The sequence below is a fragment of the Paenibacillus xinjiangensis genome (assembly GCF_059686975.1).
In genome coordinates this window covers 173,015-230,685 of the sequence record NZ_JCAALS010000006.1, presented here as the reverse complement: position 1 = coordinate 230,685, position 57,671 = coordinate 173,015, and the positions used below count along the sequence as shown (strand labels likewise).

47 protein-coding genes and 1 pseudogene (2 of these 48 running past the window's edge) are annotated in these 57,671 nt (G+C 47.5%); 4 read left to right on the top strand and 44 right to left on the bottom strand.

Annotated features, from left to right (window positions below; genetic code table 11):
• From AC6ESP_RS08700 to AC6ESP_RS08660, 9 genes are all read right to left on the bottom strand, one after another.
• Positions 1–209: the start of a glycoside hydrolase family 88 protein gene (locus AC6ESP_RS08700; protein ID WP_497096309.1), read on the bottom strand. The gene continues 925 nt to the left of window position 1, outside the view; the window shows 209 of its 1,134 coding nt (coding positions 1–209); the start codon lies at positions 207–209; the stop codon falls past the left edge of the window.
• An 88-nt stretch (positions 210–297) separates the two neighbouring features.
• Positions 298–2,367 carry a heparinase II/III domain-containing protein gene (locus AC6ESP_RS08695; protein ID WP_497096308.1) on the bottom strand — a complete coding sequence of 690 codons (2,070 nt, stop codon included), beginning with the start codon at positions 2,365–2,367 and terminating at the stop codon, positions 298–300.
• Between the two features lie 33 nt (positions 2,368–2,400).
• A complete protein-coding gene (locus AC6ESP_RS08690) occupies positions 2,401–2,730 on the bottom strand; it encodes a cupin domain-containing protein (RefSeq protein WP_497096307.1) in 330 nt (109 codons plus the stop codon).
• Between the two features lie 30 nt (positions 2,731–2,760).
• On the bottom strand, positions 2,761–4,383 hold the full coding sequence (locus AC6ESP_RS08685; protein ID WP_497096306.1) for a response regulator: 1,623 nt from the start codon (positions 4,381–4,383) through the stop codon (positions 2,761–2,763).
• A 16-nt stretch (positions 4,384–4,399) separates the two neighbouring features.
• The gene (locus tag AC6ESP_RS08680; protein WP_497096305.1) at positions 4,400–6,148 is read right to left on the bottom strand and encodes a sensor histidine kinase; all 1,749 of its coding nucleotides are present in this window, start codon (positions 6,146–6,148) and stop codon (positions 4,400–4,402) included.
• A 58-nt stretch (positions 6,149–6,206) separates the two neighbouring features.
• Complete coding sequence (locus AC6ESP_RS08675) at positions 6,207–7,037, bottom strand: carbohydrate ABC transporter permease (RefSeq protein WP_497096304.1); 831 nt, start codon at positions 7,035–7,037, stop codon at positions 6,207–6,209.
• A 24-nt stretch (positions 7,038–7,061) separates the two neighbouring features.
• Positions 7,062–7,958, bottom strand: coding sequence for a carbohydrate ABC transporter permease (locus tag AC6ESP_RS08670; protein WP_497096303.1), 897 nt, complete (start codon positions 7,956–7,958; stop codon positions 7,062–7,064).
• Between the two features lie 30 nt (positions 7,959–7,988).
• The gene (locus tag AC6ESP_RS08665) at positions 7,989–9,389 is read right to left on the bottom strand and encodes an ABC transporter substrate-binding protein (protein WP_497096302.1); all 1,401 of its coding nucleotides are present in this window, start codon (positions 9,387–9,389) and stop codon (positions 7,989–7,991) included.
• 450 nt (positions 9,390–9,839) lie between these two features.
• Positions 9,840–10,715, bottom strand: a complete 876-nt coding sequence (locus AC6ESP_RS08660; RefSeq protein ID WP_497096301.1) for an alpha/beta hydrolase — start codon at positions 10,713–10,715, stop codon at positions 9,840–9,842.
• 566 nt (positions 10,716–11,281) lie between these two features.
• Between AC6ESP_RS08660 and AC6ESP_RS08655 the strand changes: the two genes are divergently transcribed.
• The gene (locus tag AC6ESP_RS08655) at positions 11,282–11,410 is read left to right on the top strand and encodes a spore germination protein (RefSeq protein ID WP_497096327.1); all 129 of its coding nucleotides are present in this window, start codon (positions 11,282–11,284) and stop codon (positions 11,408–11,410) included.
• Between the two features lie 130 nt (positions 11,411–11,540).
• On the opposite strand, the gene AC6ESP_RS08650 is transcribed toward AC6ESP_RS08655, so the two are convergent.
• Both AC6ESP_RS08650 and AC6ESP_RS08645 read right to left on the bottom strand, forming a co-directional pair.
• Complete coding sequence (locus AC6ESP_RS08650; RefSeq protein ID WP_497096326.1) at positions 11,541–12,521, bottom strand: aldo/keto reductase; 981 nt, start codon at positions 12,519–12,521, stop codon at positions 11,541–11,543.
• Positions 12,522–12,843: 322 nt separating this feature from the next.
• Entirely contained in the window at positions 12,844–13,455 is a 612-nt protein-coding gene (locus AC6ESP_RS08645) for a spore coat protein (RefSeq protein ID WP_497096300.1), read from the bottom strand.
• Positions 13,456–13,548: 93 nt separating this feature from the next.
• Between AC6ESP_RS08645 and AC6ESP_RS08640 the strand changes: the two are divergent.
• A pseudogene (locus tag AC6ESP_RS08640) lies at positions 13,549–13,689 on the top strand (TetR/AcrR family transcriptional regulator); the annotation flags it as partial.
• Between the two features lie 617 nt (positions 13,690–14,306).
• Here the strand turns inward: AC6ESP_RS08640 and AC6ESP_RS08635 are convergent.
• The 14 genes from AC6ESP_RS08635 to AC6ESP_RS08570 form a co-directional block, all read right to left on the bottom strand.
• On the bottom strand, positions 14,307–14,486 hold the full coding sequence (locus AC6ESP_RS08635; RefSeq protein ID WP_497096299.1) for a hypothetical protein: 180 nt from the start codon (positions 14,484–14,486) through the stop codon (positions 14,307–14,309).
• A 171-nt stretch (positions 14,487–14,657) separates the two neighbouring features.
• Complete coding sequence (gene ppsA / locus AC6ESP_RS08630) at positions 14,658–17,273, bottom strand: phosphoenolpyruvate synthase (RefSeq protein ID WP_497096298.1); 2,616 nt, start codon at positions 17,271–17,273, stop codon at positions 14,658–14,660.
• 318 nt (positions 17,274–17,591) lie between these two features.
• Complete coding sequence (locus tag AC6ESP_RS08625) at positions 17,592–18,077, bottom strand: MarR family transcriptional regulator (RefSeq protein WP_497096297.1); 486 nt, start codon at positions 18,075–18,077, stop codon at positions 17,592–17,594.
• Between the two features lie 36 nt (positions 18,078–18,113).
• The gene (locus AC6ESP_RS08620; protein WP_497096296.1) at positions 18,114–19,028 is read right to left on the bottom strand and encodes a DMT family transporter; all 915 of its coding nucleotides are present in this window, start codon (positions 19,026–19,028) and stop codon (positions 18,114–18,116) included.
• A gap of 101 nt (positions 19,029–19,129) precedes the next feature.
• Positions 19,130–20,629 carry a monooxygenase gene (locus tag AC6ESP_RS08615; protein WP_497096295.1) on the bottom strand — a complete coding sequence of 500 codons (1,500 nt, stop codon included), beginning with the start codon at positions 20,627–20,629 and terminating at the stop codon, positions 19,130–19,132.
• A gap of 18 nt (positions 20,630–20,647) precedes the next feature.
• Positions 20,648–21,052 carry a RidA family protein gene (locus AC6ESP_RS08610; RefSeq protein WP_497096294.1) on the bottom strand — a complete coding sequence of 135 codons (405 nt, stop codon included), beginning with the start codon at positions 21,050–21,052 and terminating at the stop codon, positions 20,648–20,650.
• Between the two features lie 365 nt (positions 21,053–21,417).
• The gene (locus tag AC6ESP_RS08605; RefSeq protein WP_497096293.1) at positions 21,418–21,903 is read right to left on the bottom strand and encodes a TetR/AcrR family transcriptional regulator; all 486 of its coding nucleotides are present in this window, start codon (positions 21,901–21,903) and stop codon (positions 21,418–21,420) included.
• Between the two features lie 176 nt (positions 21,904–22,079).
• The gene (locus tag AC6ESP_RS08600) at positions 22,080–22,208 is read right to left on the bottom strand and encodes a DUF6254 family protein (RefSeq protein ID WP_497096292.1); all 129 of its coding nucleotides are present in this window, start codon (positions 22,206–22,208) and stop codon (positions 22,080–22,082) included.
• 137 nt (positions 22,209–22,345) lie between these two features.
• A complete protein-coding gene (locus AC6ESP_RS08595; RefSeq protein ID WP_497096291.1) occupies positions 22,346–23,641 on the bottom strand; it encodes an MFS transporter in 1,296 nt (431 codons plus the stop codon).
• An 845-nt stretch (positions 23,642–24,486) separates the two neighbouring features.
• On the bottom strand, positions 24,487–24,714 hold the full coding sequence (locus AC6ESP_RS08590) for a hypothetical protein (RefSeq protein ID WP_497096290.1): 228 nt from the start codon (positions 24,712–24,714) through the stop codon (positions 24,487–24,489).
• 516 nt (positions 24,715–25,230) lie between these two features.
• A complete protein-coding gene (locus AC6ESP_RS08585; RefSeq protein ID WP_497096289.1) occupies positions 25,231–25,485 on the bottom strand; it encodes a hypothetical protein in 255 nt (84 codons plus the stop codon).
• Positions 25,482–26,165: a fibronectin type III domain-containing protein gene (locus tag AC6ESP_RS08580; RefSeq protein ID WP_497096288.1), complete on the bottom strand. Its 684-nt coding sequence runs from the start codon at positions 26,163–26,165 to the stop codon at positions 25,482–25,484. Before AC6ESP_RS08580 ends, AC6ESP_RS08585 begins: the two co-directional genes overlap by 4 nt.
• Before the next feature lie 18 nt (positions 26,166–26,183).
• On the bottom strand, positions 26,184–26,690 hold the full coding sequence (locus AC6ESP_RS08575; RefSeq protein WP_497096287.1) for a hypothetical protein: 507 nt from the start codon (positions 26,688–26,690) through the stop codon (positions 26,184–26,186).
• 24 nt (positions 26,691–26,714) lie between these two features.
• Positions 26,715–27,005: a hypothetical protein gene (locus AC6ESP_RS08570; protein WP_497096286.1), complete on the bottom strand. Its 291-nt coding sequence runs from the start codon at positions 27,003–27,005 to the stop codon at positions 26,715–26,717.
• Between the two features lie 491 nt (positions 27,006–27,496).
• On the opposite strand from AC6ESP_RS08570, the gene AC6ESP_RS08565 reads away from it, so the two are divergent.
• Positions 27,497–28,285: a nucleotidyltransferase domain-containing protein gene (locus tag AC6ESP_RS08565; protein ID WP_497096285.1), complete on the top strand. Its 789-nt coding sequence runs from the start codon at positions 27,497–27,499 to the stop codon at positions 28,283–28,285.
• A 124-nt stretch (positions 28,286–28,409) separates the two neighbouring features.
• Here AC6ESP_RS08565 and AC6ESP_RS08560 read toward each other — a convergent pair whose 3' ends face one another.
• From AC6ESP_RS08560 to AC6ESP_RS08545, 4 genes are all read right to left on the bottom strand, one after another.
• Complete coding sequence (locus AC6ESP_RS08560; RefSeq protein ID WP_497096284.1) at positions 28,410–30,146, bottom strand: M12 family metallopeptidase; 1,737 nt, start codon at positions 30,144–30,146, stop codon at positions 28,410–28,412.
• 252 nt (positions 30,147–30,398) lie between these two features.
• Positions 30,399–30,521 carry a hypothetical protein gene (locus AC6ESP_RS08555; RefSeq protein WP_497096283.1) on the bottom strand — a complete coding sequence of 41 codons (123 nt, stop codon included), beginning with the start codon at positions 30,519–30,521 and terminating at the stop codon, positions 30,399–30,401.
• Positions 30,512–30,799 carry a hypothetical protein gene (locus AC6ESP_RS08550; protein ID WP_497096282.1) on the bottom strand — a complete coding sequence of 96 codons (288 nt, stop codon included), beginning with the start codon at positions 30,797–30,799 and terminating at the stop codon, positions 30,512–30,514. Before AC6ESP_RS08550 ends, AC6ESP_RS08555 begins: the two co-directional genes overlap by 10 nt.
• A gap of 35 nt (positions 30,800–30,834) precedes the next feature.
• Positions 30,835–31,128, bottom strand: a complete 294-nt coding sequence (locus AC6ESP_RS08545) for a hypothetical protein (protein ID WP_497096281.1) — start codon at positions 31,126–31,128, stop codon at positions 30,835–30,837.
• A gap of 402 nt (positions 31,129–31,530) precedes the next feature.
• On the opposite strand from AC6ESP_RS08545, the gene AC6ESP_RS08540 reads away from it, so the two are divergent.
• A complete protein-coding gene (locus AC6ESP_RS08540; protein ID WP_497096280.1) occupies positions 31,531–31,869 on the top strand; it encodes a DUF6199 family natural product biosynthesis protein in 339 nt (112 codons plus the stop codon).
• 153 nt (positions 31,870–32,022) lie between these two features.
• On the opposite strand, the gene AC6ESP_RS08535 is transcribed toward AC6ESP_RS08540, so the two are convergent.
• The 15 genes from AC6ESP_RS08535 to AC6ESP_RS08465 form a co-directional block, all read right to left on the bottom strand.
• Positions 32,023–32,229 (bottom strand): hypothetical protein, encoded by a 207-nt coding sequence (locus AC6ESP_RS08535; protein ID WP_497096279.1) that lies wholly within the window; start codon positions 32,227–32,229, stop codon positions 32,023–32,025.
• Positions 32,230–32,405: 176 nt separating this feature from the next.
• Entirely contained in the window at positions 32,406–34,781 is a 2,376-nt protein-coding gene (locus AC6ESP_RS08530; RefSeq protein WP_497096278.1) for a glycoside hydrolase family 95 protein, read from the bottom strand.
• Positions 34,782–34,825: 44 nt separating this feature from the next.
• Complete coding sequence (locus AC6ESP_RS08525; protein ID WP_497096277.1) at positions 34,826–36,874, bottom strand: beta-galactosidase; 2,049 nt, start codon at positions 36,872–36,874, stop codon at positions 34,826–34,828.
• Complete coding sequence (locus AC6ESP_RS08520) at positions 36,874–37,545, bottom strand: aspartate/glutamate racemase family protein (protein ID WP_497096276.1); 672 nt, start codon at positions 37,543–37,545, stop codon at positions 36,874–36,876. Before AC6ESP_RS08520 ends, AC6ESP_RS08525 begins: the two co-directional genes overlap by 1 nt.
• Before the next feature lie 238 nt (positions 37,546–37,783).
• Positions 37,784–39,061 (bottom strand): glycoside hydrolase family 140 protein, encoded by a 1,278-nt coding sequence (locus tag AC6ESP_RS08515; RefSeq protein WP_497096275.1) that lies wholly within the window; start codon positions 39,059–39,061, stop codon positions 37,784–37,786.
• On the bottom strand, positions 39,004–39,150 hold the full coding sequence (locus AC6ESP_RS08510) for an apiosidase-like domain-containing protein (protein WP_497096274.1): 147 nt from the start codon (positions 39,148–39,150) through the stop codon (positions 39,004–39,006). The genes AC6ESP_RS08515 and AC6ESP_RS08510 overlap by 58 nt, the downstream gene beginning before the upstream one ends.
• An 86-nt stretch (positions 39,151–39,236) precedes the next feature.
• Positions 39,237–40,013, bottom strand: coding sequence for a response regulator transcription factor (locus tag AC6ESP_RS08505; RefSeq protein ID WP_497096273.1), 777 nt, complete (start codon positions 40,011–40,013; stop codon positions 39,237–39,239).
• Positions 40,006–41,751, bottom strand: coding sequence for a sensor histidine kinase (locus AC6ESP_RS08500; RefSeq protein ID WP_497096272.1), 1,746 nt, complete (start codon positions 41,749–41,751; stop codon positions 40,006–40,008). Before AC6ESP_RS08500 ends, AC6ESP_RS08505 begins: the two co-directional genes overlap by 8 nt.
• Before the next feature lie 213 nt (positions 41,752–41,964).
• The gene (locus tag AC6ESP_RS08495) at positions 41,965–45,819 is read right to left on the bottom strand and encodes a hypothetical protein (RefSeq protein WP_497096271.1); all 3,855 of its coding nucleotides are present in this window, start codon (positions 45,817–45,819) and stop codon (positions 41,965–41,967) included.
• 309 nt (positions 45,820–46,128) lie between these two features.
• Positions 46,129–47,712 (bottom strand): extracellular solute-binding protein, encoded by a 1,584-nt coding sequence (locus AC6ESP_RS08490; RefSeq protein WP_497096270.1) that lies wholly within the window; start codon positions 47,710–47,712, stop codon positions 46,129–46,131.
• 120 nt (positions 47,713–47,832) lie between these two features.
• Positions 47,833–48,714 (bottom strand): carbohydrate ABC transporter permease, encoded by an 882-nt coding sequence (locus AC6ESP_RS08485; RefSeq protein WP_497096269.1) that lies wholly within the window; start codon positions 48,712–48,714, stop codon positions 47,833–47,835.
• Positions 48,715–48,733: 19 nt separating this feature from the next.
• The gene (locus AC6ESP_RS08480) at positions 48,734–49,726 is read right to left on the bottom strand and encodes an ABC transporter permease (RefSeq protein ID WP_497096268.1); all 993 of its coding nucleotides are present in this window, start codon (positions 49,724–49,726) and stop codon (positions 48,734–48,736) included.
• A 469-nt stretch (positions 49,727–50,195) separates the two neighbouring features.
• Complete coding sequence (locus AC6ESP_RS08475; RefSeq protein ID WP_497096267.1) at positions 50,196–53,855, bottom strand: family 78 glycoside hydrolase catalytic domain; 3,660 nt, start codon at positions 53,853–53,855, stop codon at positions 50,196–50,198.
• 112 nt (positions 53,856–53,967) lie between these two features.
• Positions 53,968–55,233: a ribulose-bisphosphate carboxylase large subunit family protein gene (locus AC6ESP_RS08470; protein ID WP_497096266.1), complete on the bottom strand. Its 1,266-nt coding sequence runs from the start codon at positions 55,231–55,233 to the stop codon at positions 53,968–53,970.
• A 214-nt stretch (positions 55,234–55,447) separates the two neighbouring features.
• Positions 55,448–57,671: the 3' portion of a family 78 glycoside hydrolase catalytic domain gene (locus AC6ESP_RS08465; protein ID WP_497096265.1), read on the bottom strand. 470 nt of this gene lie beyond the right edge of the window; the window shows 2,224 of its 2,694 coding nt (coding positions 471–2,694); its start codon lies beyond the right edge, outside the window; the stop codon is at positions 55,448–55,450.

The following is a 57,671-nucleotide window of genomic DNA, read 5'->3' as shown; positions in this document are numbered from 1 at the left end:
GTCCGTATGGCCGCTTCGCGAAATACTGGATCTCCCGATGCCTCATAGCTAAGCCAAAGCAGGCCCGACCAGAAGCCTTCCGTCCAGTCCTCGTGGTTGCTTCGCTTATAACCGCCTCCATCTATCCCGGTCCACGGAAACAAATCTCCGAACTTCTCAATATTGCCTTTTGTCTTCTCCACTGCATGCACCAACGCTTCATTCCACATCGTGTTAACTCACCTTTCATATTTTTTTTAGCATGCTAGTCTTTATGGTGTATACTCTTCCATCTCTGACAGTACAACGCGGTCAACGTTATTCGATTTGAAGCAGTTCCACTTGATCTCCCAGGCATTGGACGACAAATCGTTGTTCGAACGATCCCCCTATAATCGCCAATTCGAACGATTGATCGGAAGACTTGCGCACGGATATGCTGATAGCGCCCGGACAACCGGCAGTGAAGAAGTTCATCACCCATACCTCCCCCGCGGTGCCGATCTGCAGGCGCTGGATGAACGAATGGCGATCCCGATCGGGCGGATTATCCGGCGTTCTCGCGGCATATAGCGTGCAGGCCTCGGAGCTCCAGAAATGTTGGTCTACCAGAAGACCGCCTGCTGTCCAGCTCACGCGATCGACTCCAACCGACGGCCGTTTGCGCTTATCCCTAAACAAATCCTGCTTAAGCAAGCTTAATCGGTCACCCGTACTCTCCCATTTCTCCGTGAGCTTGACTTCGCCGCTAATGTGGTACAGCACATCAACCTCCGTACCTTCTTTCGCGCTTACCTTGATCAGATCGAGGAGCACATGCTCCGTCAACGCAACAATGCGTGTCAGTTCCGAACCGTCATACGCGGATTCATCCCACGAGCACATCTTCTCCGGCAAAATAATGCTGTCTTTCATGCGATAATCCCCACTGTTCCAGCACACGGATGTAGCAGCCCATTGCCCCCAATGCTCCTCTCCGGACGCGATTAAGCGGCAGTCGGCGGGAGGTTGGTCGGCGCCGTTCAAGGATGCAGTGTTATGCGAATACGTATGCTTGAACCAGTCATAATGAGCGGGCACGGCATACGCTACCGTCCCGGGATCAATAAAGATCGGCATGTTCCCGAATCCGTAAGAGATGCCCAGCCGATCCATATGATCATGCTCGCCGCTGAACGGACTGTGCTTCAAGGTCACATGATGACCTTGTCGATTTACAAGCTTCGTCAATCCGGAGCCCTCCGAAGAATTCCATTCGAATGCCAGCTTTCGAATCAATTCGCATTGCCCTCCAGCTGAGCTCTCCAGAGGCAGTCCGCAAATGAGCGCATATAGGGAATCCCGCCTCCTGCCTTCCGAATAAACTTCCGCCAGCAGATCCTGATATTTCTCATACCCGTACCAATCTCCAGCAAACTCGTAAAAATGGATGTACGATTCGATACCAACGACTTTACTCGCGTCGTTCAACGATGGGAACATGCCGCCCGGCAGCAGGAAGCCAAGCGGGAATTCGAACATCTGCTTCAAAGCATCATTCACGGCGGGGATTCTCCGAATATCCCAGTCCGATCCTTCGACCGTAATCGCATACTGAATGATCGGCTCCATCGCATAGTAATGATAAGTAAACGCGCCCTCATACCAGAAACCTTCCGGGAGCACGCCTCTAGCGATCTGATCATATAGGCCGTATTCACCTTCCAGTCCCGCAAGCTGAATATTCGCGTCGCTTAGGATAAATCCGAGAATAGAGATGGAAGAAGTAATCAGCACCGCATGATTATGAATCTGATTCTCCTTGTTGGCGATCAAGAAATCGGCGCAGGGGCGGAACAAGCCCTGCATAATATACTCCCGATCTTCCGGCTCTAGTTGATCGCTTACCCATTGATAGGCAAGCGCCAGATCCATGATCCAATGCGATTCGTCCAATGTCTGGGCGAACAGCTTGCCGGGACCGTTGTATGGGATATCGCCATGAATCTGGAACCCTGAATAATAACGCGCATAATCCAGAAAAACGGACTTCAAATATGAAAGCGCTTGCTCATTTGGCTCCAGATCCAATTCGACCGCCAATATCTTCATCAAATGCCCGCGCTTGCTGTGCGCCAGAGCAGTCCATGCGGAATCGAACGGCTCGCCCGTCCAGAGCGCTCCGCAGTGCGGACAGTGATGCTCCTTCGGCCGCGACCATTCAAAGGACAACGCATTACCGTCGTGCCTGCAATGATAATAATGCCCCCAGTTGCCTTGCTCGTTCTTCGACACTCCATGCTGAACCAGCAGCGCTTCCTGCGCTTCGGAGCGCAGTCTATGTACCGCTTGCTCAAATTCTTGAAGCTGGGCATTGCTCCTTGCCCTTCCCCTTCGCGACTCATTCACCGCTCTGCGCCTCCTTCTCAACAAATCGCGTCCTTATGGGGTTATCTTTTCGTTTAACAGATCCTCCCGCAGCGGCGTGAACGAGTCCAGCAATATGCTTGCTTCCAATGCGCGGCATCCATGCTTGGCATGGGCGGGAATGCAGAGGGTGTCTCCTGCATGGAGAACACGCTTCTCCCCATCGACCTCGAATTCGAAGGAGCCTCTCATGCAATAAGTCATCTGCTCATGCGGGTGGCTGTGCTTATAGCCTTCGGCATTCGCTTCGAAGTGCACCTCCATCATCATCAGCTGCTTGCCCGCGTTCAATATTTTCCGCCTCACCCCAGGCTCGGCTTTTACCCAGACACCAATGTTAGACATGAGATAATCCCCCGTATTTAAAATAGTGATTCAGCACCCGTCGGGCAAATACTTCAGCTTGAACTCCGAAGGCGTTATGCCTATATGCTTCTTGAACACCTCGCTAAAGTAACGACGGTCCCCATAACCCGTAGCAATCGCGATTTCCTGAACCTGATGCCCCTCGACCAGCATCTTCTTGGCGAGCTCGATTCGCTCCTGCGTCACGAACTGCGCAAATGGCAGACCCTTCGTTTTTTTGAACAGGTTGGCATAATAGCTCCCGCTAAGATGAACATGCCTTGCCTGATTCTGCACCGTCAGCTCCTCATACAGATGCTCCCGGATGTACCGCACGGACTTCTCGATAATAACGGAGGCTTCGCTGGCTCGCGAACGTTCGATCATCTCGCAGATCTTCCAGCAGAGCTGAAGCAGCTTCTCCTGCATCTTGTGCAGCGACGTAATGCCTGACATATTCCGCTCGCGCACGCTCCGCACCAGCTCGACGGCATCTTCATGAGATACGATCTCCAGCAGTACGCGAATCATCATATAGGCCATCTCATAATAGAAGCTGATAAAATATTCCGGGTCCGGCATATCGTCCGTGCCTGCAAAGTCGGCAAAAATCCGCATGAATAGCTCGGACGCTTTGTGTGAGTTCCCGCTGCGAATGCTGTACAGCAGCTCCTTCTCCATGTCAACCGAGCAATACGGTCGTCTGATTTCGCTTGTGTTCACTTCATGATAGCCGAACACGCCGTTACCGCCGGTATAGAAATGATAAGACAACGCCGCTACCGCTTGTTCATACGAGCTGGCAATTTCATTCATCTTCGTGACCCCTAGCCCAAGGCCGATCGAAACCGTAAATCTCGTATATTGTTCAATGTTCTGACAGCACTTCTCTGCTAGAATCAAGCTGTCGAACTGCCCGTTTTCATTAAAAACGGCAACAAATCGATCCATCGTTTCCCGGAAGACGATACCCGTCGTATAAGCTGAAATCGTCTCTTCCACAATATTTTGCAGTGAGAAACGTTGTGATTCCACCTGATGGATCGGAATATGCTCGCATTTCTCCGCAAAATCGTCCATCTCGAGCACCATGACCACAAAATATTGTTTGGCAAGCGGAACTTCAAGGAAGTCCCACCGTTTCAAAATGTTCTCTTCGCCGCCGCGGTGATGCAGCAGCAGCTGGAAATATTCCTGCCTGAGCATCGGCAGACTTGTCTTTACCTTCTGCTCGAGCTCGAGCCGCACAAGCTCCTCCCTCCGTTCTTCTTCCAGCACGTTCTTTGCATTGAGTACAGCCTCCACGATCTCGTCCAGCGAAAAAGGCTTCGCCAGAAAATCGAACGCGCCTAGCTTGAGAGCCTGCTGGGCGTATTCGAAATCGGTAAACCCGGTTATGAATATGATTTTGCTGTTCGGAAGTATGGACTTCACTCGTTCAGTTAACCTCATGCCGTCCAGCTTCGGCATCCGAATATCGGTAATAATAATATCCGGCGACACCTCTTCGATTAGCTTCAGTCCTTCTTCGCCGTCGGTCGCCATACCAGCCAGCTGTATATCATGCTCCTGCCACTTCACGCTTTTCGATATCCCGTCGATAACGGCGACGACGTCGTCAATGACGCACATCTTCCAACTGTTCGTGTTCATGCTGTTCCACTCCTAGTCAGCTTAGTTGCGATTGTGATGGAATACGAATGGTTACTTTGGTTCGCATGCCCGGAATACTAATGAGCTCAAGCTCCGCATCGCCTCCGTACTGGAGCGACAGTCGCTTCTGGATGTTATGAAGCGCATAGCCGCTCAGCTCTGCGCTATCATCTTCTTCTACGGCTTCGAAGCCAACGCCATTATCTTCAACCTCGAGCACGAGCCGGTCTTCGAGCTGGTAAATATGAATATGGATGAATCCGCCTTCCTTCCAATCCTTGAACCCGTGCAGTATCGAATTTTCGACGAGCGGCTGCAGCAAAATTTTTAATATCGGCTGTGAGAGATCAAGTCCTTCCTGTACATCCGCCCGATAATCGAATAAGGAAGTGTAACATTGCTTCTGAATGCTCAAGTATTGCGTCACATGGGTGATCTCATTCTTTAGGGAAGTCATCTCTTTGCCTTTGTTCAAGCCGAGCTGAAACAGCTTCGACAAGGAAAGAACCATCTGCTGCACATGCTCGTGCTCTTGGAGCTGACTTTTCCAATAAATGGTGTTCAGCGTGTTATAGAGGAAGTGAGGATCGATCTGAGCCTGCATCGCTTTCAGCTCGGATTTCCGCTTCTCCGTCTCCGCTTCCTTTACCTCAAGGAACAGCCGGTTGATCTCGTCCAGCATCCGGTTGAATCGGAAGCCCACCTGTGAAATTTCGTCTTGATATTCGCTCTCGAACCGAACGTCCAGGTCGCTGTGCTCGACTTTCTTCATCACGGTCTGAAGCTTGGTAAGCGGCCGAAGAAGCAGCCGGGTGAGCAGACGCGCAAAGAAAATCGAGACGATAAGGGTAAGGAGGATAAACGTCAAGATGATCCCCGTAATACTTCCCAGCTGCTGGGCAATACTCTGTTTCGGAAGCACGCTGAACAACACCCAATTGCCGGCCGACTCGAGCTGCCTGTAATTCACGAAATAATCGTTGTAGCCCGCTTGATACACGAATTTACCTTCGTTCTTTTGAAGTGCTTGCCTCACCGAAGCATGCTGCGCGAAATCCGGAAATGGAGCGGAGCTGGATGGCGAGATCATCTCTCCATCCCGGGAAAGCAGAATGAACCGTCCTTCGTTAAACCCTAAGTCCCGGTTAATATATCGGGTAAGCTCCGTTACCTTCACGTTCGCGAGCACGTATTTGTTCTCGGAAGCTGCATTCATTGCCCCCTCTGTCAGGAACGTTATAATGTCTCCTTTCTCGTCATAGAAAGGATCCTCGTGTGGTCCGATCCACAGCTCGATATGACGCTCCTCCGTTGCCTCAACCATATCGTAGAGATATGAATCATAAAAGGATTCCCGAGGCAGCCCGATTTTTGACGTCTCGTAATAAGAGCCTTCCGGTGTGGCCACCATGATCGAATCGATCAGCGGCTCGACCAGCTTCATCTGGATGAACACGGTTTGAAGAGCCGACAAATGCGTGTAATAGTTTTGAAAGTCCGACGTCGGCTCTAGCCCTACCGCTCTTCTATAGTCCATATTCATCATCATAGAGAAGATCGACGTTTTGATTTTGTTCAGCTTCTCGTCAAGCGCTTGCGAGGTTTTGCTCAGCATATCCTGGCTAAGCCGCTCGGCGTTCTTCTCGGCGATGCCGCCTGCTATCCGATAGGCCAGCAGACCGGTAGCCAAGATTACGACGGACACGATAAGGATAAACGCCATCCATATTCTTTGTTGAAACGATAGTTTGTAGATGAAGTTCATGAGATTCCTGCCTCGCTATAGGTTATGCCATAGATCGTATCATGCGGGACAAGACCCATCAACCCTTGACGGCGCCGACATTCATCTGAACAAACGACTTATTCGCCAGAATATACATGATCAGCATCGGAATCATGGAGATACAAGCTCCTGTCAACATCAGATGGCTTTGCACCGCTCCGCCGAACCCGTAGCGAATGTTGGTGAGCCCGACCGTAATCGGCTGCAGATGCGGCTGCGACATCGTGAAGACCAGCGGCAGAATGTAGTTGTTCCAGGCTCCGCGGAAGGCGAATAGGCCTACGACTCCGAGTGCCGGCGTACAAAGCGGCATAATGATCCGCGAGAAAATATAGAAAGAGCCTGCTCCGTCGATCATGGCCGCTTCATCCAGCTCTTTAGAGATGCTTCGAATGAAAGCGAACAAGATAAAGAACGTTGTGCCGCCCGCGCCGGTCATCATAATGATGAGTCCGAGCACCGACTTGTGAAGACCGAGCGTCACCATGATTTGGTAAGCGGGCTTTAGCGTCAGAACCCCCATATGAATAAACATCATGGCGGAATATACACCGAGTAGCAGCTTCCGGCCAGGGAACGTCCTGCGTGCTACCGCGTATGCGGCCAAGGAGCATACGATCACCGTCGTCATGGTCGCTCCGACGCTATAGATGATGCTGTTCCATACATAAATGGAAAACTTCGCTTCTTGCCACGTATAAATATAATTCTCGAGCTGCCACACTTGTGGCAGAAGGGCTGAGCCTGCGTTCAGCTCCTGGTTCGTCTTGAACGAACCGAGCATGGCGAGCGCAATGGGAAGCAACAGAAGCGCGGCTGTTACGAGCAAGAACGTCCAGGTCAGAACCCTCCCTGATATGCGCGTCATGAATTCTCCTCCTTATGCCTGTAATCAGGAATAAATATCGTTAAGCTTTCTGGATAAATACAAGTACAGACCGGTAATCGCACCAACGATCAATGCGAGTAACATGGCAACGGCGGAGCCGTAACCGATGTCCTGCGACATCGTTTCGCCTGTCGATACAGGGAATAACAATTTGTAGAGATAGAGATGCATAACCTCCGTCGCTCCGGAAGGTCCTCCGCCCGTCAGAACCATAATCGCTTCATAGCTTTCGAGGGCGCTCATAATCGCCAGCATCATAACGATGTTCAGAACCGGGCCGAGCATAGGCACGGTAATCGACCAGAACCTTCTAGCCCCGGTTGCACCGTCGATCTCGGCGCTTTCGTATACGTCCTTTGGAATGCCTTGAAGTCCGGCGAGGAAGAGCAGCATATAATTGCCGATACCTCCCCAGGCTGCGATGATGATACAGGTTAACATCGCATTCTGCATATTCAACCACTCGACCGCGGGCAATCCGATCATGTTCAATATTTGATTCAACAATCCGTTATAGGAATTGAAGATGAGATAGAATACGACGGCCATAACCGCCGTGCTGAAGATGGTTGGCATGAAGTAGATACCGCGCAGGAAATTCCTTCCTCTCAGCTTGCCGTTTAACAGAACCGCCAGCAGCAATGCGACTGGAAGAGTCAAGATCATTTTGCCGGAAGCAAATACGAACGTATTCCAGATCGCGTCCCACAAATATTCGTCACGGAACAGCCGCTTGAAGTTATAGAGCCCTGAGAACTTTGCTTCGCCATATCCTTTGTAGTCGTAAAACATGTAGCGTAAAGCCCATAAAATCGGATAGATTCCGAGTGTAACCGTTAAGATCACACTCGGAGTCACGAATAGATAGGCTCCCGCATGGTTCTTCCATTTTTGTATCATGGCAGCCTCCGGATGCGGTATTAATCCGTCTTATTTTTGCAAAGCTTTCGGATCGAAGCTTGGATCAGCCGTTACTTTCACTTTTCCGTCTGCAACGGCTTTGTCGAGCGCATCGTTGTAGCTGGCATTCAGGTTGCTGATCACTTGATCCAAATCTCCGCCGACCAAAATATATTTCACGAATTCTTCATGCCAAGTTTTTCCTTCCGGCGTAATGCCCGTCGGAGCAATCGGCCAAGCAGCGTCGTATTTCGTAGGCAGGAAGTTTTTGATGCCCGGTACCACAGGCTCTTTGGCTCCTTCGAGCACATGCGGCAATACGGAGATACCTAATCCGGCTTCGTGATAGCCGCGGAGAATCTCGTCTTGATACATATAAGACATAAACTTCCACGCCGCTTCCTTGTTCTTGGACTCGCTGCTCATGGACAGCCACGTAATGGCGGCAGGATCGATAGCGCCTTGCGGCTCTCCGCCGTCAACAGTAGGCACCAAAGTAGCATCCCAGCGAATTTTTGGAGGGAATTGCGTATGATATACGCCGGGCTCCGTCGAATAGGAGATGTACATGCCGATTTTGCCTTCGGCGAATTGCGCGCGCATCGGGTCCATATCCAGCGCTTCAGAGCCTGGCAGCACGCTGCCGTCCGCGCTCATTTGACGGAAGGCTTCAATAATCGGTTTCCAACCGGAGAAATCGTATGTTGCCGTTTTGAAGTCGAAGCCGGAGCGATGGAAGCCGTTCATTTCCGCTATTTTATCCGCGGATCGACTTAGAGCGCTTGAAGGGCTCTTATAAGGCAGCGACCAGCCGTAGATCCCGTCCGCTTTGCCGATTTCCGTGATCCTCTTCGCGGCTGCGACCATCTCGTCCAGCGATTTCGGCGGCTGTAGTCCCGCTTTCTCGAAAATATCAACATTATAGACAAGTCGGATTGTGTTGCCAACGTTAGGCAGCGAGATGATATTGTTCTCTAACTGGTTCCCGCCTTCCAAAATGTAGCCCTCATATTTCGCTTTCATTTCGTCTGTCAAGTAATCATTAAGCGGTTCGAAATAACCCTTCGCGTAGAACTCATCGGGTCTTTGCGTCACGAACACATCCGGAGCTTGACCGCTTGTGAAAGCCAGGTCCAGCGACTGCGGATAGTTCTCCGCCATCATCGTCATTTCGACTTCGATGTTGTCTTCATTCGCCTTGTTGAACTCGTCGATCTTCGCCTTAATGTACTCGGCGTCATGTCGTTGATAGGTCCAGTACACCAGCTTTGTTTTCTCGGCGTTCCCTTTCGTCTCGGTCGCGTTGCCCGCTGCAGGCTCATTGCCCGTGTTCGCGTTGCCGCCGTTATTGCCGCCCGCGCATCCCGCGATGCCGAACGCCAGCGTCACGGCTGCCAGAAGCGTCAACGATCTTTTAAGTCCTTTTTTCATCTAAAGTTCATCCCCTCTTAGTCTATTTGCTTGGTACGTCTTTATCATATCGTTCATTACGATTTATGAGAGCGGGGGAAAACAACTCGTTCGGGGGGGGAATCCGATGATGATACCTAACGCGCAAAAAATCCTATCTCCCATTGTAGCAGGAATCGGTTAACCGTTGTCCCTCCTCCCGGGAACAACAAAAAACGGTCGGAGCCGGCCGTTTTCAACATGCTTATGAAGAAATTAATACCTTATCTTCCGCAAATTGAAAAGTTCTCTTTTCTAACCTTGCGGCAACTTCGTTCATCAACTCAACCAGTTGTTGAGGTGTAACGACCCAGTTAAGCGTACCAACTTCGTCGCAAAAAAATAGAACAGACCTCCAATGGTCCGTTGGTCCATGCTATGGCGATGCTGCCAGACAATTATTCAATAAATCTGCTCCTGGATGGCTCTGAACTAACGTTTCCCGGTAGTTAAACACGACGATCGCGATAAGAATGAAATTAGAGCATGATCGTACTCAATTGCATGCTTTCCAATCCATATGAGGTGGCCCCACGAATCAAGAATAAATAGTTTCGATTGGGGGATCATTGTTCTTGCATTTTGAGGATGACTTAGGGGTACTAAATTATCGTTTTTGGAATGCATGATCAGTGTTGGTGCTTGAATTGACCTTAGTTCCGTGGAATATTCGCATTGAGTTTGTTCTAGATCAATTAAGAATCCCGAGTACGAGCGCTGTCGGTTATTCATTTTTCGAAACTCTTCAGAGAATTGATTATCGACTTGTTTTTGAACTTCCGAATAAGAAAGTGTAGTGAAAGAAGATGCCATCATTCTAAATGTTAATTTAGGTAATAGGTTACTTAATGTTGCAACTAGCTTCCAAGTTCTTTTTTCAGTTACAGGGTTGAAAATACGCTTAGACACCTTGTATTCCTTATCGTTTGTGGTGAGCCAAGGTTCCGTTACAGCACACTGCAGCGTAAAACTGACGACCCGTTCGGGAAACATGGAGGAAAACATAATTCCTGTAGGCCCACCTGCTGAAACAGCAATCACATGTACTCTCCTGATGGCGAGATGATCCAATAAGTCATTATAAATACGACAGGCTCGCCTTAAATCCGTAATATTTGAAGTTCGGCCGTACCCTGCACGGGAAGGCGTAATAATAGAATATCCCGAGTCTAGTAGTATCTTATAACCAAATTCCTCATTACAGTTTGAATGTCCACCATGAAATATTAGTATAGGTAACCCTGTACCTAATATCGAATACTCTAAAGTAACATCTCCGGCTTTGAACAAGTTAACTTCACGGCACATGAAATCACACCTCTCCCTTAGTGCAATTTTAATCAAAAAAAAGGAGCCCCTTGTGTGTCAGGCTCCTCCATTTAAAACAAATATAAAATTTTCCCCATAGACATCAAGTAAATTAATTATCACTATATCATGCTCCCGGAAGTCTAGCAACAAAATAGCATCTTTTTAGACTCTACGTTTACGGATCTGGTTGGCAAGTTTGCATGAGCTCGTGGGACATAGCTAGGATTTCATAGTCCATCAGATAGAGGGAAGGAACGGGCATACCCTTATAGCCATCTGTTATTTTGAAGGGCTTGTCGATAAGTAGCTGGTTGTGAATCTCGTAGCAGACATGAATCTGGTTACCCGCGATGACGAGATCCTAGGCGTAATGGAACCGGTGTGGTACCGAAACCGTGTTTCCGCTGGCCATATTTCAACCGTCCTCTCGGAAGATGAGCTAATTCAATGCATGTTCGAAGGCCGGGCAGCAATAATCGTAAACGGGTTGAATGAAGCCTTTGCTTGTGCGGTAGGCGGCGGGCAAGAGGCGCGGTGTCGAGGAACCTTCGTCGCAAACCGTAATTCGAGGCCCCAAGGAAGGCTTTACAGAAGATCTGGAGACGAATATAGCCCTAGTCCGCCGCAAAATAAAATCCTCTAGTTTGCGAATTCGGACAAAAGCAATAGGCCAGTATACACAAACAAACTAAGGTGTCTTTGCTTTACAAATTTTGGGGAATAGAAGAGCCCTGAATAGGGGCTCTTCTACATTTTGCTAGAATAGATTAGAATACTCACCTTGTTTACTTAGTATAAATGTATTAACTCAAGGCTACTGCTCTACTGTGGGCCTACTACGCGGTGAGGCACATATAGTTCTTCTAGCGAAGCCATTTCATCCTGTGTTAATGTAATCGTAAGAGAGCCCACCGCCTCTTCGAGTTGGGCTATTTGTGTAACACCAATAATTGGAGCTGTCACTGGTTCTTTCTGCAATAACCAGGCAAGAGCGATTTGAACACGAGGAACACCGCGTTTTTCTGCGATTTCAGCTACCCGATCTGCAATTACACGGTCTACATTAGCAGTTGCATCGTATTTCCATTTCTGAGCTTGGTCGGTTTCGGAACGATGTGTTGTTTCGGACCAATCACGCACCAGTCTACCTGAGGCGAGCGGGCTGTAGGGGATAACACCTATCTTCTCTTCCTTACACAGCGGCATCATCTCCCGCTCTTCTTCACGGTACATAAGGTTAAGATGATTTTGCATAGATACAAACCGGGTCCATCTATTTTGTTCAGCTACATTTAACGCCTTAAGAAACTGCCAGGCGTACATGGCAGATGCACCAATGTATCTTGCTTTCCCTGCTTTAACCACGTCATGCAAGGCTTCCATCGTCTCTTCAATGGGCGTATTGTAATCCCAGCGGTGAATCTGGTACAAATCTACATAGTCTGTTCCTAATCTCTTAAGGCTTTTATCGATCTCACTCATAATTGCTTTTCGAGAAAGGCCAGCACCATTTGGTCCTTCATGCATTCTAAAATGCACTTTCGTTGCGATGACGATTTCATCACGATTAGCATAATCCTTCAAAGCTCGCCCTACAATTTCTTCGCTTGCTCCGGTTGAGTATATATTAGCAGTATCGAAAAAATTGATGCCTAGATCTAAAGCCTTTTTAATAATCGGTCGACTCTTCTCTTCATCAAGTACCCAAGGGTGTGTCCACCGCTCAGCTGATCCAAAGCTCATACAACCAAGACAGATCCGAGATACATCCAATCCAGTATTTCCTAGCTTCACATATTCCATCGATACCCCTACCTTCTTAGTCATTCTTTCAAATGTTGTTACTCCGATGACTGTTTTCCTTAGGTTCGTTCCTATTATCCCATATGGAGTTAACTCCAAGTCAATATAAATAGTAGTCAGATTCTAGATGAATGAAAGCTACATAGAAAATGGAGTCACGATGAGGAATAATCATCATGACTCCATTCTGACATTCTTTATAATCACGTAGATACCTTTATTCAGTCTCTAAGCTTAGACGCAATTCGACCACAAGAGGATTGAAGCTGGATTTTCCTAAGTCCCTCCTGGAATAATATTGCGAACAAAAGTGTAGTGAGGCCTAGTGAATTGGCGGCTGCACAGACGCAGGAGAGTATCCATTTTGAATAAACTGCATGTCTTGCTGGGAAAGCTGTGGTACTTGATAATACCCATGCTTATTTTGGTATAGCGATATTTCGTAAGCCATTTCGATGCAATTGGGAATAGAATCTGCAAGAACACGACGCACTACTGGATTCGTTGTTTCGATTGCAGCCATTGTTTTTGCTGTAGCACCGGATTTCACGGAATGAAGCATGCTGCATGATATCGTATCATCATTGATTTCTGCTATTGTTTGCATTGGTTTTTTGGGTTGTGTAGGTTTCATCCCATACGTAAAATCATTTTCTTGATTCATTTTATAGCTTTGCGTCGGCTTTGAGGGATCTTGTCCGGTTTTAAAACACTCTAAAGTGATGTTATATTCATCGGCGATAAATTGCTTCTGACGTTCCAAAATGTCCCGGAGCTCTGGATCCTGCACATGTTGACTCAACATGGTGTAAGTATTCAATGTATTGATGGCCCCTCCCAAAACCTCGTGGACATCAAACATTTCGTGGCCCCCGTGGTTCAATTGCGGAGGAATCTGGCCTGTTTCAATGTTTTGATGGTTTTCGAATTGCATTCATTTACCCTCCTAAGTTCATACCTGATATTGGATTAGCATGCTTTGTCCCTGTACAGCAGCCAAGAGTATTATTAACCTCACTCCAAAAAAATATTTAATATAAATGTAAACTCGGTCGCCTTGGCATACTTCGTGACTTACGAATATGACATTTCCATTCAGGATATCGCAGACCGTGCAAACGTAAACCGCAGAACCATATATCTTCATTATCAGGACAAATACGATTTAAGAAGGGAAGATGCCAAGGGGCTCCTTCATCTATTAGAACACGGCTTCTTATTTTATGGATGGGTTCAATGTCGTATCCGCAGAGAACTATAACCAAACAAGGCGGGGACTATGTTCGAAAGAAGTCTATAGCCGGAGTACTTCTAACAGGTACTTGAGTTTCACTTATTTGTACCCCCTATAGTATGCCTTGCCAAGAACCCGTCTAGGATATTTGCCATTGGTCCGTTTTCCAACGGTCCTTTGAGCTCGTTACTAACCAGCAGCAATGCAGCTGCAGGAGGCATTTCGATCGTCCTTAGCGCTTCAATAAGGGTATTCTCTTCGTCACTGAGTCGTTTAATGAATTGCAACTCTATCGGTTCAGGTGTTATCACTAGTTTCACTCTCTTTCGGAAAAGGTGTGTCTCTCTAAGCAAACAGTGTGTGCTTTTCCTAACATCAATTGACTTATCGGGAATGTTATCAAGTCCTTATCATCGTACTTTGACAAGAGCCGCATTACTTGCGGCTCTTGTTGATAATATGTACTTGTCACCCTAGTGTTACCGCCATGAAAGTGAAGTTATAGGCTTGAAATTTACAGAGGAAGTAGTGATCATAATCTAGAAAACTGGCTATACACTCTGGCTTGGTTTCTTGCGTATGCTTGTGAGTTCAAAAGCCTCTTTATGAATCCCTAGTTCGTGGGCCTTCTTTTTTTTAATCATCATGGCCTGTTGCAAGCTGGTAGCTTGAAATTCAATTGTGGTGCCGGATGGATCCTCAAAGGTATAATAACTTTTTTTATTCGACATTTATTAAGCACCTCTAATCCTTTACTGGTCATGTTATTGGTCGCAGGTTAACTCAAATTATTGTGTCCAAGCATCCTGTTTATATACTCCAATTCAAGGTCCGAGTCACTCGACACAAGGCGGTGCCCAGTATTATCTTTTGATGCATGGAGCTATGCCGGGATCGATCACTTACAATATTTCAATGTACCCTTCAGTTCCATGCACGCGAATTCGTTGCCCGTCTTTTATCAGTTTGGTGGCGTTCTCCACTCCGACAACTGCTGGTAAGCCATATTCACGTGCGATAACAGCTCCATGGGTCATCAGCCCACCAACTTCGGTAACTAGTCCGTTAATGGATACAAACAATGGTGTCCAGCCAGGGTCAGTAAAGGAGGTGACTAATATATCTCCATCCTCTAGATCAGCCTCTTCCATGTTTAAGATGACACGTGCTCGTCCCTCAATCACACCAGAAGAAACAGGTAGACCTACAATAGCATCAGCTGGGAGATTCTCCCGTGTGTACTCACCTGCAATGATCTCACCATCAGAGGTAATAACACGTGGTGGAGTTAGCTTCTCGTATAGTTTGTACTCCTCTTTTCGTCTGCAGATGATCTGGTAATCCAGTTTATTAGTGCGAACGACTTCGTGAAGCTCTTCAAAAGTGAGATCGTATATATCTTCTCTCTCATGAATAACGCTTTCTCGTACGAGTCGATCGGCTTCTTTCAGTAAAGCCAGCTTATAAACAAAGTAGCGATTAATCATGCCGTATTTTGGATATTCCCGGTAACCGATGAAATTGCGAATTAGGTCGATCATTCGTTTTGTTTCTTTGGCTTTTTGTTCACCATCCGGTAATTGCTTCAATCGATCTAATAACTCTTGTTCTCTTTCTAAAGCTTCCTGCAGCCCTTGCTCATATTTCCGTTTTCCAGCATTAGGCTGAAAGTTCTTAATGTTACCGAGAATCATCGGGACAAGTGTACTTGGTTTTTCAATCCAACGAGCTCTAGTCATGTCAATTTCTCCGGCACATCGCATTCCGTATTTATTAAGATAAGCATAGATAGCGTCTTGGGTTTCCTGTCCCCCATCAAACGTAATGAGCTCATCCAAAAAGTTATCATCCTTTACATGCTGCAAATAATCGATTACTTCTGGATATGGACGAATCACATCTGCGACATCCAATAGTGCCAGACCCATTTCTGAAGTAATATTGTTTGCTACAGATTGAGAGAGTGTATCTGCTGCGTTGTGTTCACCTAACCACATGTTCATTTTTTCATTGATCCAAGATGAAGCATCCATTGCAGCCATTATTACACCCGAACTTTGTGGGTCGAACAACATCTTTTTTAATTGCTGCATGTCTTCTAGAATAAAATCAAATAAATCTGATCCTGATTTCGTTTGGATGTATTGTTTCAACTCTTCTATAGATGTTTGACTCTTATTAATGAGATCAGAAACAATTGCTGGATCGAATTCGACCTGTGCTTGATAACCCGGAGAGGGTACACCTTTATTGCTTTTACCAGGACTCGGTGCTGTAGTTTCAATTGGTGACGATTTGATAAAATCTTCACGCTCTACGATGGTCATGAGTGCATCTTTTATGAGCGGATCGGATTTTCCCAAAGCATCTATTATCATCTTTCCATTGTCAGGTGAAGCCAGATGATGTGTGATATCAACAAATAACCTTCCGCCTGCTACATGCATAGGTGCAGGAGTCGTTAACAGGTAGAATGACAATCCTAGTGATTTCATGGGATCGGTCATCATTTGTTGGTGACCTACAGATACATACACGTGATTTTCTTGATCCTTCGCTTCAGGGATGGGATATAAAGTCGTGATTGGACGACTCTGAACAATATGAAAAGTATCATGGGCCAAACACCATTCGATATCCTGAGGGAAGCCGAAATGTTCTTCGATCTGTCTTCCGATTCGTGCCAGTTGTAGAATTTGATGTTCAGTAAGTGTTTGTGTCTTTTGCTGATCGGGATCAATCTGTCGGGTCTCTGTTCCTCCTTCTTGTCGTCCATAGATAGCCAATTTTTTGGTTGCTAGCTTCTTCTCGACGATTTCCCCCTCGCGAACTTTATAACAATCGGCAGATACCAAGCCAGAGACCAGTGCTTCTCCGAGTCCATAACTGGCATCAATTGATAGTAGCTTTCGGTTGGAAGTCATCGGATCAGCGGTAAATAAAATTCCCGAAGCCTGTGGGAAAACCATCCTTTGAACGATAACGGATAAATAAACGTGACTATGGTCAAATCCATTTTGCATACGATAGATTACCGCGCGATCCGTGAATAGGGAAGCCCAACATTTGCTGATATGCTGCAAGATGGCTTCTTTGCCGATGATATTTAAATAGGTATCTTGTTGACCAGCAAAAGACGCATGTGGTAAATCTTCAGCAGTCGCACTAGAACGCACTGCATAAGCATGTTCCTCGCCAAACTGAGAGAGATAACGGGTAACTTCATTCACAACATCGGATGGTAATTCTACTTCCATAATGTTTTGTCGAATCTTCCTACATATTTCACCAATTTGATCTCGATCTTTTACTTTTAGCATGGTTAGTTGATCCAACAAAGCATCATACATTTCGTTTTGTTCGATGGCTTTTTGATAGCCCACGGTAGTAACACAAAATCCTTCTGGAACTTGTATGCCTTGAATTTTTGATAACTCCCCTAACTTCAGCCCTTTCCCACCAACGAGCGACAGCTGCGTTTTTTCAATTTCTTGAAAACCGAGAACCAAAAAACTCATTCAATATCTCTCCTAACTATTAAATTGAGAAAAGCATTTGACAAGAGTTCACCGGGATGCTACAATTAAATTGTAAGATACATAAACTATGTCTTTTTAATGAAATTAGACTTAATCTGATTATATCAGCCTGCCTGTTTATATGCAATTCAAAAAGAACCTGATGAAACTATCCAGGTTCTTTTTTGCTATTACTGCCAATGACTTGGAGATCAGAAAGGCTGCCCCATCAGGATCTTTGTTCAAATACTTGCGTTGACACGATGCCGCGCAATGCCGCTATCCGGACCTTACTCGCTCCTAGACCTCACAAATTGCTTAATAATCCCATTCTGCCAAGTCTTGCATTAGGTTTCTCGCAAAATAGAGCTGTTCATCTGTGTATTTATCCAAAAACTTCATAAATCGTTCTTCTATCTCATGATGGATTTGATTGTGAATAAGATAAACTTTTTGGCCTTTTGGAAGTAAGCTGTAATAAACTTCTTTTTTGTTATCATTAATCTGCTGTTTTTTTACCAGCTCGAGCTTCAACAGTTTTTTACTTATTCTTGTTATTGAACCTTTGGTCAATCCGGTTTTTTCGGAAATTGAGGTTACATTTATCGGGGAGAAATCTCCGATACATGCAATTAGGTGAATATCCGACAGAGTCAGATTGCTCTTTTCACCAAGCTCCTTTTCAAACTTTTCCATTTCTTCGCGCATCCGGACTGCCAACTTGCTATCTCTTATTTCCTGTTGACTTACAAGATGAATAAAGTTTTTGAATATCCATAGTTTAGAAAGCTCTGTTGGCTGCATTCGTCTCGTCTCCTCTATGCATGACTCTCCTCTCCATTATACATGATTGTTTTGAGAAAAACATTCGGATCGGCTTCGTTTCGGAGTCTTAGTTGACCAAATAATTCCGCAAATAGTCACAAAAACACCAACTAGTTGAGCCGTACCTATGCTTTCTCCTGTTAAGGCGGAGATAGCCATCGTTGAGATGGGAACGATATTAAAGAATAGAGACGTTTTATTAGCCCCGATACGAGATATACCTTGATTCCACCATAAATAAGCGAGTACAGAACAAAATAAAGCCATAAAGATCACGGCTATCCACGCTAACATGACCTTAGCTGAAGTGGCTTCCCCCGTCGTAAAAGAAGAGTAAGGCAGAAAAAACAATGCACCTACAGCCATTGTTATGGCGGTTGTTGCAAGGGGCGAACCGCTGCTGACGTATTTTTTGCCGAGGACACCATACAAAGACCAGAGAATGGTTGCAAGCCACACGTATAAGTCTCCTTTCGAGATCAGCTCCAGTGTTGTCAGCGATCCGTTCGTAAGAACTAATAAGACTCCTAACAATGAGAACACGATTCCTCCAAGTTGGCGTAAGTTAATTTTCTCTTTCAATAAGAAAACAGATAGGCAAATCGTAAGCAGCGGATTGGTAGCCGTTATTAATGATGTATTGATGGGGCTTGTAGCCTCTAACCCTTTAAACAAGAAAATATTCATTAAGAAGATCCCGATGATCCCCATCAGGAGATAAATCAAAGCATAGGGTTTTATCGATGACCAGGTGGGTCGCTCCTTTACCAAGTACACAGCGAGAATGATCACACCAGCTATAATAAATCGCCAAGCTGCCACTTGAGTCGGGCTCATCACTTCGATCGCAAGCTTTCCGGCGTTAAAGTTTGCTCCCCAAAAAATGGCTGATAATGTGAGCGTAAGGTAAATAACTGGAACTTTCTTCATAAGGACTCCCCCAATTAAAAAGCATCTGCCCGGAAAGCCTTGATTAAAATGCTTCCGGGCAGAATATTGTTTTTCAAAAAACAATATAGGCAGAAAAAGGTTTAACCTCTGCAGATTTGCTTCATGCCTTGCTCAATTCGTTTAATTAAACCAGCTTCGGTTGCAGTGATTGCCCATGCAATATATCCGTCCGGTCGAATCAACGCAGTGTGCACATCTTCCCAGCCTTTGGCTTGATCAGCCAAAATTGCACTTATGAATTTGAAATGTTGGTGATGCAGATTACTAACTATGACTTCTGTAATTTTATCCGAAGCTAGATTCAATAATATATATTTACCATCACGGAATAGCTCATAACTGCTGAAGACATCGCCATTCTGTGAAAGCAATTTAATCTCAGCAAGTCGGCTGCCATTCAGAAGATGTGACGATACATCCTCTTGTATGTTGTAATGAACATCCACGGCCGCAATTTGACTAGCTAAGCGATAATTAGCGTCCGGGCTTTGCAATAGATCCGAAATCAATCTGCGAAGATGTATCGTTGTAGATGAAAAATCGGTGCCGAACAATAAGGTTTGTATTCTTGTATTACGAAGCAATGCTGTATTAACGGGGAACCGTTCTGAGTGGTAACTGTCCAGCAATCCCTCGGGAGCCCACCCTTTCACTTCGGCAGCTAGTTTCCATCCAAGATTCATGGCTTCTTGCAAGCCCACATTCATTCCTTGTCCGCCGGCAGGGAAATGAATATGAGCAGCATCCCCCGCAAGGAACAGTCTTCCTTCCCTATAACGCTCTGCTTGACGGGTTGCATTGCCGAATCGAGTCATCCAGTAGGGATCAGAAATCCCGTAGTCATCGCCTAACATGTGGATCATTCCCGAGCGCAGTTCTTCCAAAGTGACGGACTGCTCCTTCGGTATCGATGTTCTACGCGGATCGATAAAGACGACACGGTGCAGCTCCTTCGAGACGGGAACAATCATAATCATTCCTTTTTCATTAAAACTGGAAACGACACTCGTTTTCGGCGGATTTTTGAGTACGACATCGCCTTGAACTGCAGTAAGTGTTGCATCCGTGCCGTTGAACGCAATGTTGGCTTGTTTTCGCACAATACTGCCTGCTCCGTCGGAGCCAATCGTATATGCTGCTGTTAATGTAATTTGGCCGGTAGCTCCGGAAGCAACAACCTCAACAGAATCAGAGCTCTGAGTCACCGATAATACTTCCATTCCGCGGCGAATATCGGCGCCAAGTTCCAGCGCTCTCAGTTCTAGTACCTTTTCCGTTTCCGACTGGGCGATAAACAAGGAATAATTAGAGGAAGAGTCGATGACTGTAAAGTCCAACCGAGTTTCCAGGCCTGCAAAATGGCCTGAAGGGAGCGGTTTTCCAATCTTCAACAATTCCGATTTCAATCCCCGCAAGTCCAAAATCTCTAATGTACGGGGATGGATGCTAAGCGCACGAGAGTAAGGCGTAGTGGCTTCTAGCTTTTCCAATACGCAAACCTTAACATCAGCCAATGCGAGTTCCCCAGCCAACATCATTCCCACTGGTCCTCCACCGATTACAATAACGTCATAATTCATGTCTTTTTTGCTCCTCTCTTAGTTAGAAATGGATACGATTGCATCGACTTCAACTAACCATTCCTCGAACCCAAGCGCCTGAACGCCTATAAAGGTACTTGCCGTAAGCGGCCATTGGTCACCGAATACTTCAAAGCCGGCTTTAAAGATCGAATCAACCAACTCGGGCTTATGGTTAACGACATGGATTTTCATTTGAACAATATTCTCTGGGCAAGCTGCAATAGCTTCCAATGCGAGCTTTAAGTTAATAAACACTTGCTTTGCCTGCAGCCCGTAGTCCCCTTCTCCGATAAGCTCTCCCTTTTCATTCAATGCAACTTGCCCGGAAATAAAGGCTAACGTAGAAACGGGAGCAACGACGATCTGTGAAATTAAGCTCGTTACTGTACTCGTTAGAGTATTGGGATTTATTCTCTTCATATGAAAACCTCCAATTTGATTTTTTGCAAAACAAAATTTCTGCACTGAATAATGTTTTACGCGAAACAATTATATGGTATCATCACGGTTAATATATTGCAATAACAATGATAGATATAGTTTTACAAAAAACAATCGGATTGAAAATTTGTCATAAAAAAAGCCGCAATAAATGCGACTTCTGGGACAACGTCTGTACTGTTATCTGCGGGCATATATGAGTTACCAAGCGCTTATCAACGCTTGATCTTTCTTCAATGGCAACGATTAGTGACTACTCCTCTAATTGTGTTGAATCAAAAATCCCAAAAACACTTCTGCTGTAGGGTAGATATATCCCTCATGAAAGCTTCGGCTCGTAAATGCTACCCCTTGAAAAATACTCTAATAAAATAGGCATAGCTTCGAGAATCTCCTAGTTTGAAGTACCCTCGTTTCTGTCCGGCAAGAATTATATCCGATAGGCAATCGATGAGTTTTATCATTGAATTCCGGACAGTATCCTTCAGATCCGGGTTCAGCACTTTATCGGAAAAGCTGTGGATTTGACTAATAAGAAATAGTCCATCGGTTGAAGAGGAATCTTCTTGGAGGTTATCCAGCAAGAACGTTGTGGTCTTTATCAAAATCTCTTTTTCATTACCCTCTTGTTTAAATAGCTCTGCAATACGTTCTAATCCAGGAATCGAAATCTCAATCAGTCTGCCCATAATTTCTTCTTTGGTAGCAAAGTAACGATAAGCTAATCCTTTACTAAGGCCTGCATCATCCGCGATGTCCTGCATCGTTGTTTTGGCAGATGTTATATTTTCTATTATCCTGTTGTTAGAAGTAGGCTTGGATTCTATCACTTACTTGGTTCATCGAGATTCCTCCCATTTTTTCATAAAGTACCTTTTAATAATAAATGACTGAATATATATTCAATATATTTTATTGTATAGAATTGTAAATACCTATCAGCCAGTATATAAAGCTCTGGATTATAGTAGACTGCCGGAGAAACCTTCTCCGACAGTCTTTCATCTTAATGCGTAGTATGCTTCTCTTCATATTCGCTGGACAATTCCTTAAGCGATTTGATTTTACCATGGGGATGCTGTTCTTGCTTTCGTGACTTCCAGGCAGCTTCCTGCCTTTTCTTCTGGTCAGCCATTAAAGGTATCCTCCTCTGGGAATTGAGATGTATACTACTTCTATATGATGTCATTCATGAGCTATGTTAATTCATAAAATTTTGGGTTTATAGTCTTAACAGACATGTGTTTTTTAGTAGCTTCTCTTACAGCTAGCTTATTGTTTATTTCGTGACCATACGATAACCGGAATCAAAAGCAAGGCTAAGAATCCTCCTGCCAAGGAGAGTGTAGAGAAGCTGGATTGAGCTACAACCATGCCGGACAATACGCCGCCTGAAGCACCTGCCAACGCTATCAGAACATCAACTGTACCTTGCGTTTTCGCGCGAATTTGCGGAGGTGTTGCCTCAATTATAGCAGCTGTTCCACTAATTAACCCGAAATTCCATCCCAATCCGAGCAGCGCAAGCGCGAGAATAAGTAAACCCATTGAATCACCAGGCGCATAAGCGGCCAAGAGCCCTGCGAACAGCAAGGTAACTCCAGAGGCGTAGGAAACAAGCGTACGACCATATCTATCAACTAGGAATCCTGTTATCAAGGAAGGCAAGTACATAGCAGCCACGTGAATGCCAATTACGATTCCTACCTCCCCCAGCCCATGGCCATGATGCTTCATGTGTACCGGAGTCATGGTCATAACTGCAACCATAACAATTTGCGTCAATACCATCATTGTTGCACCAACAACGATACCTGTCTTATTAACGCTAACCTGCGATCCCCCTGCTTGTGTCATGCCTTCTTGACTCTCTCGAGCATGCTGCGCTTCCGCAATTGCTTTGGCTATTATGAATGGATCAGGCCGAAGGAAAATAAGGAGTACCAATCCAGCAATAATATAAGCTGCAGCCGCGAGCATGAATGGCCCTGACAACTCAGGAGCCCCTATTGACGCTGCCCATTTGCCAGTTATCGTTACTAAGTTCGGTCCTGCAACCGCGCCAAAAGTCGTAAATACCATGGCAAGGCTTATTGCCTTAGCACGCTGATTCGGAAGCGCCAGGTCTGTACCAGCATATCTTGCCTGCAAGTTAGTAGCGGTACCTGCCCCATAGATCAATAAGGAAAGGAAAAGCAGCGGGACGTTGTCGAGAACAGCGGACAACACAACTCCAAGTGCGCCCAATCCTCCCCCAAGAAATCCAGCAGCTAACCCGGTACGACGTCCCAGCCGCTGGGATAGTTGACCTACCATTAGCGCAGCTCCAGCAGAACCTAGAGTAAATAATGCAGCTGGAACTCCTGCAAAGCTGTCCGTCCCCAGCATATCTTGTGCCAGCAATGCCCCTACCGTGATGCCCGCTGCCAGACCTGCTCCGCCAAATATTTGAGACGCAATAACGATCATTAATGTTTTTTTATGCAATCGACGCTGTTTTTCAGGCGATTCCACATACTCTTGTAATAGTTCTCTTTTCTTTGCAACACTTGCATTGTGTTCTGCCATATGTGAGTACTCCTTCTTTATATTCAATTCTATTGAATATTTATTTTGACCCAATGAAAAAGCTATACGCACGTTCACTGATAATCATACGAAAAAACAAGTTAAATATTCGTTAATGGGCCATGGTCTGATACTCCAGATATTCAAGTACATCTTCCTCTAAACGAAATGGTTGAAATCCCTCTTGTTGCATGATTTCTACAGCTTCAGCCGAGTAAATGCAATAAGGGACAGTTTGATCGGCTTCATTAACGTTCTCGCTTCCTATGCACAACTGAATGCCCAATTTTCTCCGAAATATCAAATGCCCCATTCAAAATTATTAATCTATGAATATGTTAGATTATCAGAAAGAGAGGAGATGATTTGAATGGGATTCGGATATGATAAAAAGAAAAAGGTTACTGTTATTTTTGTTAAACCTGGCCAAAAAGTTCTTATTATCGGCAAGAAGCGTAACAAGAAACATTATTGTTAAGTTAGTGGGGGAGCGCTTGATCATTCAAGCGCTCTACATACCTCTTATATTCATTCAGATACCTTAAACAGCTCCATTTGGTTAATCGCTCTATTCATTGTGTTCCTATTAATAAAAAACTACAAAATGGAAATTAATATACAGAGGTGATAGATACGGATGTTTTTTAACACTGCTTTGGATTTTATCACATCATCTCAAAACACGAGTCAATGAGGATTACATAACGAAATCAACGAACGTAGGTGAATGTTACAACCCCCGTTTATTATAGAAGCATAAAGGACGGGCTACCCCTGAATGGGTAACCCGTCTTTATTGTTGCAGCTTCCAGTATTGTATTTTTTCTCTAGTGGCGTTACGCCATTCACTTTCCGGCTATCTTCAGATTTTCGGAATCGTAATTCTCTCTGATATGATCAATAAGTCGTTTAATCGTGCTGAAAACAAACTCATCTTCACTAAGATTACGGTTATATTTGATAACACAAGATCCTTCACTACCATGTTTTTCAAGATGCTCTAAATCCAAATCAATATATAATAGAGGAACACTCTTCTTTCTTTTTATAAATATATTAATGATTGATTTCAACAATTCAGTTCACCTCTCTTATATCTTTACATAATATTTTATATTCCCAAAATTGTATAGAATGGAATAGTATAAAATTCTTGCCTTGTGCCATTCCGTTTCAGATAGTGTGTATCGTCTTCATATAACATGAGATATTGGTTTAACCTGCTCCTTAATAAAGAAAATGAGCAGCCGCCGTAGCGAACTGCTCATTGTTACATCTATAGTTACTGACGAATGTTAAGGTCGTCCAGTTTCGAATTTGAGGATTCAATGATTACCGCTGGAGCCCATCTCTACATTCGCACCGTGAAGTATGATGGTCCCAGTGGTGAAGGCTGAACCTCTTTACAGGTTAAGCTGCAGGCTCTTGCCCAATCCGGCAGCTTAACTACAATGTCCGTTATCCCAATCTGCCGTAAGCTCCACTCTCAACAATCCCATTTCCCGATTCCAAGATAACGCCACTTTTCCTGTGTGGAACCTCCAATCGGACAGACTTCCCCGCTTCCAACGACCAGGTAGTGCAGGGAGTCAATTAATAAGACTGCCCGATACCTGAAGCAGTTGCTCCTGCACCTCATTCACCCAACCCATATTAGCGTCCAATTGCACTGGAGCCGTACACATTTGCATCGACACGCCCATTCCACGCCAGTCATTGTGGAGCGTGAACAGATTAGGCAGCAGACTCGATCTTGAGAGAATATCCAGACAATTCAAGGAGCGGTCGCCATCTCCCATACGTGCATAAATAGCAGCCAAATTCGGGTCTCTCTCGTTCGTCACCTCTTGTCCAGGGAAAACGGGATAGTTTCAGGTGCTGCTGCTCTGTATATATTGTAACTTGTGGTGCTGTGCGCAGCTGTCCAGTCAAGCCCCACGCTAAGGCTCTTTGCCTTTGTAACGGCTAACTCAGTAGGCATAGGTGGAACGGGCTGCGCGGGATCAAAAGTAACCACCTCTACAATATCGGAGGCTGGAGATTCACCTCCGGCATTCAATGCTGTCACTTTATACTGATAAGTAATCCCTTGAACGATCGCAGTATCCTCATATGCAGTCGTTGCAGAGCTGGCAACAGCTTTAAACACATCGCTTACAGAAGAGGATCGATAGATGAGATAAGAAGCCGCATCGCTCACCGGCGACCAATTCAGCGAAACAGATTCGCCTGATGCGAAACCTGCCGTAACGCCGGAAGGACCGTCTGCAGGAGGTTCCGTTTGCGGATTTGTCGGCTTAAGGATAACATAATAGCTGCCTTTCGAGGTATTTCCATTCGCCCCCATCGTTACCAATGAACCTGCAGAATAATGTTTTTTGTATAGCCGGTACAGCACTGGCTGGTCGTCTGCAATAGTCTCCCCCGTAACCTCGTAGGCTGATAACCAATCAGGAATCTCAGTAATCCTCGTATCGTAGACCACATATACATCCGCATCTGCAGCCAGATGGAAGGAGAGCAAGTCACTGCTTGTAGCGCTTCAAGATTCCATCGCCGCCCAAATCCATTCCATGCCTATCAGCGCATCCGGTATAGTTACGAACTTGTACATTTTGGAGCCAGTCGTTCGATCTCCGTACTCCACGTCGCCAGGCTGTAAATTGTACTGAACCAACCATTTGGATGCATTTACCCCTCCGTTTTTACTATTGTCGTTAAGGACGACATTTCTGACCCATTGCCCGTCCATACTAGCTATTGGTGTTGGAACAGGCGTTGGTGTCGGCTCCACTGGCGGTATGAATGGCGGACCGGACCATACGGCCGGGGTTAACGGATAATTCTCGGGAAATCCAGAGATAGCTAGCTCATTTAAATAATCTTCAAGATGGGTATAGCCATCTCCATTGCTATCCCCATTTCTGTCGCTCGGATATCCACCTACATCATTCTCATGTCCAATAATCGCTCCGGTCTGATTCCTTACATCATCAATAATGCGTTGATCAACTGCATCCCTTGCCAAAGACGAACCGGAGTGATTCAAAACATGATTATACGCTGCTTCCGGTTATTCCGTATGGACGAGGGGATATTCGAATCGCTCTGGAACAATAAGGCTAGGCCTGTCAGCCTCCATCCCATCGCTGCAGTCATAGAACCGAATATTGTTAGACCTGATGGTTACGCCATCCCCCGGCGCAGTCTGCCCCGCTATGGTGATATTGGATTTATTTCTTACTATAATCTGGGGAGTAGTAATTTCTCCCGAGATGTCGAATACGATGGTGCGAGGCGTGTCCCCCACTGTTGTAAGTGCATCATAGAATGTACCTAGCAGCATATCTGAAGCCTTTTGCACCTGGGAATGCCGGCAGTACGGTGCTTGCAGCCTTAGCTGTGGGATTCTGGAGCGGGAATAAAGAAAAACACAAAACCATACAAAGAACTTGTGCCAAAAGCTTCTTCATCTTGCACCTCCAAAGTAATCGCTTACAAAATACTAGTTGACTATCCATCCTCTAACCGTCTCTTCCCGAAGCTAATAATGGTGCTGCGTCTACATCATCTCTACTCCCCCTCGGCGTATATAGTCAGGGTCATCATAGCCCTATTGAAGAGGTGGTTCAATGGATACATCCTCTAGCGAATGCACAATTCCGATAATGGATTAAAATTAGAGAAATTGTGTATATCTGTAGTGATTGGATTACATAAATAAGCTGCATGGAGAACGCGTCCCCTTTGGTTTGCAATCAATTATCTAATTGAACAGAAAAGACTATAGAAGTATTCCTTATGTTCGATTAAGGTTAAGGTGAGAGTGCTAAGAAAAGAAAGTGAGGCGAGAATTTGTTTACACATCATAAACAATCGCTTGATAAGCTTATCGAAGTGCTGCAATCCGACCCTACTCTAACTGCTGTGATTACAGGCGGCTCCATTGCACATGGTACAGCAAGAGAGACTTCGGATATTGATGTTTATTTGCTCGTTACAGATGATGAATTTGATAAGCGTAAACAAACGAATTCTTTATTCTACATCAACCATGATGTATGCAATTATGAGGGCGGTTACATTGACGGTAAAATGATTAATAGGCTGTTTCTTGAGCTTGCAGCGGAGAAAGGTAGCGAGCCGACACGTGCATCCTTTGTTGGTTCTGAAGCTATTTACTCCACAATGCCAGATTTACAGGAGTTGCTTGACAGAATTCCGATTTATCCCGAACACAATCGAATCAGCAACATTAGAGATTTTCAAGCGCAGGTAATGCTCTACGGTTATTATTTTGCCAAAGAAGGCGCCACGAAGAACAACCCTTACTTACTAACACATGCCGTTAACAATCTGGTCCTATTCAGTAGTCGAATCATTTTAGCTCATAATCGCCTATTGTTTCCTTGTCATAAGGACATGATGGCAGCTGTGGAGCAAGCGCCAGAGAAGCCTGACAACTTCAACAAACTTGCCAATCAACTGCTGTTACATCCCAATTATGAGCAATGTAAGGAATTGACTGATCATATATTAGCATTTAGACCATTAGAAATATCGTTCGAGCAGGCAGTGAGCCTTTTTGTTCAAAACAATGAATGGAACTGGCTGGATCAGGCTCCTCCTGTGCAAGACAGATAAATCAGCTGCTCCCTCCTACACAGGTATCTCCCCTAGCAGAGTTGCTGTTCGTACCATCTAAGTCAAAAAGCCAACCGACATGACATTAGTCATGCGGTTGGCTTCTCTATTTGGTCAGTTCTTGCTATTTATATATGGTAAAAATAAAATGCGTCTCCCCATTATCGCCAGTCACACCTGCCAAGGCAGGCACAGAACCTTCGATAGGTAATACCCAATCTAGAGGAACAGCTGCTTGCCAGTCTCTATCCGCACTACGAATAGTATGACGGACCTTCCCATCCTCAGTAGTAAGGAAGAAATGAGTTTGCCCATTAGTACCGGAACATCCACCTACTGCGATGACTCGTTTATCAAGCTGCAGTATCTTTTTTCCAAGATCGTCTACAAGAGTCCAGTCTCCCTTCGCTGAACGACGAGTGAAATATAGGTTTCCTTTGTTCGTAGTGAAGACAAATTGAATCTCTCCATTCACTCCCGCAGCACCTGCTACAGAGGTGACGACCCCTGAAAATCTAAGCTCCGTTGCAAGATTGCTCAATTGGTGCCAGCTTCCGTCAGCACGCCGGATGGTATGCCACAGCTTTCCGTCATTTGTAGTAAACACAAAATGCGTGGTTCCAAAGGTACCATGGGTTCCACCGAGAGCTACGACAGTACCGGGCACATTATTGATGGCTTGCAGATCGCCAAGTGGCTGCCAGCTGCCATTCGATTGACGGACGGTGTACCATAGATGGCCATCGCTAGTAGCAATAATGAATGGTGCGGTTCCATCTGCACCGGCCGCTCCTGCGACTGCCGCCACACCTGAAGTAATATTAAACTCGTCTGAAAGACTTACCGCACCTGACCAGCTGCCATTAGCATAGCGAATGGCGTGCAGCCATTCTCCCAAGTGCGTGACAAAAGAGAATTGAGTATGTCCATCTACACCTCTTGCTCCAGCTACAGAGATGATCCTCCCTTGAATGTCTAATAGGCCCGTCGGATCATCTAAGGGCTGCCAGCTTCCATCTGAATAACGCACGGTGTGCATGAGGTGTCCACTTAGAGGAGCTTTGGGATATCTTAGCGATACGAATTCCATATCCGTAGCGTCAATATCTCTGCCTCCAGCGATTGCAATGCCATTCTTCATAATGGACGCTGGCAGCTTGTAGCACATGATGGAGTTAGGGTCCGTTGCTATTGTTTTAGTAACCAGGCTCTGATTAAGAGGGGTAAGTACCTGCTGCGTCGTCTTATCAGCTGGCCAATTGTTAGGGGGTGCTCCGAAATACGCAATGGCCTTAGCAGAATCAATCAGATTAACAATCTCAGCGCGGGTATGCTCGTGAGGAAAACCAAGCGTATGGCCAGTCTCATGACGAACGACACGTCGGAATTCGGATTCCGGCGTATCCATACTGAAGCCTTGAAGATTCATCGTGGCATGTTCAGGCTTGATCAGGAGAATATCGGTTCCGACATAGGACCAGTATCCAGTATTCTCGAAGCTAATACGAACCTGCGGATCGCTAGAGGAAGCCGTAAAACGGATGTTTCCGTTCACACCCCATGCATTCATGTGGCTGATTATCCGTGCTTGCAAATCTGCCGATGGATTGCCGAAGAAGCCTACAGTTAGGTTTGCCCCATTTCTACCCCAGTATTTCGACGTGATTAAGGCCAATTTGATAGGATTGGATTGCTCGACCTTGGATAACAGCTTCAATTGGTGAGCCTTCGGCGCATTCTCCGGATTAATCTCAATTGCCTTCGCAGCCGCTGCTAACTGAAGTTCTGCAGGTAGCTCCTCGAGGGTACACATAATTACATCAGATGACTCCGCTCTTCTGGATGGGTTATTACTGTTCAATAGCTGACACCTCCAGTACAAATATCATTTTACAATTGCAGGTCAGATTCCAGTTTTATGTAGATAAACTATACCTTTTCTACAGGGACTTGTGTGTATTTATTTACCAAAAGTAGCTAAACTAAAAAACCGCGATATACGCGGTAATTAATCAGCTCCTATTCTAGTCATCCGACACTTATCTATCGTTTGTTATACGATTCTGTCTGATTGTTTCCATAACGTTCTGGTTCTCCTGTCTTAGCCATCAGGTTAGCCGACAGCCTTGCCCGGACCAAGATCCTTGAAGCCTTGGTTCCAGAACAGGAATGACAGTTGATGGGTGATCGTCATTATCAAATCATATATATTGTGTGTAATGTGGTTTAAGGACATGGACCGGTTTCCTCAAACTCGACAATGACTCCTCCGGTTACCCCATCGTATGAATACCTAGCTTCCTCCCGTAGTTTCTTAGCCTCGGCCTCCGACACTTCAACCAAAATGGTCTTATGGGGGATCGGGCACCCATCTACAGTCAGCTGACTATCTGAAGATTGGATCACCTCAGGAATAGCGTCCTCTATTGCACCAGGCGGATAGACATACACCTGTTCTCCAGGAAAGTGAAAGAGCTGGGTAGCTAGCACGACAATCCCCGCAATCATGCACACGAAACCGATTAAGCGAATTTATATCTGAGAACCCATTATGGGCCCATAATCAATGTTCCCCAAAAGAAATAAATAGGCGGAAAAAATAAGATAACAATTGTCAAATTACCATATAAGCCAATCTTACTTAAAAATCCGGAAGCAGCACCTTCATTTTTCATCTTCAAACGCTGTCCCATAAGATTTATAATTAAACCCATAATACTAAGTCCATAAAAAAGAATATATCGCGATTCAAATATGGAAAGGTCAACGAAAAGGCAGGATAACGAAAGTAACAGAAGAGAAAAAGAAACCCCATTGTAACTCTTCCGAAATATATCCTCCATAGAATCAACTCCTCTTCTCTCCATTTTACTAATCTGAATCATTGATCGTAAGGACTAAATTTATGTAGTACCATCCTTCATGAGGCACCAATAACGAGAAGGCTAGGATACTCATATTCTTCGTGATAGACTAAAGGTAATAACAGAAGGACGGCGTCAATAGAAGTTATATTCATATAACAAAAAAACCACACAACAGCGCGGTTCGGAACTCAAATGGAATGAGGTAACTATGATGAGGAGATTCTTCCTATATGCACCCATCATTCTTGTGGCGTTTTTCTTTCTAAGCTTAAATCAAAAGGGCAACGAGCTTGATTGGAAAAACGTTGTCGAGAATATCACCATTATGGGCATTGCAATTGGGATCGTCTATTTAATTAATAAATTGTCTAACAAGTCATGAATTTATTCCTAGATAGTCAACTAATGTTCATTCAGAGTTTTCTTTGCTGCGGCTTTGATTCCCATGAACCAGCACCAATTAAATCATTAATGTTTGCGTATGTATGTATGGTATTTAAAGGAGTTGGTTTCATGATCGTATTTATCATACTTGTTATAATATTATTGATAGTGAATATTATAAATCCTGCCTTTGCTTGGCACCTTCGACACGGTAGGATGGTCAATGGTGAATCGGAACCCAGCGACGCATACATGTTGACAACCCGAATTGGTAATATTGTTGGTCTACTTATTATAGTGCCTATATTGATCGGGCTCATCATTATAGAATAGCCTTGCGTTCTACAGTTACTGTCCCTCGCTGATCTCCACTGATTATACTTTCCCTAAGGGGCTGTATCGAAGAAACCTGTCTGTGTTTCGCTCCCTGTCGCCGCAGGCTACAGCTTATGAATTCAAAACGGGTCACATTTCGGCTCATCCGCTCTAACTGCCAGCCTTCGGCTTCCATTTTCTCGATCCGTGACAAACTTCAGAGACCGTTCCGGCACCTAAACTTATCCGGCCCTTCGTTAGTTCGTCGACATCCTGCATAATGCCGTACCCGTGACGCGTCTCCATTAAGGAGAGTAATATATAATAATCCGTCTCCGACATTGGCAAATGGCTCTTCAATAAATCATCCATCTTCATGCTGCTTTTCCCCCTATATCACTATCTGATGTAAACGTCGCGATATAGCGTTGCAATAATTCCCAGCACAAAAAAGAAGAACGACTGCCGCGGCAATCTTTCTTCTCATCAGCATTTATAGCAGTCTATAAAATATGATTACATATAACATCCGATCACCGCACAGTTAATTAATATCAAATCTGTCGGATCGTGTAGCTGCGGCCAGCTTCGACAGTGAACGCGATCGCACCCTCTTCCACCCTCTCCCAATCTGCGTTTTCAACTGCAATCGGCACGGAGGAGCGCACTTGGCAGCGTCCAGACTGCGAAGCTCGGATGGCTGCGCTCTGCAGCTTGCCGAACGCCCAGTCCAGATCGAGCTCGTAGCCGCCGCGGGCACGGATGCCGCTTATCCGGCCGGAAGGCCATGCATTCGGAAGCGCAGGCAGCAAATGCAGTTCGCCGGCATGGCTCTGCATGAGCAGCTCCGCAATGCCGGCTGTTGCTGCGAAGTTGGCTTCGATTGTGAGCGGATAAAATGTGATTTTGGGATGGCGGTGCGCATTGAACAGGTTCGGGAATGGATTGCCCAGCAGCTTCGTCAAATACGAATACGCCATCTCCGCATCCTCCAGACGTGCGTACATGCTAATATTCCACGAATAGCACCAGCCGATCGTATCCTCGCCTTCGTATACGCGGCGGCGATCGAGGCTGATACGGGCGGCCTTAGCCAGTTCTGGCGTGCCGCGAACCGTAATCTGATTTCCCGGATGCAACGCGTACAGATGGGCGGTATGACGATGGCCCGGCTCCGCTTCATCGAAGTCGCGATACCATTCCTGCAATTGACCGTGCCGGCCAATTCGCAATGGAAGAAGCCGCTCTAACGCATCCTTCAGTGATTGTCTGAACTCAGCATCCAATTCCAAAATACGCCCAGCCTCTATACAGTTCGTGAACAGCTCATGCATAAGAGCTATATCCATCGTTGAGCTTATACTTACCGCTGCCCGTTGACCATCAGGTGCAATGAAGGTGTTCTCAGGAGACGTCGACGGCACTGAGACTAGATTGCCTTCACCATCCTCCACTAAGTAATCGAGGCAGAACAGTGAAGCTTCCTTCATAATTGGATACGCCTTGTTCTTAAGAAATTCCTGATCTCCGCCGTAAGCGTAATGCTCCCACAGATGCTGGCACAGCCATACGCCGCCCATCGGCCAGTACGCCCAGCTTGCCGAGCCTTGGGAAGGACTCGTATTACGCCACAGATCGACGTTGTGGTGCGAAGCCCAGCCTCGACAATCATAATAAGCCGCTGCCATACGCGCTCCGGCAATTCGCAGGTCTTCCAGCAAGTCGAATAGCGGCTCATGGAACTCCGCGAGATTGCAGACCTCAGCAGGCCAATAATTCATTTGAGTATTGATATTCGTCGTATAATTGCAAGACCATGGCGGCTTCGTCATGTTATTCCAAATGCCTTGCAGCGTCGTCACCTGTGTGCCGGGACGTGAAGCGCTGATCATCAGGTAACGGCCGAACTGGAAGAACAGCTCAGTAAGCCGCTCGTCCGTATGACCAGCCTGCACTGCTGCGATCCGTTCGTCGGTAGGAATATGATCACGGCTTGGCACATCAAGCTCCAGTGCTACGCGATTGAAGTAAGGCGTGAAGTCCGCAATATGGCGCTCTCGCAGCGTGGAGTAGCTCAGCTTCGCCGCTTCGTTCAGCCATGCGTCGCAGCGCGGACGCGGGTTCAATCCATCTAGAGCGGGATCATGGTCGAAGCCGTTAAAGCTGGTCGCAGCGGTCAGCAGCAGCGTAACCGCAGAAGCTCCGTTTACGACTAGCCTTCCGCCATGTGTCTCGACATTTCCTCCCTCAGGTATTGCCTGAAGATGAACTTGAAACTGTATACCTATATTCTCCTCGTAGAGTACCGTATCTTCTGATTGTTCTTTCTCGTGATCCAGCAGGCTTGGCGCCGTGCCAGTGAGGATGATGCGATTGATACCGAATTTCTCGACACGGTAATTAAGTCGGCTCGTGAGCGCCGCCTCCAGTCCGATGGCTCCGGGACGGTTAGCTTCGATCCGCACTACCATCACCTGATCGACTGCTGATGCGAACACTTCTCGTACAAAATGCACACCATCAGACACATATTCGGTCCGGAACAGTCCGTTGCGAAGATCAAGCTCACGGCGGTAATCTTCCACCGAGGAAGGATGGCTCATAACCAACTCCAGATCACCCATAGCCTGGAATGCATTGCCCGCTGGCCCCAGCATGTGCTTCTCAATAACCGCTTGAGCATCGCTGTAGCGGCCTGCGAAGATGAGCCTGCGGCTCTCCTCCAAATAACGCAGCGGCTCCTCGCGCTCCACATCCCTTTTCGTACCAGACCACAGCGTTTCCTCATTGAGCGCAATCTGCTCGCGCTTGGTCCCGCCATAGGCCATGCCGCCTAAGCGGCCGTTGCCGATCGGCAGCGCTTCGACCCATTCATCAGCCGGCTGGCGGTACCACAGCTTCATGTGATTGCTGCCCGTATTGTCTTTCATTGGTTCAGCTCCCCTGTAGATGTGTTGATTTAACCATTCGTACCTTACGCATTAACTGCTGTAAGAATCCTGACATCCAACGCAGCAAGCAGCAGACTGCCTTGGTGTGACGTGCCAGTTAACAAGTCAACATAGGTGCCCGCACTTATCTGAACTTCCACTGCCACCTCGTTATGATTAAGCAAGAATAGGAATTCCTTTCCGTCTTTGACTCGGACGGACACCTCTATACCGGCAGGCGTATCCAGCAATGGCTGTATACCGCAGTTCTCACATAAATGCCCGATCAGTCCGCTCAGCATCGATGGCTCTGGTGATGTAGCCACGTACCATGCCTCACCTGAGCCGCGTCGGTTACGCGTAAGCGCAGGGAATCCCTGGTAGAAGTCACGTTCGAATACAGCGAACGGCTCGGCTCCTTCTGCATGAACGACATCGCACAGCACTCCGCAATCGTACGAGCCTTCCAGTTCGCCAAGCTGGGAAGTCATGACGACCCGATTTCTCTGATGCGCCATAGGCGCGTCGATCTCTTCCACCCATACGCCAAGCAGCTCGCGAAGCTCGCCGGGATAGCCGCCAGTCGTAACTAGATCAGTCTCGTTCACGATGCCGCTGAACGTCGTGGCAACGAACGTGCCACCCTGCTCTACGAAATGCTCCAAACGTGCGGCATAGCCTGGTTGGAGCAGATACAGTACTGGAGTAACCACAATGTCATAATCGGCTAGATCCGTCTCCACGCTGATCATATCAACCGGTATATTCCGGCTGTAGAAGGCGTCATAATATTTCTCGACTTCCTTAATATAGCGCAAATCCACGGTAAGCCCGCTGGAATGCTCTATCGCCCACCAGTTATCCCAGTCGAACACGATCGCCGCCCGTGTATTAGAACGTGCACCAAGCAAAGTATCGCCAAGCTGCTGAAGCTCACTGCCAATCTGGGAGCATTCCCGGAATACCCGGGTATTCTCATGGCCAGCATGATCAATCATGGCCCCGTGGAATTTCTCGAATGCGCCGAGCGAGCGCCGTAATTGGAAGTACATGACCGCATCCGCGCCACGTGCGATTGCATGATAACTCCACAGACGGTTAACGCCGGGACGTTTCAGTGCATTGCGAGGCCGCCAGTTAAGCTGGGTCGGGCATGATTCCATAAGCATGAAAGGGTCTCCTCCTTTCAATCCTCGCATCAAATCGTAACGCATTGCCATTTGGCTCGGGGTCATGTCGTCTGCAGGATACATATCGAGTGCAATGACATCCAGCTCCTTCGCCCACTTGAAATAATCAAGCGGCTTGTATGTGCCATTGCTTTGGAAGTTCGTCGTCACAACTGCATCTGAAATTACATTCTTGATGGCGTCCCGCTCCAGCTTATAGCATGCCAGAATGGAATCCGAATTAAAGCGGTCATAGTCGAGTGAAATGCCTTGGAAGGCAGTATCATCGGGATTACTTGTGCTTATGTGCTCACTGAGTGCGCTTGGCAGTACGATTTCGTTCCAATCGTAGAACGTATGGCCCCAGAATCGGGTATACCAAGCGCGATTGAGCTCCTCGAGTGTGCCGTACCGATCACGCAGCCATACGCGAAACGCTTTCTCACAATTGTCGCAATAACATCTCAGACCATATTCATTATTAACATGCCACAGCAGCAATGCAGGATGATCCATGTAGCGCTCTGCAAGCTTGCGTGCCATCCGCTCTGAATAGAGCCGGAAGGTCGGACTATTGGGACAAGAATTATGCCGGCGCCCGAACTTGCGCTTGCGGCCGTCATACTCGACTAGTGTGACATCAGGATATCGCGTTGCCATCCATGCAGGATGAGCTGCTGTCGACGTGCCAAGGCAGACCTTGATTCCCTGCGTATGAAGCTTATCCATCATCTCGTCCAGCCAGTCGAAGCAATAAGTGTTCTCAGCAGGCTGATTAAGCGCCCATGAGAAAACGTTAAGCGTGACCGTATCGACACCGGCGAGCTGGAACAGCCGCATGTCCTCATCCCAGATTTCACGCGGCCATTGCTCTGGGTTATAGTCGCCTCCGTACAATATTTTCGGTAAGCTCTTCGTGAACATCAGCTATTCGTTCCTTTGGCTTCAAGCAGCCTTTTGATTGCCATCACACTACGGCGCGGACTCGACAGCACAGGCTTGCCGATCCGCTCTGCAAGCTGAGCTTCCATGCGGGCCATTGAGCCCTGTGCAAGAACGAGAGCGTCAGCTTGTTCCGCGACACGGATAGCTGTCTCCATAAGAAGGCGATCATGCTCATCAGGTCGACCGCTAACAAGCGCGTCGTAGGCTCCAGCAGCTAGGCCGTCAATCAGCCGAACAGACTTGCCTGCCTGCTCAGCTTGCTGCAGCAGCAGTCGCATCGTCGGCTCCAGCGTCGATGGCAGTGTCGCCAAAACGCCGATAGAGCGGTACAACTCTACCGCCTCTACGGCCATGCTCTCATCGATTTTAATAAGTGGAATGTTGAAGAATGGCCGTGCATTGCTCGCTACTTCGCCAACGGAAGAGCAAGTATTGAGAATAATAGACGCACCCAGGTCGGCACCATTCTGATAATATTGCATAAGCCGCCGCTTCACGCCCGGAGTCACTTCTCCCTCACGTACAACCTCGGCGATCAAGCTGTCATCGATAATGTTGATTAGCCTTACCCCCGGCAGCAGCTCATCGAATTGCCTCTTGAGCGGTTCAGCTAGTCCTTGGCCTGTATATACCGCAACTACAGTATCCATATCATGCTTCCTCCTTGTTGAAAATACGGGCGGCTAATGATAGCCGCCCTGATAGCCTTAGATACCTATGCGCTTGTGCTAGCGAATGAATGTAAGTAAGCGCTGTCTTTTTTAATTAATTGTAGTCGCAGAACGGCCGCAATACAGCGTTCAATATTAATGAATTTGCTTTAAATTTGGGATAACCCGCGCAGCGAATCTATGCAATAACCCAGCGAGGGCACCGGCTGCCTAGGAATTAGCGTGACAGTGGGAAACCTGGTGCAGCAAATCCTTGAGCGGTATCATCAAGCACTAGCACCCAGTCGTTGCCTGGCGCGGCTGCCGATGGAGAAACGAACTCATGCATTCCTTCGTTGTCTACCTCGCCGGCAGATTCACTTTCACCTGTTCGCGGATTGAACCACCATACTGTGGCTCGCTTGCCGGAAAACAGACCCAGCCGTAAGGTGATCGTCCGGCCAGTATAGGTATACGCCATCATGTAGCTATTACCCAAGTTCACGAATAAACGATCGTATCGGTTACCCGGATCGCCGCAAATCGTCGTCTCGTCAGGTGTCCGCTCATTAATAGGCCTTGATAGGATCAGATGCTTCAAATGAACCATCTGCTTCGCACCGTCATCATTGAGCGCATCGGTCCAGCTCCGCGTGCAGCCGTACGCCCCGACGCCCCGGTCCTCTGTATGAAACTGCATGACCGCATTATGTCCATAAGTGTGTCCGAAAGCGCCAGCGAACACCGCCCAATAGGCATAGCGCCGAATATCGTCTGCTTTCCATTTTGGTGCATCCAGGAAATGCAGGCCATGTGGAATATCCTCGTAAGACGGCTCGCCATCTATCGTAGGCTTCGCCGGCACTTTGGCCCAATCCGTATGCACAAATCGCCAGTTGTCTTCACCGACTAACGTGTCGGGCTTGTCTTCTTCTATCTGGTCATAGCTGCGATGCCCTGACTGAAACATATTGAAGTCGAGCCAATCCTCGTTGTGGAACCACGTCGAGGATTGTGTCCGGCCGAATGGATGGAACGTCATCAAGTGCTCCGGAGCAGCCTTCCGTATTGCGCGGCCTAAATGGAGCCATACATCCGTATTGTCGCTGCCATGGATATCGCCTCCGTTCAGCCAGATTACGTTCGGGCGATCCTTATAGCGGTTGCCGAGCCATTCTCCATAACGCTCTGCTGTTCCTGCATCGGTTGAATAGTGCTTCACAACGCTACCCCATACGGGGATAAGCGCGACATACAGCCCTTCACGCTCCGCCAAGCCGATCACCTCATCGGCATATGACCAGTAGCTGGTATACTCAATTGATCGTTCCGCATCGGGCTGGCCCAGATCAATATCTCGGAACGGAGCTCTCCCGTAAGCGTTCTCAGAATCCAGATCATGAACAAGCATTATTTGGATGACGTTAAAGCCCTTGTTTTTTCGATCACGCAGATAGATCAGCGCCTGCTCCCTCGTCGTCCGCTTAGCAGCAGCCATGCCGTATCTCCCAACCAAAAAAACGGAGTAGCGTCTGTATGCTGTAAATATCGTCCATTTTCCGAAACCATAAGCTTCCCTTGCTCCCAAGGCAGTTGATTATTCATTACGTTAACCTCCTGTTATGCGTTATGCAAATCATGCATCCCAAGCATATCGACCCAAGTGCTGTCCATCTTGCAGATTTTAATAACTAATGCATTTTGTAGTGCTGCCTATATTCACTTGGCGTGACGCCGCAATATTTCTTGAAAACGCTGAAGAAGTGTCGGACGCTCTCGTACCCGACTTGCTCAGATATGCGATGCAAGGAATCCTCGGATTCGCCCAGCATCAGTACCTTCGCCTGCTTAATGCGGTAAAGATGCAAATAATTGATCAGCGTTAGCCCCGTCTCCTTGCGAAAGAGCGAACTGATGTAATTCGGATGCAAGTATACATGCTCGGCAATATGGTCGAGTGAGATATTCTCCCTATAATGCGTCTCGATGTGCCGAATAATTTTTTTGACGTTTTTGGACATTTGGTCGTACTCGACGCCTGGAACGCTGTCTTTCCAATCTGATGAGGCTTGAGAGGAGACCTCATCATCAGCGCTCAATAGCTCAAGTGACAGATTCGACATGACGTCATAAAGCTCTGCCTTGTTAATCGGCTTCAACAGATAATCAATCACTTTACAGCGTATCGCTTGGTGCAGATAGTGGGGATCATCATATCCGGTCAAAATGATGAAGCGGCTGCAAAGTCCTCGTTCACGTACTTTTCGAATCAGTTCTAGTCCATTCATCTCCGGCATCTGAATATCCGTAATAAGCAAATCGGGACGGCAGCTCTCCAACTTCTCAAGCGCATCAAATCCATCATGTGCACTGACGATCTCCGAGCATGGTGTCTGCCCTTTCTCAATGATATTCATCAGCCCCTTCAGCATGAAGGGCTCGTCATCTACGATCATCAGCTTAAGCATGCTGTATTCCTCCTTGGACTTTGAGCTTTAGTGTGAATATCGCACCTTCTCCCGCTTGGCTATCGACCATAAGAGATGAGTTATCGCCATAAAAGATACGGATGCGTTCGCTGACATTGTATAGCCCTTGGCCTGAATTCTCCTTATGCAGCTCTTTCCGATCAAGCTTGTTGCTCAATACGCCGCGAATGACAGCAAGGCGATATGGCGGTATGCCTGGACCATTGTCGGTTATGAGAATGATTAGTGCATCATCCTCCTGTTTAACGACAATATCGATTTTTCCATTTTTACGGCTGCGTCCAACGCCATGATGAATGCAATTTTCTACAAGCGGCTGCAAAATAAACCGTGGACAGCTTACGTTATCGATAGGGGCTAATACTTCTATTGAGTAGTTGAGCCTATCCAGCAAGCGCAGCTTATGCATTTCCAGGTAATGCTGGACATTATTAAGTTCATTCTGCAGCACTGTCTCGTTGTCTCTGGAAGTTAGCGTATAACGAAGCAGCTTGCCGAACGTGTACGTCGCGTCTACGACCTCCTGATCGTCATTGATTTCTGCCAGCATACGGATCGATTCCAGCGTATTGTACAAAAAGTGCGGCTTAATCTGCGCTTGAAGCACGAGATAATCGGCTTCTTTCTTCATCAGCTCGGCCTTATGGACATTATTCAGCAGTTCATCGATACGGTGTATGAGAGAATTGTAGGATTGGGTCAGGAAATCAATCTCGTCGTGTGAACCGCCGCCTCCCTTATAATAAGTAAGCTTGTTCTCGTCGACCTTGCGCATATGCTTCGCCAAACCTAGAATACGCCTGACAATCGAAGAGGCTGTCGCGTAATATATGCCTGTAAGTATAAGAAGGGATATGAGCAGCGACATCCCAAGGAAGATTGCTTTCTTGCGAATATCAACAAATACCTCGTCCGTCTGGCTGAAGAAGTAGAAAGTTGTAGATAGCTCTGGTATAGTCAGTGAATTAACAAGCATTCTCTGACTGCGTGAATAAGCGAAGCCTCTCTCGCTCTCTTGTGCCAGTGCCTGCATCTCGGCAATTTGCTCGGAGCTGAGGTCATAACTGTTGCGATAAACAGACTCGCCGTTATGCACGATTTGCACTTGCATATTTTGCTCAGCTTCGATCGCGTTCAAGAAATTATTGATCAAGGAATCGTCAACAATGATCTCCATTGCGGCTAATGACTGCGTATAACTGTTATTATAAATTCGCTGATAATAGCTCAAATAAGGTAACCCAACGCTTTCATTGCTGGTAGGATTCGAAGAAAGCAGCCATACGCCTTTATCCACATTAACAGCGTTCAACATCGCAATCGGCTTCGTATCAACATCGCTCAAATCCTCCAGTTCACCAGCAACCGATGGGACGGATTGCTTGGCTTTGTACAACTTAACAGACGCAATTTCCTTATTGCCTGTCAACGCATAAATATAAATCGGCCTGATATCCTTAAGATAGCTGTACACCTGATTGAGCTCTGTTGAATACAATCCACTAAGGTAATCGATTAGCTGCTGATTATACTGAAACTGCGAATGTATGGTCTCGATTTGATTCAGTCTCGCTCGAAATCCTTCTCCTGCTTGCACAACCAGCTGCTGCTTGCCTTCCGAATACTCCGAAATGACATCCATATAGAATTGATTGTACAAGTAGGTGCCAAACACGAGAATCGGTAAAAGAACTAGCATGAGATAGCCTAAGGCCATTTTCTGTACAATCCGCATATTTTTCATAGCATCCGCCTTATTTTCTCTTCAGGCATTCTATCGAATCAACTCTTCCATATTTGTTATTTAATGCTATCAATGATAATGATATCATTTTTATTAATATGCTCAAGAGCCTAAATCCCCACCGGCGGCCTTCTCGGGTAAGTGAAACATCCTTTCGCGACTAATTACCAAACGATGTACTTGTTGTTATCTGGAGGCGTACAGGCGAACGGGACCATACAGGCCGCCGGCAGCAAACGCCGTCTCCCAATGCTCAGGCACTGTATCTGGCTGCCAGTAGGTAACCTTCGGATTCGTAGATCCACCGACATTGCTTGACGGACGGCCAATTTCATAATGGGTTCCCAGCGTATTCGTCACCCGAATCCGCAGATGATGCGAGCCTGAGCCGATATCAAGTTTAAATCGGTACGGACCCCATACGCGCACACCGAGCGGTTGGCCGTCCAGCCATACTTCGGCAGTGCCGCGAACATACCCCAATTCAAGTACCGCGCCATTGTCTTCTTTCCATTCGACCATCGATTCATACTCGACAACGCCACTATGATGTGGCAAGCACAGCGCTGATCGCCAATCGCCGAGTTCTCCTTGCACTGGCGCCACTTCGAATCGGATCGGCGCTAGCAGCACGTCTGTCTCTGTACTCATATCGCTTGGCATGATGCGCAGCGCAGCCATTGTTCCTGCTGACTGCGGTTCGAAGCAGGCTTGGCCGTCACGTATTGACATCCGCTTGCCGTCTATCCAGCATTCACACTCACCCGCGCAGTTGACCTGAAGCGTCGTGGCGCCAGCTGGGAGTGGGAAGCGCATCCATATGGGCTTTCCAGACTGAGACGCGTCGCGAACGAACGGAAGCGGCTGAGAAGTTGGTTTGGCATCTGGCATCAGCCACTCGATATTAGGTAGTGGATGTGCACGGCCGGGAAGCCACATCGTCTCTGTCTCGGCGAACTGCAGCACTGCTTCATGCAGAACCTCTGAGTGCTGTTCCTGTTCATTCAACCACAATGGGCCGGTGCAGAACATTTGGCTGCTTCCATCTATACGCTCAATCAGGCCATCCACCATCGCGACACCTTCACCCTCAGGCATGAAAAGCTCGAAGGTATTATCGCCATCTTGCCAATAAGGCGTCAGATCAATCTCTTCTTGGCCTTGCCGGATATATGGATTGAAATCACCGTGCTCGGTCATATGCTTGCCGTTCACATAGAGCGCCACTCGCTCCTTAGCGCAGAAGATGACACGAACGCGACTGACACCATTGCTCTCCTGCTCAGGAATGGTATACGACAACCGCGTTTTCGGATTGGGGCTAGGGGAATAAATCCACTTCGGCAGTGACTGCTGCTCTTCAGCGCACAAGGTTACCCCTATACGGATCAGTCCTTCGGCCAGCGCCTGCGCACATAGCAGTAGTGAATTGGCTCCGGCTTTCAGATTCACGGTGGATGTCTGCTCCTCCGGACCGCCGTTCCATTCCATTGATTCTCCGTTCACCCAGAGAGCGATTGCTGCATTGCTCTCCGTGCGCAGCCAGTACGTCCCGGCATCCGTTGCTACCACATTAGTCCTCGCCCATACCTTATCCCCAAGCTCCGCCAATCCCAAATTCATGAATTTGCGAGGAATCCGTCCCATCCGGCCAGCCCATGTCCGGAATGATAGATCTCCCAGCATATTGCTATACACGACCGGCCATACGCTGCCTTCCTCAAAGCTCTGACCCCTAGATGCTTCCCAGTATGCGGCCTCGCTCCATAGCCGCTTCATCCAGACCGAATCATCTAGGACGCCCGCATGCCAGTTAGCAGCCACGCCATCTGCTTCGCTCTCCTCACGCGCAACAAGAACTTCACGGCGCTCGATCGGTACAACAGACATATGACCGCCATGCAAATCAAAATCGCCATATCGGTTATCTAGTGTCGATACAGCAAGCACCTGCCATTCATTAAGCTCGACCACAGGGTCTTGCTCAGCATGCAGCGCAGGTACTTCAGCCGGCAGAGCGAGTTTATCCGATACGAGCGTGCAATTACTGAACACTTCAGCCTCTGCTTGATCCCATGGGCATACGACGAATGCTGCTGGCCAGCTGTCGAACGGTACTTCCAGCTCAACCCATTCACCGTCCCTGCTGTAAGAAAGAGGGGATATCTGCCCACTTACCGGATCCCACAGCTGCGGATGCCCTATGGTGCGCAGACGATAGAACGCGCTTTGCGGTGGCCTTGCCCACTCGCCTGACGGTTCGTGCATTGGCAGCAGCTCTCCCGCTTCAGGCAGCAATAGAAACAGATCTGCATCCTCAATCCTGCGCATCAACGGCATATTCGGCCCTATGGCACGTCCCTGTAGCTTCGATTCAAGAAGGTCTAGCGCTTCGCTTGAAGAGCTGACATATATAGCTCCCTCCAACACCGGATCATCCTCTCCACACTGTACTGCAATGACCAGACCGCCGGCTTCAATCCATGCTTTCACCTTCGTCAAGGCAGCATCATCCATCATTGTTGTGCCACATAATAGCAGTGCAGAGAACGATTCTTCGCTGATTCGGAGCTTGCCGTCCGACAAAACCGCAATTTCCAAAGCGGAATCGTCTGTCACATCAAACTCGATGCTTGCGGAGCGGAGTGCCCCAGGTTGATTACGCTCTTTGCGATTCCAGCGCCCCGTCAGCGATTGGTATACCTCCTGAATATGCTTGAGACGCTCATGCGGCATCATATTGGCGACGACCATTGGATGCTGAAGCGGCCCTCCGTCGGACAGCGACATCCAGCCGCATGCCGCATGGGAAGGATAATGCACCGCAACATCTGCGACATGCGTTCCTTGCGTTAACAGCCAGCACGCGCGGCTGACCGTATCGGCAAAGACGCCGTAATGCTCGTAATAGGGCTGACGCCACCCCGTGTCGGGCGGAGCCCATTCCCACCAACCGCCACGTGTGCTGTAGTAGACAGAGTGAGGACTGTAGAGCGTAACACCAGACTGCAGCCATGGCACCAGCCAGTGCATCGTCTCCTCCATCGTTCCGCCCCAGCCGCTAGTATGGAACGACTCCAGAAACACGCGTTTGCCCCCATGCAGATGAACCATCGAAGCATGCGGCTTGATCTCGCCGTCCATATCGCTGCCGGCAGCATTATACCAGCGATGCGTGCGCATATAATCCAGATAAAGCCGCTGTGCACCATGCAGGTCGGCGCGGCGTGCAGGGCCGGCTTGGTCGCAGCACTGTAACAGATTATGGCGCGTGTGCCACTCATATTGCAGCTTGAACACAGCTTCCTCCGCCAGCTCGGTCGCCAGCTCGTAAACGCGCCTGCGGATGAGTGGGGCTCCCTCCACGTCCTCGAACAGGGCCGGCAAAGCTGCAATTAAGTTCTCGCCATAACGTTCGTCATACAGCTCGGGAAGACCTTTCGTCCATAACGGCATCGACGGAAGCTCATCCTGAAAGCTGCCTCCGATCGTCCGGCCCAGCTCATTCGGGAATCGCCGCTCGAATTCACCGTAAATCCGGTCATACAATTGCTCTGTAGCTCGTTTGTCGAGCCAGTTAAATCCTTGCCGTACCGTAATATAACGGTATCTGCCGATCTCAGTTAGCAGCTCGGCTCCTTCTGGCAGCTCCTCAGTATTCCTAAGCCTGCGAAGCTGGTAGCCTGCCAATTCCGGCTGCTCCGCCACAAGATGCGCGGGGAAGTTCGATCCCGAAAAGCCGATTTGGTCGTAGAAGAATATGCGCATTCCCAGTCTCTGCGCTTCGCGCAGAGCCACCTCGAACATAGACCACCAATGCTCGCTAAAGTATGGCGGATCGTCAGCAACGCTTCCATATTGCGGACCAGTCGGCGCAATATTGAGAATACCGATATTACGCAAGCCTCCGCTGCGAAATTTCTGTAATTGCCAGCGTACGCGTTCCGCTGTTATTTCCTCTGCACTCCACCACCAGAATGGTACAGGACCGAAATCGGGATCCGGAGTGGCAAAGCTCTCTCGCAGATTCTTGATATTCATGTAAGGCTCCTCCTGAATTTAAGATGAGATAGGTTAACCGCAGCACCTAGCAGATTTAAGCGCAGCTTAGAGCGAAAAAAACGAAGATTCGAATCAATAACGGTCATGAGAAACTCATGCTTACGATTATGGCCGTTAAGGCGAATAGCTTGCATGTTTCACTCTCTAAGCTTATTAATTATCTATTAGCGAAAGCCTTTCTGACATTAAAATAGCCTGTGTCTATACATGAATCTATGGCCGAAATGCTTAAGCATTTCGGCCATGATGGCGTTCCTTCACTTTAATAACGCGTACATCAAAATAACATTAGAAGTTTTTTTGATATTCCTTGTACTTCGATGTAGCCCACTCTTCGAGCTTCGCCAGTCCAAGACTTTCGGCCTTCTGCAGCAATGCTTCGTATTGTGCCTTTGCTTCTTCTTCGGAGGCAGCTAAATAGATTTTCAGTTCCTCGGTCGTGACCATGTTTTGGATTTGAGCTTCAATCGTCTGCTCTTCTGTATCCGGGTCTGTAGAAACCAGACCCAGTGCCGGGTTGAACTCAAGCACGTCCCTGGCAGCAAGACCCCATTGCGTCATTTGAGATTTCGTATCGTAGCGCTGTAGTGCTTCATTAACACCGCTGCTGCCAATCAGGCCCCACCAGACGACGCCCATTTGCGTTTGAATTTCAGTATTGTTGAATTCATATTTCATAACCGGATATTTCTCAGCTTCGTTCCATTCCCAATCTTCGCCTTCAATGCCGTACAGACCAAGCTTTTGTCCTTCTTCACTATGCATGAATTTCAGGAATTTAATAGCAGCTTCCGGATTTTTGTTGTTTTTCGTTACATACATGCCAGCCCAGCCGGATCCGCCCATCGGAATCCCCGCTTGGTCACTAAGCAGCTTCGTCACTTGCTGCATTTGGAATGCTGCTCCAAGTTCTTCTAATTGAGGGTTGGTGGTATCCGCATTACCTCCACCATGAGCAAAGGCCTGACCGTTCAATACGTATTGATCGTCTTGCTGCGCCTCCTTGAATGTGAAGTTCTCAGCGATCATGAAGCCTTCGCGGTACAGACGGTTCATGTACAGGTAGTAATTCAAATAGTTCTCATCCTTCAGGTAGTAACGCGCAGCCCCGTCGATGTCCACGAATCCTTTACTTTTCTTAAGACCATAATTGATGCGCAGATTTTGGCCGATTTGATCTTTATCCCATACGAGCGGCACCATATGCGGATATTTATCCTTCACCATACCCAGAATTGTAATGAGATCCTCCAAGTTGTTCAGGGCTGGGTTGCCTAGCTCCTCCATAATATCTTGACGCAATGTCATACCGTTCGCACCTGGTATCGCCTTCGGATTATCTTGCCATTCTTGCTCCGTGGAGAATGCATTGCGCACGGTATAGAAGTTGCCGTCAGGCATTGTGTTAACGCCAATACGTTCTTGACTAATTTCGAAATCCGGAGCATACTTCTCGATCAACTCACCTAGTGGATAGGAAACATCACTGTTAGCCATGCGCGTCAGATCAGTAGCTGTATACACCAAATCAGGCAAATCCCCTGAAGCGATTAGTAGTGGAAGCTGCTTATCATCGGCAGCAACCTGAATGTTCAGCTTGACGCCGGTTCTCTTTGTAATTTCTTCCGGCACTTTGCCGCTCCAGTCTTTTAACGGCCACCAAGACATATTGACGAATAAATCAAGCTCTACGATTTCTTGTTCGGCTTCACCGCTAGCATCACTGCTCCCATTGGTCGCCTTTACGCTGTTATCATTTCCTGTGCTGGCAGCGTTATTTGCAGGGTTGCCGTTATTGCCACCGGAGCAGGCTGTTAGCAACACCAACAATGAAAGCATTATCACCCATGTCGATTTAAAAACCTTGCTCATTGCTTTTGCCTCCTTTTTCTTTCTGTATAGTATTTATGTGAAAAGGAATAAAACCGTTGCAATTGCCGTTTTATTCCACACTCCACCAATGTAATTCGGAAGCAGTCAAGCTGCTTCTGCTTAACCCTTAACAGAGCCTATCATAATCCCTTGTACAAAATACTTTTGTAAAAAAGGATATACGAGAAGGATTGGTATAACCGCGATAACCATTGCAGTGACCTGTATCGAGAACGTTGTCACACCAGTAATGGCCGCAGCGCGCTCCGCAGATGCCAAGTCAGCTGGAATCATGCCTTGATTGATGACCTCCATCATACGATAGGTTAAAGTTCGGAGCGAATCCTTATTGACAAAGTAGGCTGAATCCATCCATGAGTTCCATTGCCCCACACCTATAAACAATCCCATTGCCGCAATTAAAGGTTTGGAGACTGGTAAAATCATTCTGAAGAAAATGGTTAAATCCGAAGCTCCATCTATTCGTGCCGATTCCTCCATCTCCGCCGGTATTTCACGGAAGAACGAGACCGCAATAATCAGGAAGAAGATCGTCACCGAACCCGGTATAATGTAGACCCAAAAGGTATTGAGTAATCCTAAGCTGCGCAGAACAACGTAGTATGGAATAAGTCCACCTGACGTGTACATGGCAATGATAAAAAACGAAAAGTAGAACTTTTGAAACACCAGATTGCGATACGCCAAACCATATGCTGTCAAGCAGGTGAACAAGATTGTGACTGCCGCACCGACAACTGTCCTCAGCCCTGAGACACCGAAGGACATAATCCACTTCGGATCGCTAAGAAACTTTTCATAATTGTTAAAGGTAAATTCCCTCGGCCAAAAATAGATGCCACCAAGTGAGGTGTCGAGTCCGTTATTGAAAGAAACAATAATCAAATAGTAAAAGGGGTACATCGTAACCAGCGAAATGATTACAAGCAAACTAATATTCACGGTGTCAACGATGCGGTCTTCAATGGATCTGCGATGCATAAGTGACTCCTTTCTGCTGTTAGAATAAGCCGTTTTTGGTTATTTTCTTGGACATATAGTTGCTTCCGAATACAAGAATGATAGCGATAATCGACTGAATCAGGTCAATTGCCGTTGCGTATGCGTATCTTCCCTGAGCCAAGCCCATCTTAAATGCATAGGTCTGCAAAATTTCTGAGCGCTCATTATTCATGGCATTACCGAGCAAATAAGATTGCTCGAAGTTAGATCCAACAAGGCCTCCGCCGAGCAGGCTTCCGACTGCCAGAATGAGTACGACTACGATCGTGCCGCGGATGCCCGGCAGTGTAATATGCCAGATGCGGCGCAGTCGACCAGCTCCATCCATCTCAGCCGCATCATACAGTGACGGATTGAGGCCACTGATTGCTGCGAGAAATATAATCGCCCACCAGCCTGCCTCCTTCCACATTGCCGTTGTGACCGCTAGTCCCCAGAAATAATTCGCACTGGATAGGAAAGGCAGTGATTTCTCAACAAGGCCTAACCCCTTCAATAAATCGTTTACAATTCCTGAGTTGGTCGATAAGAAGATAATGAGCAGCCCGGATACCACAATCCACGAAATAAAATGCGGGAAGTAGCTGACTGTCTGTGCGAAACGCTTGAATAGCTGAGACCGCACTTCATTGAACATAATGGCCAACAGAATTGGCATTGGGAAGGTAAAGAACAATTTCAAAAGACTGATGGCCAGCGTATTCGTTACAATGAGATCGAAGTTGTAAGCGCTGACAAATTCCTTGAAATATTTGAGCCCTACCCAATCACTGGTAAAGATCCCTTTAATGCCGCTCGATATTGAATAATCCTTGAATGCCATCAAAATGCCGAACATCGGCAAGTAATTGAAGACGAAGACGATCAGCATTCCCGTTAAAACGAACAAATGAGCATATTTCTGTTTGACTATTTCACGCCAGATGGATCGTTTTACCGCCGGGAGCTGCTGCGTCCGCTGCGATGTGTTTATCTTGGTTTGCTGCTCCAACTATCCTCACTCCTCCCTCTTCCCCAGACACAAGCTGCCGTTTGGAGAATATGACTACATTGTATAGTCGATAGCATGACATGAACAGTGTTGAAAACTTAAAATGAAGCGATCATTTTTAAGAATTTTGAAAGCGTAATCAAACCTGTCATTCTCAAATTTGAGAAGTGATTATTTTTAACTGGATTGCTTAATTTCTTGAATTAAAACGCTTTCAAAAATGTGGTATAGTTATCATTCTCGTTCTATTGGTCAGAACACTTCGCGTATCGCTCAAGCTTCAGATAAAGGTTTTGAACGGCAGAATCTATTAGAGGCTGACCATGACAAACTTGGGGATTGTGGAAAAGAGGAGGATGATCCCGACTGACAGTCCAATCGGGATGTGAGAGGATCTCCCTTGGCTTAAGCCAATCCCAGTTTCAAACCCAGTCCGGGATTGGCGCTCATAATGATCATGTTCCAATTGTCACACTACTACAGCTATTTTTTGTCGAGCAAATATAAAGCTTCCAGAGCCAGTCTCAACGATCATGTAATCCTTATCGTCTTGCAGTTTTTTGATTCCTATAGGCAAAGCCGCATGCTCATCCTGCCCACAGATCATTTTAGGTACGTATACGATTCCCTTCGCATTGGGTGGAATGGTTACGCTTATCGACGGTTCATTATTCTCGTCTCTCTCCCAGCGCACTCTCGCATAACCCGGGCGCAGCTGCTGCCAGGCCTCCGCCCATTCCATATCATCTGGCATATATGGCTTGATCATAATGCTGTATCGGTCAGTATCCGTATCATAGCGGTAATCTATGCCCGCCAACCCTTGATACAGCCATTCCTCCAAATGTCCAAGCATGAAGTGATTCTGCGACTTGCCGACCGTCGGTCCATCCCACGCTTCGGTAAGCGTCGTAGCCCCGTGCTCTATTTGATACCCATAGCTCGGCTTATCCGTAATTTGCGACATCCGATAAATGACATCCGATCTGCCTGCCCGGCTAAGTGCAAGCAGCAGATAACGATAGCCTACATCGCCGGCTGTAGTCTGATAGCCGCGTTCGGCAATTTGTCTCACCAGCTTATCGATCAATACACCGTGGTGCTGCTCGGAGGCGAGACCGATGGCTACTGGCATGGCAAGTGCAGTATCACTTCCCGATGCGTAGCTGATTGCTTGTTCGTCCCAGTATTTCTGATGAAATGCTGATTTGATGGATGCGGTCAATTGCTCGTATTGCTGCACATCCGCTTGCTCATTCAGCAAAGCAGCTATTTTTTGCATGACAACAGACAGCCCGTAATAAATTGCTGTTTCTGTGTAAGGAATAGGCGTATTTTGCGAGTGTCCAGGCCCTGCCGGACCAATGTCATACCAGTCTCCGAGCCCCTCGGTAATGATGTACCCATCTGACTTCTCGGTCAGGTATGCCAGATATCGCTTCATGCCCGCGTAATGCTTATGGATCAAATTCATGTTCCCATATCGCTGAACAACTTCCCATGCTGTTAATATATAGGCTCCGCCCCAAGCCGTAGCGTCGCGGAATATTCTCAGCGTATCGTCGAATACGACATACTCAGGCGCGGTCGTGGGCACCATGCCGTTAAGTAATTGAGCATCCGAAATATCCTGCAGCACCTTCTTCAGCATCGCTTCCACATCATAGTTGAACATAATCGAAGGTCCCATCAAATGAACCTGCTCCAGCCAACCGAGCTTTTCTCGATGCGGGCAATCGGTGAATACGCTCTTGGTATTACTAAGAATCGCCCAATTGATTATTTCGTGTATCCGATTGAGCAGCGGCTTGGAGCATACGAATCCGCCAGCGGCTTCCAACTCGGGATACAGCATTTGCCCTTCGATGTCATGCAGTAATACTGGCAAAGAAGATTCTGCTTGATCTACATCAACGGTAAACCCTTCAGGAACCGCTCCTTCAATCATCACATAGCGAAAGCCGGTATACGTAAATTTCGGATGCCATTCCTCAACGCCGTTGCCGATTAACGTATAGATCAACTCGCATGGTGACCCGGTCCACTTTTGATTAACCAAGCCCTCTTCCAATAGTATCTCGGCACATGTCAATACAACCCTTGAGCCTGCAGGTCCACTGACACGAATTCTCGGCCATCCGGAGAAATTCTGGCCTAGATCGACTACATATAATCCATGCTTGGGATTTGTAATAGACTTGGACTTGAGTATCCGCATCACCTTAACTGGCGGAGCTGCTTGAGCTGTAAGCATGCCGGAAGGTCCATCGATCACCACGGCCGGATACCACGAGGAAGCATGCTCATCCTCCCTTCTTGCGTCGTACTCCTCACCTCCGTATATACACGTAAAGAGTGTTGGGCTTTCGCTGGATTGCCAGCTGTCATCCGTGCTGATCGTCTCATACACGCCTGTAGCATATTCAATGACGATATCAGCCAGGCACGTAGGCGTACCATAAGAATCCGTAAACTTCGTATATTTGCCGCCAGGTACATGGAAGAAGCCGTTCCCCAGCTCAATTTGAACGATATTTTCATTAGGCTTGAGCATCGACGTTATATCATAAGTCGTATATAGAACTGTTCGGTCATAATCCGTCCAGCCTGGATCCAGCTCATGGTCACCAACCTTCTTGCCGTTCAACCGTAACTCATAATGTCCAAGCCCGCTGATATACACTCGCGCGCGTACAACCTCTTGCAGGACATCGAAGCGGTGCTGAAAGCGGGACGCTCCTTTGGAAGCTACTGTCGCAACCGGATTTGCAATCCATTTCCCCTGCCAGCTCCGACTGTCCAGCTGTCCCATTTCCCACCAGGCTACCACACTGTCATAATGCGTACCCCGTTCATCTTCAATGGTAACCCTCCAATAATACCGCTGTCTTGGCTGCAGCACGGCGCCTGCATATGGAATAGCTGTGTGATCGCAGCTAGCGACAAATCCGCTGTCCCATGCATTCGCATTGTCCTTCAGCAGATCTTCACAGCTCGTTGCAACCTGAATTCGATATGCCTTCTGGCGGAATGCCAGAGGCAATTGATCAAGGAATGACCAGCTCAGGCGGGGAGCCGGTTCATCCAGTCCGATCGGATTAGGTCTGCCTTCCGTCCGAAGTGCAGTAAGAGCGAGCGGCAACGACGTCGCAACCGCAATCGTACGGAATTCAGGAAAGATATTGCATGTCGCGTCGCCTTCCATCGGCCGCCTGCATGCTGTGTAGAAATGATACAAAATCCCGTTATGCGCAATAACCGACGGTTTATGAGCATATACGGAATCGATCATATTGCCTTCGCCAATCGTAATAATCGGCTCTTCATATTTGTGCCAGTCCAGCAAGTTATCTGACAGCGCAAGCCCTTCCTGAGCCACTTTATAATTAAAGCCAAAATAAAACATCGTCCAGCGCGCGCCGTCCCGCAGTACGCAAGGATCACTCGTGAAACCACTGTCCCATGCGTCTGGTGTCACGCGAAGAACCGGATTATGCTCATGGCGCGTCCATTGTACAAGATCCTTCGAAGTTGCTAGGCCAATCTGCTCGATCCAACGGCCTTCATCTTTATCCTTCGCATTATAAAACAAATAAAATGTGCCTTGATGCTCCACCAGACATTCCTTATATAGCCCACCTTTTTCCCATTCACCGCCATCCTCAGGCACGAGAATCGGATTCTCCAGGCGATTCCAGCTCATCAGGCTCTCGTCCTCTGTCCATGCAAGCCCGATCTTGGCCGAGCCGGCTTCGTATCCATCACCCGGATAGGAATGATAGGCAAGCCAGTATTTGCCGTTCCATTTCTTCAGAAGTCCTGTACCATGCATATCATTGTCACGCAGAATCCAAGTGCCAGCAATATTGCGGGAGTCCCAGGCATTACCTTCCTCATTCCTGGTCAATATCGTCGACAGATGCTGCCAATTCAGCAGATCATCGCTAGTAGCCAATGCCGTTTGATATCCAGTTCCATCATAACCGACATACATCATATAAAAATGGTCATTATGCCTAAACACGAACGGGCAATCTACCGCGCGGCTGTCGAATGCTCCTTCCTTACCTGATCCGACAAGCACAGGCTTCTTCCATTTGTAAGGAGTCCAACAAGTGGAGATATCCATTATGCATTACCTGCCTCTTCATATATTGAATAATGTATGTTCAAAAAAGCTCGATTTTCAGGACATGGATGTAACGGTAAAAGCAGCAGCTTCACTGTCATACGTAATGCGCTTATTGGCCTGCTTTTCCGAATTTGTCTATGGCCCGCTGTACGACTGGATGCTGCTGCGCGCATTGCTCCAATGTGATATTGGCCACAGCGGCTTCCCATGCCAGCTTCATGCTCTCGAAGCCTGCAGCCGCCCCATCCGGATGAGCCAGCATTCCGCCTCCAGCCAAATGCATAACGTCCACCGTTCTTGTGGCGTCATAGGTAGCGTGGGCCGTACCCGCCCATTGCCCTGAAGAAATGACGGGCATCGCCTTGTAGCCGCTGAACAACGGCTCCGTGCAAGCCTTGATCGAGCGTGTGATGGATGCGTTGCTTTCGTAAAATTTCCCATCCAGACCATTGACATGAAGATGATCAGCGCCCGCCAGGCGGCATAGCTTCTGGTATGCTGTAAATTCCATGCCGAGATTCGGCGAACGAGTCATCATTCCCCACTGGTTGCGGTGTCCATGGATTGGGACCTCGCTGTAGCTGTTCAGATGGGCAAGCCCGGCAAGTCCAACACTCAATATGCTGACCATCACGCAATTGCCGCCGGCGCTGACGACAAGATCATGATTGCTGCGAAGCTCATCCCAGTCGCCTGTTATGTTGAAGGCATACATTAACTTCTTACCTGTCACATCTGCCGCCCGCTCGATCGCCGCGGTCACCGCTGCCACTTTCTGTTCCATAGGAGCATATGGCGGATTCGCGTTCAGCTCATCGTCTTTTATGAAATCCAATCCCGCTCTGGCAAGTCTCTCTACCATTTGTGCCAGCTCCTCAATAGACAACCCGATGCTAGGCTTCACAATAGTGCCAAGAATCGGACGATCGTACACATTTAACAGCCTGCGCGTTCCTTCTATGCCGTATTTGGGTCCCGCATAACGTTTGGAGAACGCTTCCGGCAAGTGGATGTCGAGTAGACGCAATCCGGACAATTCCTGCAATTCATACAAATTGCCCGCAATCGCCGACATTAAATTAGGAATTGACGGACCAAAGTTATGAAGAGGAAATGAAATCACAATACGTCCGCGATGATAGATGCCGTTATGATTGGAAGGCACAGCCACTCCCGGCAAGCCCGGCGCGTCACGATCTTCCAGCCATTCAATATGCTCTACAATGGCGCCATGCTCGTTCTTCAAACGTTCCGTTTCGCCTGGCACTTTTGTGAAAGTTCCGGTTGATTGCTCGCCTGCAATGATCATCGCTGCCTTTTCCAATGGAAATGGCGATTCTACCAAATAAGTAGCCGCAACACGCTGTGGATCCATATTGCTTCACTCCTGTCGTAATAATGAAAGAAATTCAACTAGAAATTGATTACTAGGCTGTCAAGCTGAACAATAGCCTATCGGCAGCATTTCCCCTCTATGGGTTGTCACAGCCATGACGAAAAGCCTCAGCTCAGGTTGTTCTATGCTGAGGCTTTTTCAGATATGGCCCCTTCGTTCAAAATGTTCCTTCTTTCTATTTAACAGATCCGACTCAAACGTCTGCGGCAAGTGGAGCGAACGCGCTATTAAATACGAAGCGACCGGAGCCGACACGGAACAGGAAGCCCTCTACTTGCTCACTCAGGAATTCACAGCCTTCCCCTGGATCTGATGTATCGTTGCCATCTATACGCACATTGCTTCCCGGAACATGAACGGTCGCGGTTGTATTTGCGGGCACTTCGATCTCGAGCCGCAGCTCTCCAAGGTCCATTAGCTCCCAACGTACATGAATAGTGCCGTAAAGTGACTCATAAGAGGCTTTGACATGCTTCAGCCGCCCTCCCGGCCTTGGCCGGATAATGATGTGGCGGAAGCCCGGCTCCATCGGATCGGCATCGATGCCTGCCATATAACGGAACATCCACTCCCCTACCGAGCCGAGAGAGTAGTGATTGAACGAATTCATGGAAGGCGTCTGGAAGCCCTGCTCCTCTGTCCAACCGTCCCAGCGCTCCCATATCGTTGTCGCGCCGTGCTTGATCGAATACATCCAGGATGGGAACGCCTCTTGGGAAAGCAGCTTGTAGGCGACACCAAGCTCGCCGTTATCGGTTAGTGCCGGCAGCAGGTAGCCTACACCGAGAAAGCCGGTGGACAAGCGGTCACCCCGCTCACGGATATTGTCAGTCAAGCGACTTATTGCTTTGACCTTCAAGCCTTCCGTCAATAGACCGAACTGAAGAGCAAGCAGGTAGACGGTCTGCGTATCTCCCTTAATGAAGCCTTCGTTCGAAACGAACGCACTGCGGAACGCCTCCGCAATATCGTGGAATAGCGATTCGTAATGACGTTGATCTTCGGTTTTGTTAAGTGTACCTGCGATCAGCCCCATCAGCTTCGTGCTGTATGCGAAGTAAGCGGTCGCAAGCACCTCGTTCGGCGTGTCCGCCTGAATCGACAGCCAATCTCCGTAGTTAGCATAATCAGGACGAATCAGCTCATTGCTGTTGTGCTTCAGATAGTCCACCCATCGAGCCATTGCGTCGTAATGAGTGTCGAGAATACGCCTATCTCCGTACATCAGGTACAACGTCCATGGGATGATCACTCCCGCATCACCCCAGCCAGCATTATCCGGCGCAAACCAATTCAGCCGAGTGCTCCACATTTTGTAGCGAATCCATCCGGCATCTGGGGCAACGTCCGTGAACGCGCCGGACGGCTGCTGGCAGTCAATCATATCCCACATATATTTCGTGAAGAAACGTGAGACGTCCATGTTGTAAGAGGCCGTACGGGCGAAAATTTGCGCATCTCCGGTCCAGCCAAGCCTCTCGTCCCGCTGCGGGCAATCCGTCGGAACAGATAAGAAATTCCCGCGCTGTCCCCATGTTATATTGGCATACAGCTGGTTGATCATAGGGTCAGACGTTACCAGGCTTCCGGTAACAGGGGTGTCGGAATGGATGACTTTTCCTGTAATGGTCGTCAAATCCGGTTCTCCCGGGAAGCCGATAAGCTCCACGTAACGAAAGCCGTGGAACGTAAAGTGTGGTTCGTAACGTTCCTCGCCCTCGCCCTTCAACACGTAATGATCCTGCTGAACGGCCAGCCTGAGATTATCCAGATACAGTGAGCCGTCTGGATTCAGCATCTCCGCATGACTCAGAGTAATTCGTGTGCCGCGCACACCCTTGACACTCACTTCGGTCCAGCCAACCATATTCTGGCCCATATCGAAGATGTAGGAGCCAGCCTCCGTTCGGCGAACAGATATCGGCCGAACAGTCTGAGTGATACGAATCGGAGGCTCCATCGTTGCTGTAAGCTGTCCATTGTAGCCAGAACGGATATCCGGTTCTTCCCATGAATCGGCGTTGAACCCTGGCCGATCCCATCCATCCATCTCCAGCCGTGCGTCATACTCTTCACCCATGATCATATCGGAATAACGGATTGGTCCTACCGTCGTTTGCCAGGAGTCATCCGATACAACAAGCTCCCTGCTGCCATCCTTATATTCAATACTTGCCTGCAAGAGAAGAAACGGCCGTTCACCATAGACACGACTGCCGAGAAATCCCACGGTTCCCGCATACCAGCCGTCTCCAAGGATGACGCCGAGCACGTTCTCTCCCTGTTCCAAGCTGTCCGTAACATCGTAGGCGTGAACTTGTACACGTGTATCGTAATCTGTCCAGCCCGGAGCGAACAGATGGCCTGCCTCTTCTCCGTTGACCGTCAGCTGGAACAACCCCAGGGCTGTGACATAT

Excerpts from the sequence above, each read along its gene's own strand:
- AC6ESP_RS08595 (WP_497096291.1), bottom strand. The coding sequence starts at position 23,641 with ATGGCAGAACACAATGCAAGTGTTGCAAAGAAAAGAGAACTATTACAA.
- AC6ESP_RS08540 (WP_497096280.1), top strand. The coding sequence starts at position 31,531 with ATGAATTTATTCCTAGATAGTCAACTAATGTTCATTCAGAGTTTTCTT.
- AC6ESP_RS08660 (WP_497096301.1), bottom strand. The coding sequence starts at position 10,715 with ATGTGCCGTGAAGTTAACTTGTTCAAAGCCGGAGATGTTACTTTAGAG.
- AC6ESP_RS08475 (WP_497096267.1), bottom strand. The coding sequence starts at position 53,855 with ATGGATATCTCCACTTGTTGGACTCCTTACAAATGGAAGAAGCCTGTG.
- AC6ESP_RS08650 (WP_497096326.1), bottom strand. The coding sequence starts at position 12,521 with ATGGAATATGTGAAGCTAGGAAATACTGGATTGGATGTATCTCGGATC.
- AC6ESP_RS08690 (WP_497096307.1), bottom strand. The coding sequence starts at position 2,730 with ATGTCTAACATTGGTGTCTGGGTAAAAGCCGAGCCTGGGGTGAGGCGG.
- AC6ESP_RS08485 (WP_497096269.1), bottom strand. The coding sequence starts at position 48,714 with ATGCATCGCAGATCCATTGAAGACCGCATCGTTGACACCGTGAATATT.
- AC6ESP_RS08665 (WP_497096302.1), bottom strand. The coding sequence starts at position 9,389 with ATGAAAAAAGGACTTAAAAGATCGTTGACGCTTCTGGCAGCCGTGACG.
- AC6ESP_RS08470 (WP_497096266.1), bottom strand. The coding sequence starts at position 55,233 with ATGGATCCACAGCGTGTTGCGGCTACTTATTTGGTAGAATCGCCATTT.
- AC6ESP_RS08670 (WP_497096303.1), bottom strand. The coding sequence starts at position 7,958 with ATGATACAAAAATGGAAGAACCATGCGGGAGCCTATCTATTCGTGACT.
- AC6ESP_RS08615 (WP_497096295.1), bottom strand. The coding sequence starts at position 20,629 with ATGAATTATGACGTTATTGTAATCGGTGGAGGACCAGTGGGAATGATG.
- AC6ESP_RS08625 (WP_497096297.1), bottom strand. The coding sequence starts at position 18,077 with ATGCAGCCAACAGAGCTTTCTAAACTATGGATATTCAAAAACTTTATT.
- AC6ESP_RS08620 (WP_497096296.1), bottom strand. The coding sequence starts at position 19,028 with ATGAAGAAAGTTCCAGTTATTTACCTTACGCTCACATTATCAGCCATT.
- AC6ESP_RS08525 (WP_497096277.1), bottom strand. The coding sequence starts at position 36,874 with ATGTTCACGAAGAGCTTACCGAAAATATTGTACGGAGGCGACTATAAC.
- AC6ESP_RS08680 (WP_497096305.1), bottom strand. The coding sequence starts at position 6,148 with ATGAACTTCATCTACAAACTATCGTTTCAACAAAGAATATGGATGGCG.
- AC6ESP_RS08530 (WP_497096278.1), bottom strand. The coding sequence starts at position 34,781 with ATGAAAGACAATACGGGCAGCAATCACATGAAGCTGTGGTACCGCCAG.
- AC6ESP_RS08610 (WP_497096294.1), bottom strand. The coding sequence starts at position 21,052 with ATGAAGAGAATAAATCCCAATACTCTAACGAGTACAGTAACGAGCTTA.
- AC6ESP_RS08500 (WP_497096272.1), bottom strand. The coding sequence starts at position 41,751 with ATGGCCTTAGGCTATCTCATGCTAGTTCTTTTACCGATTCTCGTGTTT.
- AC6ESP_RS08495 (WP_497096271.1), bottom strand. The coding sequence starts at position 45,819 with ATGAATATCAAGAATCTGCGAGAGAGCTTTGCCACTCCGGATCCCGAT.
- AC6ESP_RS08545 (WP_497096281.1), bottom strand. The coding sequence starts at position 31,128 with ATGGAGGATATATTTCGGAAGAGTTACAATGGGGTTTCTTTTTCTCTT.
- AC6ESP_RS08645 (WP_497096300.1), bottom strand. The coding sequence starts at position 13,455 with ATGCAATTCGAAAACCATCAAAACATTGAAACAGGCCAGATTCCTCCG.
- AC6ESP_RS08535 (WP_497096279.1), bottom strand. The coding sequence starts at position 32,229 with ATGAAGATGGATGATTTATTGAAGAGCCATTTGCCAATGTCGGAGACG.
- AC6ESP_RS08675 (WP_497096304.1), bottom strand. The coding sequence starts at position 7,037 with ATGACGCGCATATCAGGGAGGGTTCTGACCTGGACGTTCTTGCTCGTA.
- AC6ESP_RS08600 (WP_497096292.1), bottom strand. The coding sequence starts at position 22,208 with ATGGCTGACCAGAAGAAAAGGCAGGAAGCTGCCTGGAAGTCACGAAAG.
- ppsA (WP_497096298.1), bottom strand. The coding sequence starts at position 17,273 with ATGAGTTTTTTGGTTCTCGGTTTTCAAGAAATTGAAAAAACGCAGCTG.
- AC6ESP_RS08505 (WP_497096273.1), bottom strand. The coding sequence starts at position 40,013 with ATGCTTAAGCTGATGATCGTAGATGACGAGCCCTTCATGCTGAAGGGG.
- AC6ESP_RS08510 (WP_497096274.1), bottom strand. The coding sequence starts at position 39,150 with ATGAATAATCAACTGCCTTGGGAGCAAGGGAAGCTTATGGTTTCGGAA.
- AC6ESP_RS08685 (WP_497096306.1), bottom strand. The coding sequence starts at position 4,383 with ATGAACACGAACAGTTGGAAGATGTGCGTCATTGACGACGTCGTCGCC.
- AC6ESP_RS08635 (WP_497096299.1), bottom strand. The coding sequence starts at position 14,486 with ATGTCGAATAAAAAAAGTTATTATACCTTTGAGGATCCATCCGGCACC.
- AC6ESP_RS08555 (WP_497096283.1), bottom strand. The coding sequence starts at position 30,521 with ATGTCCTTAAACCACATTACACACAATATATATGATTTGATAATGACG.
- AC6ESP_RS08520 (WP_497096276.1), bottom strand. The coding sequence starts at position 37,545 with ATGGATACTGTAGTTGCGGTATATACAGGCCAAGGACTAGCTGAACCG.
- AC6ESP_RS08490 (WP_497096270.1), bottom strand. The coding sequence starts at position 47,712 with ATGAGCAAGGTTTTTAAATCGACATGGGTGATAATGCTTTCATTGTTG.